At 55.8% G+C, this 47446-nt stretch carries 40 protein-coding genes (1 of these 40 only partly in view); 20 read left to right on the top strand and 20 right to left on the bottom strand.

The features are described 5' to 3' along the window. The 3 genes from AQ981_RS28155 to AQ981_RS16440 form a co-directional block, all read left to right on the top strand. A partial coding sequence (locus AQ981_RS28155) for a phiTE_015 family protein (RefSeq protein WP_476701395.1) occupies positions 1-502 on the top strand: 502 nt, incomplete at its 5' end. Positions 503-730: 228 nt separating this feature from the next. Continuing rightward, positions 731-937: a hypothetical protein gene (locus tag AQ981_RS16445; protein ID WP_058912827.1), complete on the top strand. Its 207-nt coding sequence runs from the start codon at positions 731-733 to the stop codon at positions 935-937. Positions 938-939: 2 nt separating this feature from the next. After that, entirely contained in the window at positions 940-2139 is a 1200-nt protein-coding gene (locus tag AQ981_RS16440; RefSeq protein ID WP_058912826.1) for a tyrosine-type recombinase/integrase, read from the top strand. A 37-nt stretch (positions 2140-2176) separates the two neighbouring features. On the opposite strand, the gene AQ981_RS27870 is transcribed toward AQ981_RS16440, so the two are convergent. From AQ981_RS27870 to AQ981_RS16425, 4 genes are all read right to left on the bottom strand, one after another. After that, on the bottom strand, positions 2177-2344 hold the full coding sequence (locus tag AQ981_RS27870; protein ID WP_058912825.1) for a helix-turn-helix domain-containing protein: 168 nt from the start codon (positions 2342-2344) through the stop codon (positions 2177-2179). Positions 2345-2383: 39 nt separating this feature from the next. Next, positions 2384-2548 carry a hypothetical protein gene (locus tag AQ981_RS27675; RefSeq protein ID WP_154675944.1) on the bottom strand — a complete coding sequence of 55 codons (165 nt, stop codon included), beginning with the start codon at positions 2546-2548 and terminating at the stop codon, positions 2384-2386. A gap of 53 nt (positions 2549-2601) precedes the next feature. Continuing rightward, positions 2602-2769: a hypothetical protein gene (locus tag AQ981_RS27670; RefSeq protein WP_154675943.1), complete on the bottom strand. Its 168-nt coding sequence runs from the start codon at positions 2767-2769 to the stop codon at positions 2602-2604. A 1272-nt stretch (positions 2770-4041) separates the two neighbouring features. Continuing rightward, complete coding sequence (locus AQ981_RS16425; protein WP_338031301.1) at positions 4042-4269, bottom strand: hypothetical protein; 228 nt, start codon at positions 4267-4269, stop codon at positions 4042-4044. A gap of 29 nt (positions 4270-4298) precedes the next feature. Here AQ981_RS16425 and AQ981_RS28425 point away from each other — a divergent pair, with 29 nt between their 5' ends. Next, positions 4299-4430 (top strand): hypothetical protein, encoded by a 132-nt coding sequence (locus AQ981_RS28425; RefSeq protein ID WP_275935310.1) that lies wholly within the window; start codon positions 4299-4301, stop codon positions 4428-4430. Between the two features lie 607 nt (positions 4431-5037). On the opposite strand, the gene mgtE is transcribed toward AQ981_RS28425, so the two are convergent. The 6 genes from mgtE to AQ981_RS16395 form a co-directional block, all read right to left on the bottom strand. After that, positions 5038-6474 (bottom strand): magnesium transporter, encoded by a 1437-nt coding sequence (mgtE, locus tag AQ981_RS16420; protein ID WP_058912823.1) that lies wholly within the window; start codon positions 6472-6474, stop codon positions 5038-5040. 200 nt (positions 6475-6674) lie between these two features. Further along, the gene (locus AQ981_RS16415; protein WP_058912837.1) at positions 6675-8321 is read right to left on the bottom strand and encodes a multidrug ABC transporter permease/ATP-binding protein; all 1647 of its coding nucleotides are present in this window, start codon (positions 8319-8321) and stop codon (positions 6675-6677) included. 75 nt (positions 8322-8396) lie between these two features. Then, on the bottom strand, positions 8397-9047 hold the full coding sequence (gene alkB, locus AQ981_RS16410) for a DNA oxidative demethylase AlkB (RefSeq protein ID WP_058912822.1): 651 nt from the start codon (positions 9045-9047) through the stop codon (positions 8397-8399). Beyond that, the gene (ada, locus tag AQ981_RS16405) at positions 9047-10108 is read right to left on the bottom strand and encodes a bifunctional DNA-binding transcriptional regulator/O6-methylguanine-DNA methyltransferase Ada (protein ID WP_058912821.1); all 1062 of its coding nucleotides are present in this window, start codon (positions 10106-10108) and stop codon (positions 9047-9049) included. Before ada ends, alkB begins: the two co-directional genes overlap by 1 nt. 75 nt (positions 10109-10183) lie before the next feature. Further along, the gene (gene apbE, locus AQ981_RS16400; RefSeq protein ID WP_058912820.1) at positions 10184-11230 is read right to left on the bottom strand and encodes an FAD:protein FMN transferase ApbE; all 1047 of its coding nucleotides are present in this window, start codon (positions 11228-11230) and stop codon (positions 10184-10186) included. 296 nt (positions 11231-11526) lie between these two features. Further along, a complete protein-coding gene (locus AQ981_RS16395; RefSeq protein ID WP_058912819.1) occupies positions 11527-12621 on the bottom strand; it encodes a porin OmpC in 1095 nt (364 codons plus the stop codon). Positions 12622-13407: 786 nt separating this feature from the next. Between AQ981_RS16395 and rcsD the strand changes: the two genes are divergently transcribed. Both rcsD and rcsB read left to right on the top strand, forming a co-directional pair. Next, positions 13408-16083, top strand: coding sequence for a phosphotransferase RcsD (gene rcsD / locus AQ981_RS16385; protein ID WP_058912817.1), 2676 nt, complete (start codon positions 13408-13410; stop codon positions 16081-16083). 16 nt (positions 16084-16099) lie between these two features. Next, positions 16100-16750, top strand: a complete 651-nt coding sequence (gene rcsB, locus AQ981_RS16380; RefSeq protein ID WP_058912816.1) for a response regulator transcription factor RcsB — start codon at positions 16100-16102, stop codon at positions 16748-16750. Positions 16751-17035: 285 nt separating this feature from the next. On the opposite strand, the gene rcsC is transcribed toward rcsB, so the two are convergent. Then, positions 17036-19885, bottom strand: coding sequence for a two-component system sensor histidine kinase RcsC (gene rcsC, locus AQ981_RS16375; protein ID WP_058912815.1), 2850 nt, complete (start codon positions 19883-19885; stop codon positions 17036-17038). 167 nt (positions 19886-20052) lie between these two features. Here rcsC and atoS point away from each other — a divergent pair, with 167 nt between their 5' ends. From atoS to AQ981_RS16345, 6 genes are all read left to right on the top strand, one after another. Continuing rightward, the gene (gene atoS / locus AQ981_RS16370; protein WP_058912814.1) at positions 20053-21897 is read left to right on the top strand and encodes a two-component system sensor histidine kinase AtoS; all 1845 of its coding nucleotides are present in this window, start codon (positions 20053-20055) and stop codon (positions 21895-21897) included. 2 nt (positions 21898-21899) lie between these two features. Then, positions 21900-23300 (top strand): acetoacetate metabolism transcriptional regulator AtoC, encoded by a 1401-nt coding sequence (atoC, locus tag AQ981_RS16365; protein WP_058912813.1) that lies wholly within the window; start codon positions 21900-21902, stop codon positions 23298-23300. A 205-nt stretch (positions 23301-23505) separates the two neighbouring features. Then, positions 23506-24165, top strand: coding sequence for an acetate CoA-transferase subunit alpha (atoD, locus tag AQ981_RS16360; RefSeq protein ID WP_058912812.1), 660 nt, complete (start codon positions 23506-23508; stop codon positions 24163-24165). A 2-nt stretch (positions 24166-24167) separates the two neighbouring features. Continuing rightward, positions 24168-24833, top strand: a complete 666-nt coding sequence (locus AQ981_RS16355; protein WP_058912811.1) for a 3-oxoacid CoA-transferase subunit B — start codon at positions 24168-24170, stop codon at positions 24831-24833. Next, positions 24830-26152 (top strand): TIGR00366 family protein, encoded by a 1323-nt coding sequence (locus AQ981_RS16350; protein WP_058912810.1) that lies wholly within the window; start codon positions 24830-24832, stop codon positions 26150-26152. Before AQ981_RS16355 ends, AQ981_RS16350 begins: the two co-directional genes overlap by 4 nt. Positions 26153-26179: 27 nt before the next feature. Continuing rightward, a complete protein-coding gene (locus AQ981_RS16345) occupies positions 26180-27364 on the top strand; it encodes an acetyl-CoA C-acetyltransferase (RefSeq protein WP_058912809.1) in 1185 nt (394 codons plus the stop codon). Between the two features lie 85 nt (positions 27365-27449). Here AQ981_RS16345 and gyrA read toward each other — a convergent pair whose 3' ends face one another. Beyond that, on the bottom strand, positions 27450-30086 hold the full coding sequence (gyrA, locus tag AQ981_RS16340; RefSeq protein WP_058912808.1) for a DNA topoisomerase (ATP-hydrolyzing) subunit A: 2637 nt from the start codon (positions 30084-30086) through the stop codon (positions 27450-27452). Between the two features lie 158 nt (positions 30087-30244). On the opposite strand from gyrA, the gene ubiG reads away from it, so the two are divergent. The 5 genes from ubiG (at position 30245) to AQ981_RS16310 (ending at position 35890) form a co-directional block, all read left to right on the top strand. Further along, the gene (gene ubiG / locus AQ981_RS16335) at positions 30245-30976 is read left to right on the top strand and encodes a bifunctional 2-polyprenyl-6-hydroxyphenol methylase/3-demethylubiquinol 3-O-methyltransferase UbiG (protein ID WP_058912807.1); all 732 of its coding nucleotides are present in this window, start codon (positions 30245-30247) and stop codon (positions 30974-30976) included. A 342-nt stretch (positions 30977-31318) separates the two neighbouring features. Continuing rightward, the gene (nrdA, locus tag AQ981_RS16330) at positions 31319-33604 is read left to right on the top strand and encodes a class 1a ribonucleoside-diphosphate reductase subunit alpha (protein ID WP_058912806.1); all 2286 of its coding nucleotides are present in this window, start codon (positions 31319-31321) and stop codon (positions 33602-33604) included. A gap of 68 nt (positions 33605-33672) precedes the next feature. Beyond that, positions 33673-34803, top strand: a complete 1131-nt coding sequence (gene nrdB, locus AQ981_RS16325) for a class Ia ribonucleoside-diphosphate reductase subunit beta (RefSeq protein ID WP_058912805.1) — start codon at positions 33673-33675, stop codon at positions 34801-34803. A gap of 3 nt (positions 34804-34806) precedes the next feature. Further along, the gene (yfaE, locus tag AQ981_RS16320; RefSeq protein ID WP_058912804.1) at positions 34807-35064 is read left to right on the top strand and encodes a class I ribonucleotide reductase maintenance protein YfaE; all 258 of its coding nucleotides are present in this window, start codon (positions 34807-34809) and stop codon (positions 35062-35064) included. Between the two features lie 307 nt (positions 35065-35371). Then, positions 35372-35890 carry a DUF4760 domain-containing protein gene (locus AQ981_RS16310; RefSeq protein WP_058912802.1) on the top strand — a complete coding sequence of 173 codons (519 nt, stop codon included), beginning with the start codon at positions 35372-35374 and terminating at the stop codon, positions 35888-35890. 41 nt (positions 35891-35931) lie between these two features. Here the strand turns inward: AQ981_RS16310 and yfaU are convergent, their stop codons facing one another. The 6 genes from yfaU to AQ981_RS16280 all read right to left on the bottom strand — a co-directional run bounded on the left by yfaU (position 35932) and on the right by AQ981_RS16280 (position 42274). Beyond that, a complete protein-coding gene (gene yfaU / locus AQ981_RS16305; protein ID WP_058912801.1) occupies positions 35932-36735 on the bottom strand; it encodes a 2-keto-3-deoxy-L-rhamnonate aldolase in 804 nt (267 codons plus the stop codon). A 23-nt stretch (positions 36736-36758) separates the two neighbouring features. Beyond that, entirely contained in the window at positions 36759-38051 is a 1293-nt protein-coding gene (locus tag AQ981_RS16300) for an MFS transporter (RefSeq protein ID WP_058912800.1), read from the bottom strand. 63 nt (positions 38052-38114) lie between these two features. Beyond that, positions 38115-39320: an L-rhamnonate dehydratase gene (gene rhmD / locus AQ981_RS16295; protein ID WP_058912799.1), complete on the bottom strand. Its 1206-nt coding sequence runs from the start codon at positions 39318-39320 to the stop codon at positions 38115-38117. A 14-nt stretch (positions 39321-39334) separates the two neighbouring features. Then, entirely contained in the window at positions 39335-40117 is a 783-nt protein-coding gene (locus AQ981_RS16290) for an IclR family transcriptional regulator (RefSeq protein WP_058912798.1), read from the bottom strand. A gap of 329 nt (positions 40118-40446) precedes the next feature. Beyond that, positions 40447-41643: a nicotinamide mononucleotide deamidase-related protein YfaY gene (locus tag AQ981_RS16285; RefSeq protein WP_058912797.1), complete on the bottom strand. Its 1197-nt coding sequence runs from the start codon at positions 41641-41643 to the stop codon at positions 40447-40449. Positions 41644-41731: 88 nt separating this feature from the next. After that, a complete protein-coding gene (locus AQ981_RS16280) occupies positions 41732-42274 on the bottom strand; it encodes a YfaZ family outer membrane protein (protein ID WP_058912796.1) in 543 nt (180 codons plus the stop codon). Between the two features lie 273 nt (positions 42275-42547). On the opposite strand from AQ981_RS16280, the gene katA reads away from it, so the two are divergent. Next, complete coding sequence (gene katA / locus AQ981_RS16275) at positions 42548-43996, top strand: catalase KatA (protein ID WP_420809765.1); 1449 nt, start codon at positions 42548-42550, stop codon at positions 43994-43996. A 147-nt stretch (positions 43997-44143) separates the two neighbouring features. Beyond that, the gene (gene nudI, locus AQ981_RS16270; RefSeq protein WP_058912794.1) at positions 44144-44569 is read left to right on the top strand and encodes a nucleoside triphosphatase NudI; all 426 of its coding nucleotides are present in this window, start codon (positions 44144-44146) and stop codon (positions 44567-44569) included. Here nudI and AQ981_RS16265 read toward each other — a convergent pair. Then, positions 44493-45977 carry a sensor histidine kinase gene (locus tag AQ981_RS16265; RefSeq protein ID WP_058912793.1) on the bottom strand — a complete coding sequence of 495 codons (1485 nt, stop codon included), beginning with the start codon at positions 45975-45977 and terminating at the stop codon, positions 44493-44495. The two genes, nudI and AQ981_RS16265, sit on opposite strands and share 77 nt — an antisense overlap. Beyond that, the gene (gene tctD, locus AQ981_RS16260; RefSeq protein WP_058912792.1) at positions 45964-46638 is read right to left on the bottom strand and encodes a transcriptional regulator TctD; all 675 of its coding nucleotides are present in this window, start codon (positions 46636-46638) and stop codon (positions 45964-45966) included. The genes AQ981_RS16265 and tctD overlap by 14 nt, the downstream gene beginning before the upstream one ends. Before the next feature lie 153 nt (positions 46639-46791). Between tctD and AQ981_RS16255 the strand changes: the two genes are divergently transcribed. Continuing rightward, positions 46792-47446 carry the 5' portion of a Bug family tripartite tricarboxylate transporter substrate binding protein gene (locus AQ981_RS16255; RefSeq protein ID WP_058912791.1) on the top strand. Its footprint extends 326 nt past the window's final position, so only the first 655 of its 981 coding nucleotides appear in the window; its start codon is at positions 46792-46794; the stop codon falls past the right edge of the window.

The following is a 47446-nucleotide window of genomic DNA, read 5'->3' as shown; positions in this document are numbered from 1 at the left end:
AGAATGGATGTGGAAAAATCCCGGCGCAGATTTCATCCCGCTCTATCGCCACGCGCAGCCAGCGCCGGTGGTGGTGGGTGACGGACGCGCCGATTTTGAAACGTGGATGCTAAAGCGCTGGGGGCGAGAGCGCCGTGATGATGACTTTGCTATGGGTAAATTCATCTATGGCGAAGACTACGCCGACAGCTACACACGATGCGTATGGAAAGCCTGGTCAGCAAGTCGCGCCGCAATGCTCAGCACCAGGGCAGAAACCGCACCAGTTCTGGATTCTGATGGTGAGCTGAGCGATTCCACGCCCAGGGTAAATGCGCAGGCTGTGCATGACCAGCAGCCCGGAAACTCTCAGGTAATCCCCGCAGGCTGGCAACTGGTTCCGCAGGAGCCGACGCCCGTAATGATAAGTGCGTGGCTATCTGAGGTTGCAAATTTCCGTGGTCACGTTGCGGGGTACAAAGCTGCGCTCGCAGCAGCACCGGACAAGGAGAAAAGCGCATGAGTTTTATCACATTTATTGTTGAGTACAGAGACGGCGCAGAGCCGCCAGTAAGTGCGGATATGAAAATACTGGGCGGTAGGCTGGTGGCCGTCAGTTGGTCAAACGCGCTGAAGAAAATTGAGTATCACCACGATCGGTGCGGTACATGCCGCGATGGCGCAAGAGGCGGATGCTCCAACTGCGCAATGAATAAGTAGCCGGGTGCAGCCGGTTTATGTGGAGAAGACTATGTCAAAGCTGATGAAAGCGAGTTTGTGGGGTCGTCGTGAATTTGAAGCTGGATCGGTACCGGATAACCGGACTATCAAGCGCTGGGTAGAAAATGGCATCCTGCGCGGCAAGGTTGTTGATGGCATGGCGTGGGTGTGCTCCACGGAAAGTTGGGGTGTTGAATCAGTCGTGTCTTCTACTGTCCATCGGCTCATTAAGGGCTAACCATGGCCAGACCTCGAAAACGCCAGTATCGCCACCTGCCGGATGGTCTCGTTTTTGATGTGTCAGCACAAGTCTACCGATTGACACTGACAACAGGCAAGCGGAAATCACTGAGGGACGAGCGGAACGGCAACCCGCTAAATCAGGCAATGGCGATCGCAGTGGCCAGAGAGTACAACAACATCATGCGACCGCTGCAGGGTGTAAATGTACGCTCGCTGATTAGAGAATCTGGGGGGCTCAATGGTGAGACTGAGCCGTTCGCTATTCACGCGCGGCGCTTGCTGGACAGAGCGATAACTGAGGAGAGCCCCAGCAGAGACACGCTTGACACATGGGAAAACGACATCGTCAGAGTGATGGAGTTTTTTGCTGATATACCGTCATGCGATATAGAACTGGAGCACATTAATGGATATCTCAGGAAATACCACGCATCGGCATCAGCAAACGTTCAGAACAGAAAAGTGGCATTCCTGAAAAAACTGTTCAGCTATGCTGTAGATGAGTCACTGATGTTCGATAACCCAGCAACAAGAAAGAAAAAGCGGCGCGTAGAAGGGAAGGTGCGGCGGCGACTTACTCTTGATGATTTTCGACGGATATATGAGGTTGCCGATCCGTGGCTGCGCACTGCAATGGATCTATCTATACAGACTACGCATGCGCGGCTTGAAGTTACGCGGATCAGATACTCAATCAAGCAGCCTAAAAACGGGGTTTGCGGCTGTGTTTGGTTTGACGCTCCAGACGCCCATGGTATCCACGGAGTTCTTTACATCCACCGACAGAAAACTCAGCACAAGGAGGCTGCGCACGTCGCAATCCCAATAGGCGACAAGTTGAAAGAGATCATTGACTCAAGCCGTGATAGCGTTGCCAGCCCATACGTAATTCACCGCCTGCCAGTGAAGCGAGCCAGGACGAGCCAGGAGGTTAATCACCCAACCCAGGTGGCTCCAGACTATCTAAGTCGCGCATTTTCTGACGCCCGCGATCGCGCTGGTGTTTGCTCCGCGCTTCCAATGGACGAAAGGCCCACCTTTCACGAGATCAGGGCTCTGGCTGCGCACCTTTTCGATGAACAGGGGATTGATCCTCAGGGACGCATGGCACACAGCGATGCAAAATCAACGAAAATTTATACACAAAACCACATCGACTGGATAATGGTTCCACATGGTGAGGTTAAAACAGGATAGGCATTACAGGCGGCTTTTACGAGAGCCGCCGATAATGTTATTCAGGAAAAGGCAAATCACGGCGATGACTGAATAGTTGGTGATCAACGACAATAAAGCCCTTATCTATCCATTGCGTCACTTGTTGCGCTTTCACGCCGCATGAGCGGGCAAATGCTGCCTGGTTGCCACCGTAATATTTTTCTATGTATTCGAGCAATGACATTGTAAACCCCTGGTGTCCCCACCTCGTGGGAAATGTTAATTAAAATTCAGTTTCCTCTAAAATTTCATTAACTTTTCCGGATGCCTTTATTGGGTTTCCGTTTTCATCATGCAGCATGACTGTAACAATCTGGCCAACCTCGATGGATTCTTCATAGATTTCACCTACGGTGTCATCATTAAGTAAGACTGTGAATTTTTTCATTGGAGTGTCCTTGGCTTTATGGGTTACCCCGCCACGGCGGGGATGGTTAGTGTTCAAACTGAGAATTTCTGAGCAATAGCGTCCAGGTCAGCGATATTTGTTTCTTCAAAAATCGCATTATTCATTGCGTCAATTGCGTTTTTGCGGTCTTGCTCATCGTTGTACTCATAGCGATCAGCAATTTCAGAAATCATTTCGATGGTGATGTCGTTACCTTTCATATTTAGTTCCTTCTGTGTGTTTGTATCTCGTCTTGATGAATATATAGTAAAACACTTTATAAATTATGTAAAGCGTTTTACTTTATTTTTTATGTCATGTGTCACAGTTTTATTTTTCTTCCATGGCTGACAGCGGCCACGCACTGAGAGGCGTTCCGGCAGCCTGAGCGTAAGCTATACGATGGTAAAACTGCGCCTAACCGCTTGATGTATATAGAGCGAATTTAGCGAAAAATGCACTGTTTGCATACACAGCTAAATGATAGGTAAACCTAGCAGTGGCGCGGGTTTAGCGTTATTTTATGCGCTGTCATGGGGTGTCAGGGGTCGGAGGTTCAAATCCTCTCGTGCCGACCAAAAATCCCCAAAGAAACCAGCCTTTTACGGCTGGTTTTTTCTTTTCTGCCGTCGCTGGCTGGGTTCGGGTTCGGTAAAGATTCAGTTCTGAGACAACGATAAAGACCCCTTTTGATTTGTTAAAACAGCTTGCGGTCTGGCAACTGCAAAAAGTTAAACAAGAAGCAAAAGGGGGTCCCAATAGAGGGACTCCAGGAGTTTAGCGCAGGTAAGGTGAAACTGACAATATCACACCATATTTGCCCCAAAGTACCGAAAACTGGTTTTCTGCGAAGAGAAATCCAGAACTCCAGGCGGCATATAAAATTAAGAAAATGGCGTGAATGAAAATTGTAAAAATAACGAAAGCCATGTTGGAATTTTTTCAGTACCTCTCACTGTAACGCCCCGGAGATCTTCTGTAAATTTTTATCCAGCCACGAGACTACCGCATAAGTAACATCCCTGAATCCATGGTAGTTTTGAAGATAGGCTGCTCCCGACCGGGGCAGTTGGGTACAGAAGTGCACCAGGTTAACTGCCGGAGAAAAAAGTTATCAATTTAATTAATGGAATAATAAAATGATAAATTTCATAAAACATATAATAAAAAATTCCCTTCCCGTTGTCTGATGCTGGCTTTGATTACTGAATTATGGCTCCTCTATTTATCTTTCATTCCTGAACATAGCATTAAATGAATATTAATATCGATCGCCATTATTATTTATATTGATATTAAATTCATTTCAAAAGAATGATATTTATAATAAAGATGACTCAACGACAGGACTGGCTCATTTATTCCATCAAAGCAAGGTACGAAAGAGCCAATTGCCTTTTTCAGAAATAAATTAAACGGATATCCCGGCAGTCACGTTTTACCGCCGGAAGGCGGGTATGGCGGATCGCCCTTCCACACCTGGCCCGGGGTTATTACAGTCCCACCGGACGCGGCACCTCAATATAGTTTCCATCAATATCGCGCTGGTAGTAACGGCCATCGCGGACATAATAACGTTTACCGTTATAATCCACGATATTCAGAGCTTCTGACGGCGGCGCAACCTGAACGTACTCTGCCCCGTACTGCCGGTAATAAACATCGTTAACAATATAGTATGTGAACCCACCAATGATTAACGTGGTAGCCAGTCCAGGCAAAACCCGCAGTCTCGGTCCGGGATGCGGCCGTGGCGCATAACGTACAGGCGGCGATATCGCAGGCCCCGGCCCAGGCGGCGGCACAACAACAGGCCCCGGCGCCGGGCGTGGCGCTCCGGGCCTGCTATGATTTGCTGCGGGTCGCGATACTCCCGGCTTAGCCGTATTCGGCGTCGGTCGTGATATTCCCGGCTTAGCCATATTCGGCGTCGGTCGTGATATTCCCGGTTTAGACATATTCGGTGCCGGTTGCGGCGCGTTCGCTCTCCCCGCTCCCGGATGCGCCGCAGAAGAGGACGACGGGGGGACCGGCCTGTCCCCTCCCCCCGGCGCGGCTGATGTCACCGCAGGTACGGCAAGCAGCATCGACATCATTACACTCAGTATGTTTTTTCTCATCAGAAACGCTCCTGTTCCCGGTAAATAGCTGGCGGATGAACAATCTTTTCTGATTATAAAAACGCCACCTCAGCAACCTCAACTCAGTTGGCCTGAATCCGCTAAATCTTCACATTTCTGTCAGTTTTCCCTGACAAACAAAGCATTAGTGCACCGATCTTTACAGGAACAGATAAACCATGACAGGCGCGGCGCTGCGCATCGGGAGTGAATATCTCGTCAAACCTGAGGTGGCTATTAAGTGAGTCCGGGAAACAGCTTACCGAGTGGCTGAAGGCCTGAAAAACTTACCAACAGCAAAAAACCTGCGGGAGGGGTATTGCGAACCTGGCGGCGGAAAAATGCCAGACCGCCGCCAGAAAAAGCAGATTACATTAAAAACACGGTCGCCAGACCAAGGAAGATAAAGAAACCGCCGGTATCAGTAATCGCCGTGATCATCACGCTGGAGCCCACGGCGGGATCTTTACCAAGCCGATTCATGGTCATGGGAATGATAACCCCCATAATCGCCGCCACCAGCAGGTTAAGCACCATGGCCAGCGTCATCACCGCGCCAAGGGCCACATCCTGGTAGAGCAACCAGGTTACGCCGCCCATAATGCCGCCCCACACCAGACCATTAATCAGCGCCACGCCCATTTCACGCAGCACCAGAAAGGAAAAGTTGCCCGGCTGGATATGCTGCAACGCCAGCGCCCGGACAATCATGGTAATGGTCTGATTACCGGTGTTACCGCCGATACCCGCCACAATCGGCATCAGCGACGCCAGCGCCACCAGTTGCGAAATGGTGTGCTCAAAACCATCGATAACCCTTGAGGCAACAAACGCGGTACACAGATTGATGGCCAGCCATGCCCAGCGCGTCCTTACCGCTTTGGTGACCGGCGCAAAGACATCCTCTTCGGCGCTCAGCCCCCCCATACGACGAATATCGGTATCGGTCTCTTCAAATACCACGTCAACGATTTCATCAACCGTCAGACGGCCCATCAGTTTACCGACGGAATCCACCACCGCGGCGCTGACCAGGTTGTCACGTTCGAAGGTTCGGGCCGCCTGTTCATCGCTGTCTTCCGGTGAAAATGTGGTCGGCGCCGACTCCATCACCTCACTGACCAGACTGTGCGTGGCGTTGAGCAAAATGGTTTTCAATTCCAGTTCGCCGATCAGCGTCTTATCCCGGGCGGTGACAAACAGTTTGTCAGTGTTCTCCGGCATATTGCCCAGCCGGCGTAAATACCGCTGTACCACGGCAAGGGAGACATCCGGGCGCACCGTGATTACCCCAAACTCCATGATCGCGCCGACGGTATGTTTATCGTAGTGGACGACCTGACGCACCCTGGCGCGCTCTTCCGGCGGCAGGGTGGCCAGTAACCGGCCCATCAGGTTACGGGGCAAGTGCTGCGCAAGATAGATCTGATCGTCAATATCCAGCGTGCTCAGCGCCTGCAACAGTGCCCGATCGCTCATCTCTTCGATCAAATCGTCCCAGACGTTTTCCGAAGCTTCGACCAGCACTTTACCGCGCCTGTCATCCTCCACCAGGCTCCACAGCGCATGGCGCTCTTCAGCAGGCAGGGCTTCAAGGGTATCGGCGAGGTCAGGCGCCGGCAGTTGCCTGACCAGAATGTTCACTTCATCAAGGTCGTCCAGCAGACGCCCGGCGTCTTCTTGCTCGGCAAGCGTTAACTTACCAAGCAGCGCAGAAGTGATGGATTTATCGGTAGAAAGTAGCCAGATGAGCCGCGCTCGCTCTTCGGCTCGGTGTTTAGCGCTGTTTTTAGCTATGACGGACATCAGTCATGCATCCCTGATTGAGTTGAAAAAATAGAACCATAAATTTGCTGCGATCAATCACCAGAACAGCGGCAAAAGCGCTTAAGCATAACGGTTGATTTTGTAAATGATAATAAACAAGCAAGACATTTGTATTAAGAGCAGACAAAAAGATGCAAAAAAGTGACGGACGCCGCGCAGGCCCCGCCACTGAGGGAGGATTAATGCCCGGTACGGGCCACCGCGTCGCGGGACGCCAGTGCGCGATCTTCACCGGTCAGTTCGCTGAGCTGCCCGTGGCGCATCTCCAGCAGGCGATCGGCATGAACAAAATAGTGATCGTCATGGCTGATGGCGAAAATGGTTTTTCCCATCTGCTGCATCAGCGGCAGCAGTACCTGGTAAAACTCGCGCCGGAAGTGCGGATCCTGATCCGCGGCCCATTCATCGAGCAAAATAATATCCCGCTCTTCCGCCAGCGCCAGTAACAGCGCCACGCGCTTTTTCTGCCCTTTCGACAGTTTCAGATCGACAATCCGCCCGTTATCCAGTTGCAGCTTCTCGCCCATTTTCAGGCGCTGCAACCACTGCGCCACCAGTTGCGGCCGGGCATCAGCGCCCTGCGGTCCCAGTAACCGATCAAACAGCCAGACATCGGTAAATACCGCGGAAAACAGCCCCCGATAGTCCTCATTATTGTCGGCATCCACCGCCTGGCCGTCCAGCAGGATGGTTCCGGACACAGGCTGGTAAAGCCCGGTCAGCAGCATCGCCATGGTCGATTTGCCGCTGCCGTTACCGCCGATCAGAAACAGCAGTTCGCCGCGGTGGATGGTCAGATTCAGCGGGCCGACGCTGAAGCCATTGCCTTCATAGCGAAAGCAGACATCGCGCAGCTCCAGAGTCTGCCAGTCGCGCGGCGCCTGCAGCGGCGGAAACTCCGCGTGATACGGCGCCAGAGAGAATTTATGCAGTTTATTAAACGCCACCTGGGCGCTGAGCAGCGTCGGCAGCGCCCCCACCGCCGAAAGCAGCGGCGTGCGCAGAAATAACAGCGTCAGCGAATAAGTCGCGGCAATGCTGGTATCCGCCCAGCCCAGCCCATTCGCCATCCAGAACACCAGACCAATGGCGCCCAGCATCATAATATTGGACCAGTTAACCGCGCTGAGATGGAAAGTATCGGCGCGAATAATATGGTGGCGATAAGCCCGGGCGTCTGGCTGGTAGCTATGGGTAAAAATATGTTCCGCGCGTTCGCGGTTGAGGGTTAATTCTTTGCGCCCTTCCAGCACCGTCTGATAATCGTGATACAGCTTATCTTCCGTTTCGCGCAGCGTAGTCATATGTTTATAGACTCGCGAGACCAGCAAAAAACCGCCCCAGATTGTCACCGCGACCCAAATAGCGGTGACCACCATCATTTTCGGCGCCAGCCAGCCCAGATAGGCCGCCGATCCCACAGTCAGAATGATGCCCTGCACCAGCTCCGGCAGACGAACAAAAGCAATGGTGATGCTGCGAATATCGCTGGTTAACCCGGCCAGCAACGAGGCGCTGCCCAGTTGCTCAATTCGTTCAACGCGGGTATCCAGTATGCGCTTAATAAATTCGCCGCGCAGACGAAAGACAAAATGATGGCCCAGGGTCGTCAACGCCAACTGGGAGCCGAGAGTGACAACCATCAGCAACAGCAGCAGGCCGAGAAACTCAGGCAGAACAGAGAAAGCGATCTCCGCGGTGTCGATCAGCCGTTGATTAATAAAGGCAATCAGGCCGATGCCCAGCGCGGCGCTGGCCAGACTCAACAATAGCACTATCAGAAATGGCCAGCGATACTGGCGCCAGACAAGAAGCAGAAGTTCCATAAACAGCATAACCAGGCAGAAAATACAGCTGGCAGTTTATACGGCGCTGGCGATACAGCAAAAATAATTCTTATTTTAATTCGCTTTAGCGGCCTGGCGGAATGTCAGGTTGTAGCGCAGTGTTCCGGTCAGGGGATGCGATAGCGGCTTAAGCGGCAGAATACCGTGATAAAACAACCGCGATGGCCCACCCCACACCACAACATCGCCATGCTCAAGCAACACCCGGCGCAACGGATCGCTACGCCGCAACCCGCCAAACTGAAACACCGCCGCGACCCCCAGCGACACCGATACGATCGGCGCCCGCAGATCGGATTCGTCTTTGTCCTGATGTAATGACAGTCGGGCGCCGGTTTCATAGCGGTTGATCAGGCAGGCATCAGGGTGAAAATCCCCATAATCCAGCGCCTGCGCCGCCCGATGGCACAATGCCAGAAACGACGCAGGTATCGCCGGCCAGGGCGCTCCGGTCAGCGGATCGACCGGGGCATAGCGATAACCCCCCGCGTCAGTTGTCCAGCCCAATGCACCGCAGTTAGTCATCGCCACCGACATGGTATAACCGCCGGGCGTCACCATATGGCGAAACGGAGCGCGGCGAGCTATCTCGTCAATCTGTTCGAGCAGTGTCGGAGCATCCGCAAAAGCAAAGCGCCGCAGAATACCGGCTCCCGGAGCCAGCGGCTCCAGCCACGGCGCTTCGCCGTTGAATAAATCAAGCATTACCCCTCCTCTTCGCCCTGCTCGCGGGCCAGTAGTTTACGCTTGCGCTCCACGCCCCAGCGGTAGCCGGAAAGCGATCCGTCCTGACGTACAATTCGATGACAGGGGATCGCCACCGCCAGTTTATTGGCGGCACAGGCGCCAGCTACCGCCCGTACCGCTGCGGGATTACCCACCAGGCGAGCAATGTCCTGATAGCTGGCGGTTTTTCCCGGGGGAATTGTCTGTAGCGCCTGCCAGACCCGCTGCTGGAAAGCCGTTCCCTGGAGATCGAGCGGCAGCGGAAACGCGCTTTCCCGGGACTCAAGAAAGCCGACAATCCGGGCAATATGCTCGCCCAGCACGTGTTCCCCCGGTTCCAGTCGCGCCTGCGGAAACAGAGATTCCAGTTGGCCGATCAGACTTTGCGCATCGTCGCCGAGCAGTATCGCGCACACCCCGCGCTCGCCACATGCCACCAGGAACCCGCCCAACTGACAGCGACCGATCACAAACTGAATGGTCAGGCTGGCGCCGCGCCCGCGATACTGGCGCGCCGTCATACCCAGCGCCCGATCGGCCTGCCGGTAGTAACTTCCCGCCGACGGATATCCGGCAGTGAGCAGCGCATCGGTGACGGTTTCCCCCTGCTGTAATGCTCCCCGTAAACGCGCCGCGCGCCTTGCCTGCTGCCAGGCTTTGGGCGTCATCCCGGTGGCCTGTTTAAACAGGCGATGGAAATGCCAGGGACTCACCGCCACCCGATCCGCCAGCGCCGCCAGCGAAAGCGGCGTTTCAGACTCCTCCAGCAGCCGACAGGCGAGAGCAATTTGCGCCTGACGGCGAGCCTCAGGCGCCCGGTCGGGCTGACAGCGTTTACAGGGGCGAAACCCGGCGGCCTGCGCCGCCCGGGCATCCGGATAGAAGATCACATTCTGGCGCAGGGGATGCCGGGCGCGGCAGGAAGGCCGGCAAAAGATACCGGTGGTCTTAACCGCAAAAACAAAGTGTTGATCGGCGGCACTGTCACGGCGCTCTACGGCCAGCCAGCGCCGCTCATCGGTAGCGTAATCGGGTAACATGGCATCCTCCTCAGACATAGACTATGTACCCACTATGCCCGGTTGAACAGCCACGAAAACCCGATTTCTTGCTTTTTAATTTCGCTCGCCGGCGAGGAAGGTTTTAAACTGCGGCGACATCCAGACTGAAAAACCATCACCTTCTTTAGTGATCAGATAGACCGCTAACCCCTCCTTTTCCGCAACCTGGCGGGCTTTTTCGGTACCGAGCACCATCAACCCGGTATCCCAGCCATCAGCCTCCAGCGCGGTAGGGGCGATGACCGTGGCGGAAACCAGCTTATGCTGGATCGGATGGCCGGTCGCCGGATCAATCACATGGGACAACCGTTTGCCGTCCAGTTCATAGTAGTTGCGGTAACTACCGGCAGTACTGATACCGTGGCCGTTAAGATCGACAATCGCCTGCACCGCATTTTCCCTATCGGTCGGCTTCTGGATCGCCACCCGCCACGGTTTGCCTTCGGCATTCAACCCGCGGGTCACCACCGCGCCTCCCACCGACACCAGATAACGGCTGATGCCCTGTTGAGTCATCAGACGCGCCAGATGATCGGCGGCATACCCCTCGCCCATGGTAGAGAGATCGATATACATATCCGGCAGATCTTTCTGCAGCCACTGCTGGCCGGCGGCGTTGATCACTTTCAGGTGTTGCAGACCGGTTTTCGCCCGGGCAGCGGCAATTTGCGCCTCTGAAGGGGGGGTTACCGGCTGCTTATCGGGACCAAATCCCCATAAATTCACCAGCGGGCCGACGGTAACATCCATCGCGCCGTCGGTTTTCGCGCCAATGCGCAGCGCCTCGGTCACGACATCGCTCATCGCTTCGCTGACCGGCCATGGATCGGTACTGCGCGACTGGTTAAAGCGTGACAGCGCGGAATCCGCTTTGTAGGTAGACAGTAAGCGGTCATCGGCATCCAGTTGCGCCTGCACTTTCTGACGCAGTTCTTCCGCCCGGCCGGCATCGACGCCCGCCACGCTGACGCGCCAGAATGTCCCCATGGTTTTGCCTTCCAGCACCAGCGGTTTTGCGACATTTGCCGGCGACGCGGAGTCATCGCAACCCGCCAGCATCAGCAGGCCCAACAGCCCGCAGCACACGTATTTGATATCCATCTTCGTCATCCTCAAAATCAGGCCCGGCAAGGGTACACGAAACGGAGCGCGGTGTGTGGAGTTTTCACGGCTGGTTTAGCCGCTATACAACGAAAAAGGGCCCCGAGGGGCCCTTCAGACTGTTGACAAAGGAGGAAAAAACGTGGTTTTTCCTCCTTTGTGGTTATCAGCCGAAAATCAACAGATTGATTTTCCTTGTTTTCTATCCGGAGATATCGCCTGGTTCAGCAATGCGATGAGGTTTGTCATCAAAGAAAAGGGCCCCAAGGGGCCCTTGTGCTTTCTGAACGTCGCTCTTAGAACTGGTAAACCAGGCCTACCGCTACGATATCGTCGGTGCTGATGCCAGCAGCGCGAGTGAACTGATTGCTGTCCAACTGGTTGATTTTGTAATCAACATAGGTGGACATGTTTTTGTTGAAGTAGTAAGTAGCGCCTACATCAATATATTTCACCAGATCCTGGTCGCCATAGTTTTCCAGATCCTTACCTTTGGACTGCAGGTAAGCGATGGACGGACGCAGACCGAAGTCGAACTGGTACTGAGCAACCACTTCGAAGTTCTGCGCTTTATTAGCAAAGCCCAGTGAACCGGCGCGAGTCGCGTTGTAAGTCTGGGTATATTGAGTCGCCAGGTAAATATTGTTGGCGTCGTATTTCAGACCACCGGTGTAGGTTTCAGCATCATCACCACGTCCCAGGGCCGGAACAGTGTTCTGCTCGCTGGTGCGTTTGGAGTGAGAGTAGGCGAAACCAGCGCTGATACCTTCCCAGATATCATAAGTGATAGCAGTGCCGAAGCCATCGCCATTCTGCTTCTGATAGCCACGACCATTGTTGGTCATGCCTTCGCCGCTTACGCTGCCGTTTTTGCCCTGGTACTGCAGAGCAAAGTTCAGGCCGTCAACCAGACCAAAGAAGTCATTGTTACGGTAAGTAGCCACACCGTTAGCACGTGACTGCAGGAAGTTATCAGAGCCGTAAGTGTCGCCGCCGAATTCCGGCAGAACGTCGGTCCAGGAGGTCACGTCGTAAACTACACCGTAGTTACGGCCGTAGTCGAAAGAACCGTACTCAGCGAATTTCAGGCCAGCAAAACCCAGACGAGTCCAGGACTGGTTGCTGGAACTTTCAGTGTTGTTCGCCTGAATGTTGTATTCCCACTGGCCGTAGCCGGTCAGTTGGTCAGAAATCTGAGTTTCGCCTTTCAGGCCGAAACGAACATAGGTCTGATCGCCATCAGAACCTTTGTCATCAGAGAAATAGTGCAGACCATCAACTTTACCGTAAAGGTCTAATTTGTTGCCGTCTTTGTTGTAAATTTCAGCCGCCTGAGCGGTGCCGGCTACCAGCAAAGCTGGTACCAACAGGGATAGTACTTTAACTTTCATGTTATTAACCCTCTGTTATATGCCTTTTATATGCCACTGCTAACTGATTACCCTCTAATCAGTCGGCCAGTTCATTGTGTAAAACAACATCGAAATAATCCAACACGAATATGATACTAAAACTTTTTATATGTTTCATTCATCACTACAGATGTAACAAAATGTAAATTGCAGGGAACTTTTTTTGCTACCACTGACACGCTATATACACACAAAAAATCAAAAAAATTAATTTTCACCTACAAATCATAAGGATAAATAGACATTAAAATGTCGCACCGAATGATAAAACGTTCCGGGATATTCTGTATAAACTTTTAAACGCTATCATCATTAACTTTATTAATTACCGTCATTCCATTGTGAATGATTGTTTACCCCTATTTTCCGACCGGATGCTCACATCCGGTTTTTTTTTGCTGTTTTACACATCTTTACACAAAGTTAATAAAAAACGACTACCTCCTGTCGATTAACTCAGCAACATCAATCGCCGCGGTTAAAATAGTTGATAGCGACGCCAGGCAAATTCCGCTCTACATTATGGAGCTGAAAACCCATTACTTTATGAAAAATAAGTATTTTCTCACCGTCAAAATTTTTCCAGGCCAGTGCTCCCGCTCTACCTACGCCTACCGGTACTCGTTCTGCGCAAGCTGGCAAAACAGCAGCCTGTTTATTGATATGACGACACACCATTTTCCCGGTATGCTTGCAGCCTGAATCGCCGGAAGCTGCCTGGCGCGGAGAACCGGTTTTCCTTACTATTTCAATTAATCAGTCATAATGAGCCGAACCACTCGCATGATCCCTGACAAGTTAACATTGATGCCCGGAAACCTGACCCGCGTTTTTCTGGCGTTAATTATTATGCTACTGGTGACGATGGGCGTGATGGTGCAAAGCGCCGTCAATAGCTGGCTGAAAGAAAAAAGCTATCAACTGATGGATGTCAGCCGCGGGCTTCACAAACGGGTAGACAGCTACCGATACGCGACCTGGCAAATTTACGACAATATCGCGGCAACAGCATCCGGCAATAGCGCCAGCGGCCTTCAGGAAACGCGGCTACGCCAGGATGTCTATTACCTTGAGAAGCCGCGCCGTAAAACCGAAGCGCTGATCTTCGGCTCTCACGACAGCGCGACGCTGGAGATGTCGCAGCGTATCTCCGCTTACCTCGATACGCTGTGGGGCGCGGAAAATAGTCCATGGTCGATGTATTACCTTAACGGCCAGGATAACAGCATGATCCTGGTGTCTACCCTGCCCCTTAAAGATCTGTCGTCCGGTTTCAAGGATTCCGGGATCGAGAACATCGTCGAACTCCGCCGGGCAGAGATGCTCCAGCAGGCCAATGCGCTGGATGAACGGGAAAGCTTTTCGCCTCTGCGCCAGTTAGCCTGGCAAAACGGCGCCTACTTTACGCTGCGCACGACCTTTAATCAGCCCGGACATCTGGCGACCATTGTCGCTTTCGATCTGCCGGTCAACGATCTGGTCCCTCCGGATATGGCGTTAAACAGCCTGCGCCTCGAAACAACGGAAACTATCGCCCCGCCGTCATCCGCCGCCGGGAAGAACAGCGTCAGAGCCGTAAATATCAATTTTAATGGCAGCCGGGTAGAGATCGCCGCCCCGGTTGAGGCGACGCCGCTGCGTCTGATCTGGCTGGTGCCGGTCAGCACTCTGCTCATGAACACGCTGCAGAACATCGCGCTGCCGTTCTGCCTGAACATCCTGTTATTGATTCTGGCGCTGTTCGGTTACCTGGCCTTCCGCCAGTCGCGAACCCAGGCGCCGGAATCGCCAGTCAGTCAAAGCGGAGAACTGCAAACGCTGCGGGCGCTGAATGAAGAAATTGTCGCGCAACTGCCCCTGGGGCTGCTGGTGCATGATATGGAAGCGAACCGGACCGTGATCAGCAATAAAATTGCCGATCATTTGCTGCCGCACCTCAACTTGCAAAATATCGCTACCCTGGCCGATCAGCACCAGGGAGTGATTCAGGCGACTATCAACAACGAACTATATGAAATTCGCCAGTATCGCAGCCAGATAGCCCCGCGCACGCAGATCTTCGTGATCCGCGATCAGGATAAAGAAGTGCTGGTCAACAAAAAGCTGCGCCAGGCACAGCATCTTTATGAAAAAAATCAGCAGGGGCGCACGGCGTTTATGCAGCATATTGGCGAAGCCCTGAAATCGCCGGCGCAGCAGATCCTCGAACACCTCCCGGCCCCAGGCGATCGCGAACGCCAGGCACTCATGTCGGCGGCGCAAAATATTGTCCGACTGGTGGATGAAATACAACTCCTGAACACTCTTGAAGCGGGGGAATGGAAAAGTACTCCCCAGCTCTTCCCGATCCAATCGCTGATTGATGAGCTGGTTCCCGAGGTATTGCCGGCTATCCGTCGCAAAGGTCTGCAGTTGTTAATCAACAACCAGCTTGCGCCAGGGGATAAGCGCCACGGCGACAAAGAAGCGCTGCATACCATTTTATTAATGCTGGTCAACTACGCGTTGGTGACCACCTGTACCGGTAAAATCACCCTCGATATTATCCAGGACGTCTCCGACAGCGAAGGTCTGACCCTGCGAATTCTTGATACCGGCGAGGGTATCAGCCACAGCGAGATCGATAATTTACATTTCCCCTTCCTGAATGAGACCAGTGAAGATCGCTATGGGCGGGCAAATGGGTTAACCTTTTATCTGTGCGATCGGCTGGCCCGAAAGCTGGGCGGGCATTTAAACATAAAATCCCGCCCCGATTTGGGCACACGCTATACACTCCATGTTAAAATGGCTGCTGAACCGGAAGAAACATCCGCAGACGAAGCCGAAGAAGGTTTACTGGATGAAGTCGTGGCGATGCTGGATATCACTTCAGGTGAGATCCGCGCTATTGTTACGCGTCAGTTAGAAAGCTGGGGAGCGACCTGCATCACCCCGGATGAAAGATTATCAAGTCAAGACTTTGATCTCTTTTTAACCGATAATCCGTCTAATCTTACTGCTTCAGGCTTGCTTTTAAGCGATGATGTGGATGGCGTAAGGCAACTTACACCCGGTCAGTATTGCGTTAACTTTAATATTAGCCACGCACTGCAGGAAGCGGTGCTAAAACTAATAGAAGAGCAGTTGGCGGAAGAGGTGCTGACGGAACCGGTTCCCTCCGGGGACGAAAGCGCCCAGCTTCATGCCAGCGGTTATTACGCATTATTTGTCGACACTGTACCCGACGATGTAGAGAAATTGTATACTGAGTCAGCGAAAAGTGATTTTGCTTCGCTGGCACAGACGGCTCACCGCCTGAAAGGGGTGTTTGCCATGTTAAATCTGGTACCCGGCAAGCAGTTATGTGAAACACTTGAGCATCAAATTCGTGAGAAAGATGTTCCGGTCATAGAAAAATATATCAGCGACATTGACGCCTACGTCAAGAGCTTGCTGTAGCAAGGTAGCCTATTACATGAACAACATGAACGTAATTATTGCCGATGATCATCCGATAGTGCTGTTCGGCATTCGGAAGTCACTTGAACAAATTGAGTGGGTAAACGTAGTGGGTGAATTCGAAGACTCCACGGCGCTTATCAATAACTTACCGAAACTGGACGCCCATGTTCTGATCACCGACCTTTCCATGCCAGGGGATAAATACGGTGATGGGATTACGCTTATCAAATACATTAAGCGCCATTTCCCGGGGTTATCGATCATTGTTCTGACGATGAACAATAATCCAGCCATTCTTAGCGCGGTGCTCGATCTGGACATCGAAGGCATCGTCCTTAAGCAAGGAGCGCCCACCGATTTGCCGAAAGCGCTGGCGGCGCTGCAGAAAGGCAAGAAATTTACACCGGAAAGCGTTTCACGCCTGCTGGAAAAAATCAGCGCCGGCGGATATGGCGATAAACGCCTGTCGCCGAAGGAAAGTGAAGTGCTGCGCCTGTTTGCCGAAGGTTTTCTGGTCACTGAAATCGCCAGAAAGCTTAACCGCAGCATAAAAACCATCAGTAGCCAGAAAAAATCCGCGATGCTGAAACTGGGGGTGGATAACGATATCGCCCTGCTCAACTACCTGTCGTCTGTCAGCCTGACGCCGGTCGATAAAGAGTAACCGTTTCGTCCTGCCCTCTCTACGGGCCGGACGCTTTGCGAGTAGTATTTGACATCCCCGGCGCTCCGCGCCGGGTTTTGTTGTGCCTGATTTCCGGAATATCTCCCGGCTTGCACGAATAAACATCCTCAGAATTAACTCAGCGCGACAAATGATTAATATCATCACCGGCTTAATCACTTCTTGCCGCGGCGCTGAAACAATCCCTCAATATATTATTTACGGCTGATGCCGCGACGCCAGGATATCGCGACGTCTGACGCCCGGTACATCCTGACCGCCCGCTCAGCCACGCTGCTTTCTGACTCGCCCGGCATAAACCGCCAGAGTCTGGCGGATAATATCCAGCGTCACCGGCTTCGACAGACAGCTATCCATACCGGATTCAATACAACGCTGTTTCTCCTCCGCCAGCGCGTTAGCGGTAACGCCAATCACCGGCAGCGTCAGCCCCAGCTCGCGGATCCGCTGCGTCAGGCGATAACCATCCATATTAGGCATGTTAACGTCGCTGAGAATAATATCGATATGGTGTTTACTCAGCACATTGAGCGCGTCGACGCCGTCTGCCGCCGTTCTGCACTGATAACCCAGCGTATTCAATTGATCGGCCAGCAGGCGACGATTGATGGGATGATCGTCAACCACCAGGATCATCATGTCATCATTCTGTTCGCTCACCACCGACGGCGCCGGCAGCGCGTTTTGCGCATCGCCGCCCGCCACCGGCACACTGTAAATCCTCCCCAGCAGGGTCAACAACTCATGAGGCGCCGCCACGCTGTGCAACCAGCACCCTGGCTCGCGCTCCACGGGCAGACCGATATGCCGCCAGCAGAAAAGTACCGTCGCGGTACCGCGCCATGGCGTTTCAGGCTCGGTATCGGCGATCAGCACATCATCCCTGCCCGGCGTTTCGCCCCCATAGCGCTGAAAATGCAGGCCGTGCCAGCTGAGCAAATTCTCCAGGTAACGATACAGCCGCTCATTACGCACCGCCAGCCAGCAGCGTTTATCCGCCAGCGCCTCAATAGCGCACGGCTCGACGCGCTCGACCTGGTACATGGGGATGCGGATAGTAAAACAGCTCCCCATCCCCGGTTCAGTTTCCACGGCGATATCGCCATCCATCATATTGATCAACTTCTCACAAATCGCCAGCCCGAGCCCGGTCCCCTGGAAGTTGCGCTGTACGCCGGTACCGGCCTGGAAGAAGGGATCAAACAACCGCACCACCTCTTTGTCCGGGATACCCACCCCGGTATCGCGCACGCTGAAGCACAGGTAATCCCCTTCCACCCGAACATGCAGCACAATACAGCCGGTATCGGTAAATTTGATCGCATTACTCAGCAGGTTTGACAGCACCTGTTGCAGACGCATTGGATCGCCGATCATCTGCTGCGGCACATCGGGCTCGATAAAGCAGTACAGACCAAACTGTTTGCGTACCACCAGCGGTAAATAGTTAGCGGTGATATGGCTCATCACCTCGCGCGGGGAAAACTCGCGGGGCTCGATTTTTAGCTGCTCGGATTCAATTTTCGAGAAATCGAGAATATCGCTGATGATTTTCAGCAGCAGGCTGGACGAGTTATGCATCGCGGTCACCAGTCGTTCAACGCTTTTCGGTAGCTCCCGGGTCTGCAATAAATCCAGATTACCGATGATGCCGTAAAGCGGAGTGCGTAACTCGTGGCTGACGGTGGCAAGGAACATCGATTTCGACTGACTGGCCTGTTCCGCCTCCCGGGCTGCCGCCTGCAGCGACTCCTCCATTTTGACGCGAGCGCTGACATCCACCAGCACGCAGATAGCGACATTCTCATTGCGATAACGGGAATGGACAAAACTGATCTGCAAATTGGTGTTATTGCTGGTCAGCACATCGACAAAATTCACCTGCTGGCCGCAGATAATTTGCGTTAGCCGCTGCCGATCTTCATGGGTCAGCATACTGAGATAGTTATGGGCCAGCTCATTACTGAGAATATTGGTGCCGTCCTGGGTACGCAGAATGCAGATCCCCACCGGCGCAGAAGCGACGATTTTACGGTTAAACTGTTCATGTTCTTCAAGGCGCTGGGCGTCGCTTTCGGCGGGAATAAAGATCCGCCGCTCATACATTCTCGCCAGCGCAAACAAAATGATCCCCGCCAGTACGTTGAGCAGTACCGCGTTAAGGATCAGCACCCGTATCCGTTCCAGCACCAGGTCTACCGGTACGGAATAGATAACGCTGAGGGTCGAGGGCGGCAGGTTCTTTTTCAGCACCAGTTCCCGGAACCCCTGAGTATATCCAAACCAGGTACGCTCCTGATTCCAGCGCGCATCCGGTCCGATGGCTGTCTCGTTGCCGGCCAGCGAGATCAGCGGAAAACCGTTGTCATCCAGAATGGTGACGTTCGCCGGTAAATTACTGGTGGTGAAAAAACTCTCCATGCGGATAGTTTGCTCAATCCCTAACAGCGCCTGCAGACGGTTTGCCTGATAGACTGGCGTCAGCGTATAGAAATAGCCGACCCCCGGGCGCGGCCCGGGGCTAATCCAGTAAATATTGCTACCGCGTTCGCCCTGCGGAGCGGCGCGATACTTAAGGATCCGCTCGTGCAGGGACTTAAGGGCTTTTTCGCGCTCCAGAGGGACATTCCGTAAACCGTAATCGGCAATACACAGTGAATCCCCGCCGATAAGAAATGCCCGGTTAACATCGTATAGCGCCGAATAATTATCCCGCCAGTAGCGCAGATACCAGGCCAGCGAACGGGAAGAAGACCGCCACGCATTACTGACCGCAGAGCAGTCGGAATCCTCGAACAACGGCATAAACTGCGGCGGCTCCGGGCGCTCCGTCTCACCGTTTCCCGTCGGGAAAGGCGCACTGTCGGCGGTAATTCGATTCTCAGCAATAAACTTTAACTCGCGCATCACATCAGAAGTGCGCTGAATATAGCGCTGAGCCTGATCAAAACTGAGATTAAATTCCTGGTGAACTTCCGACTCTTTCTGGTGGAGCGCATTAATAATGTAGAAGGCGGAAAAAAGTACAATCAGCAGCCAGACCAGCAGCACCAGTGCCCGAAACAGATAGCGCGACACTTTGAGCGTGGAGCGGAAAGAGACAAAGTATTTCAAAGTAGTACCACTGGCGATTGGTCTGTAAACAAAAATGATGTCGATAAGGTAGCCGCAAACGCGCCCAGCCGCAACGCCGGGCGATCTCCGGAGTTTGAACTCTCTCCGGGAATCATTATCGTTTCCGGCCGATAATAACCTATTGCGCCGCAGGACAGGGACGAATAATGCAGGCAGGGATACAGGCGCTGATACAGCGAGTAAAAAGATTCTACCCGCGTCGACTACGCAACCAGATGATTGCCATGGCGATAGTAATGGTGAGCGTGCCGACGCTGACCATCGGCTATATCGTCGAAACCGAAGGTCAGGCGGCCGTGCTGGCAGAAAAAGAAAAGAAACTCTCCGGCATCACCCGGCGGCTGAATGCCGAACTTGAAGAGCGTTTTTCCCACCATGCTTTTCTGCCGCGGGCGGAGCGGATTGCCGCTCTCAATCGCGAATTAAGTCCAATTACCGAAAAAATCGCCGAGGCCTTTCCCGGTATCGGCGCCGGTTACTATCACCGGGAGCTGGATGCCATCATTACCTACGCGCCGGCGGCTCTGTATCAAAGCAACGTCGGGATTACCATCAACCCGGACCATCCCGGTCGCGAAGTGATGACGACCCGCCAGGCGCTGGTCTCCTCCGGGCACCAGGTGCGCGGCCATATTATGAACTCGATGATCCCCATCGAACGCCAGGGAGAAGTGATCGGCTATATCTGGGCCAACGAACTCTCCGAAGACATCCGCCAGCAGGCCTGGAAGATGGACGTACGCATTGCGGCGGTACTGGTGTGCGGATTGCTGGTTAGCCTGCTGCTGATCGTAGTGTTTTCCCGCCGTCTTGGCACCAACATCGATGTCATCACTCAGGGGCTGGAAGGACTGGCGCAGAGTTTACACACCCGGCTGCCGCCGCTGCCGGGAGAGATGGGGCAAATCAGCCGCAGCGTTAATGCCCTGGCGCAGGCGCTGGGCGAAACCCGTACCCTTAACGATCTGATTGTCGAAAACGCCGCCGACGGGGTGATTGCCATTGACAGCGCCGGCTGCGTAACCGCCATGAACCCGGCGGCGCAACAGATCACCGGCTACAGCCGTGACGAGCTGCTCGGCCTCCCCTATGCGGCGCTGTTCACCGACAACGGCTATACCAGCCCGGTACTCGACACCCTGGAGCGCGGCATTGAGCACCGGGCGCTGGAAGTCAGCTTCCCGGCTAAGGAGCGGGCGATTGAGCTTATCGTCACCACCAGCCAGTTGCGTAACGATCGCGGCGAGCTGGTCGGGGCGCTGGTGATCTTCTCAGATCTGACCGCCCGCAAAGAGGCCCAGCGGCGGCTGGCGCAGGCCGAACGGTTGGCTACCCTCGGCGAACTGATGGCCGGGGTAGCCCATGAAGTGCGCAACCCGCTGACCGCGATCCGCGGCTATGTACAAATCCTCAAACAACAGGACACCCAGATCCACCATCAGGAATACCTGGCGATCATCCTTAAAGAAATTGACGCCATTAATCGGGTAATCCAGCAGCTACTGGATTTCTCCCGCCCCCGCCAGGGACCGCGCCAGGCGGTTAGCCTTAATCAGATGATCGATGAATCACTGGTGTTGATTCAGACCTCAGGCCTGCAGGCGCGCATCGACTTTACCTGCGAGCTCGCCCCCGACCTCGCCATGATCCTCGCCGACCGCGAACTGCTGCGCCAGGTGATCCTCAATATTCTGATCAACGCCGTGCAGTCCATTAGCGCCAGAGGCAGCATCTCCATCCGCAGCTGGCAATACGACGACGATCGCCAGGCGGTGCAGATCGCCGATGACGGCTGCGGCATCCCGGCGGAGTTGCAGCATAAAATTTTTGAGCCTTTCTTTACGACCAGAGCGTCCGGCACCGGGCTGGGGCTGGCGCTCAGCCAGCGCATTATCAGCGCCCATCAGGGAGATATCCTGCTGTCCAGCGAACCGGGGCGCGGCACCACGTTTACGATTATTTTGCCCGTTCGATCCCAGGGAAATAAGTAGCCATGAAAGCGAATTACCGTATTCTGATTGTCGACGATGAAGAAAATGTTCGTCGCATGCTAACCACCGCCTTTGCCCTCGCCGGGCAGGAAACCTTCTGCGCGAAGGACGGTCGCGAAGCGCTGCAAATGTTCGCCGACCATCCGCCGGACGTGGTGCTGATGGATATTCGCATGCCGGGACTCAACGGTATTGAGGCATTGCAGCAGATGCATGCCCTGCATCCGCGCATCCCGGTGATTCTGATGACCGCCTATGCCGCCGTGGAAACGGCAGTAGAGGCGCTGCGCTGCGGCGCCTTTGACTACGTGATTAAACCTTTTGATCTCGACGAACTGCAGATGGTTATTCAGCGGGCGCTTCAGCTCCAGTCGATGAAGCAGGAGATCAGCTATCTGCACAAAGCGCTCACGGAAAGCTGGCAGTGGGGACACATTCTTACCACCAGCCCATGCATGATGGAGATCTGCCGCGATACCGCCAAAATAGCCCTCAGCCAGGCCAGCGTCCTGATCAGTGGTGAAAGCGGCACCGGCAAGGAGTTGATCGCCCGGGCTATCCATTACAACAGCCGCCGCTCCGCCGGCCCGTTTATTAAAGTGAACTGCGCCGCCCTGCCGGAATCCCTGCTGGAAAGCGAACTGTTCGGCCATGAGAAAGGGGCTTTCACCGGCGCCCAGATGCAGCGCCAGGGGCTGTTCGAGCGCGCCCATCAGGGTACTCTGTTGCTCGACGAAGTGGGCGAAATGCCCCTCAACCTGCAGGCCAAACTGCTGCGGGTACTGCAGGAGCGAGAGCTGGAGCGTATCGGCGGCCATCAGACTATCCAGGTGGATATCCGCATTGTCGCGGCCACGAACCGGGATTTAGCCGCCATGGTGGAACAGGGCGCTTTCCGCCAGGATCTATTCTATCGCCTGAACGTTATCCATCTGGAAATCCCCCCGCTGCGCGAACGCCCGGAAGATATCCCGCTGCTGGCCAATCACTTCCTGCAAAAATTCTCGGCCGAAAATCAGCGTGAAATCATTGATATCGATCCGGCGGCGCTGGCGCTGCTGTCCGCCTGGCTGTGGCCGGGGAACATTCGCGAACTGTCCAACGTCATTGAACGAGCGGTCATCATGAGCACCGGCGCCATCATTTTCAGCGACGATCTACCCCCTGCGCTCCTGTCCCGCCAGCCGGGCGCCGGTGATGAAAAGCCCCCGGCGGTCCCTCACGAAGAACGTAATCTGAAAGATGAGATGAAGCGCTACGAAAAACAGCTGATTCTCGAAACCCTTGCACAACACGAAGGTAACCGCACCCGCAGCGCGCTGGTACTCGGCATCAGCCGCCGGGCGCTGATGTACAAACTCCAGGAATATGGCATCGACCACGCGCCGCGCCATGAAATCTAGCCCCGCGGACCGGGAAGAAAGTTGCGCACTGTGCAAAATCTTTCCCGGTCAGACGCGCCCGCTCTGTTGACAGCTCTGCAGCCTTAAGCCATTTAACCCATAAAAAACAATAATATAAAAAATACTCCAGCCAGTTTTTGAATCTGGCATCCCCCTTGCTATGTCCCGTGTATACCCAATAACGGAGTATGCAAAGGGAAAAGCAATGAAAAATAAACTTATCTCCTTACCCGAAGCCTGCCGCTTCTTCCGCGATGGTATGACCATCATGGTGGGCGGATTTATGGGGGTTGGCACCCCGCCCCGTCTGGTGAATGCGCTGCTTGACGCCGGCATCAGGGATTTAACCCTTATCGCCAACGACACCGCGTTTGTCGATACCGGAATCGGTCCGCTGATTGTCAATGGCCGGGTCAAAAAAGTGATCGCCTCGCACATCGGCACCAACCCGGAAACCGGGCGCCGGATGATCGCCGGCGAGATGGAAGTCCAGTTGGTGCCGCAGGGCACTTTGATTGAACAGATCCGCTGCGGCGGCGCCGGGCTGGGCGGCGTCCTCACCCCTACCGGGGTCGGCACCGTGGTGGAAGACGGTAAACAGACGCTGACTCTCGACGGCATTAAATACCTGCTGGAACGCCCGTTACGCGCCGATCTGGCGCTGGTTCGCGCGCACCGCGCCGACCGCAGCGGCAACCTGACCTATCAACTCAGCGCACGCAATTTTAACCCGCTGATCGCCATGGCGGCGGACATCACCCTCGTCGAACCCGATGAACTGGTGGAAATCGGCGCTATTGAACCGGATTGGGTAATGACCCCCGGCGCCGTTGTTGACCATATCGTTAACCCCGAGGAGTGCTAATCATGGATGCGAAACAACTTATTGCCCGCCGCGTGGCGCTGGAACTGCGTGACGGAGATATCGTTAATCTCGGCATCGGTCTGCCTACTCAGGTGGCGAATTACCTACCTGAGGGGATACACATTACCCTGCAGTCCGAAAACGGCTTCCTCGGATTAGGTCCGATTACTGAACCGCATCCTGACCTGGTGAACGCCGGCGGCCAACCGTGCGGCATTTTACCCGGCGCCGCAATGTTCGACAGCGCCACCTCGTTCGCCCTAATCCGCGGCGGCCACGTTGATGCCTGCGTGCTGGGAGGCCTGCAGGTCGATGAGCAGGCCAACCTCGCCAACTGGGTGGTGCCGGGCAAGATGGTCCCCGGCATGGGCGGCGCCATGGATCTGGTGACCGGCGCCCGTAAAGTGATCATCGCCATGGAACACTGCGCCAAAGATGGTTCGGCCAAGATACTGCGCCAGTGCACTATGCCGCTCACCGCCCAGCATGCGGTCCATATGCTGGTCACTGAGCTGGCGGTATTCCGCTTCAGCGACGGCAAGATGCAACTGTGCGAAATCGCCGCAGGCTGCGACGTAGAAACTATTCGCTCCCGGACGCAAGCCCACTTCGATATCGCCAGCGATCTGCAGACCATGCCCACCCACGCCGCGCGAGGTGTCGCATGATTGGCCGCATCTCGCGTTTTATGACGCGCTTCGTCAGCCGCTGGCTGCCGGACCCGCTGATCTTCGCCATCCTGTTGACCATATTGACATTTATCATCGCCCTGTGGCTGACGCCCCAGACGCCGATGAACATGGTGAAAATGTGGGGCGACGGCTTCTGGAACCTGCTGGCTTTCGGGATGCAGATGGCGCTGATCGTGGTCACCGGCCACGCCCTGGCCAGCTCCAGCCCGGTTAAGCGTCTGCTGCGGGTTGTCGCTTCTACCGCCAAAACCCCCGCCCAGGGGGTAATGCTGGTGACCTTTTTCGGTCTGACGGCGTGCGCCATTAACTGGGGCTTCGGCCTGGTGGTCGGCGCGATGTTTGCCCGGGAAGTGGCGCGCCGGGTTCCCGGCTCTGATTACCCGCTGCTGATCGCCTGCGCCTATATTGGCTTTCTCACCTGGGGCGGCGGTTTCTCCGGCTCGATGCCCCTGCTGGCGGCAACCCCCGGTAACCCGGTGGAACACGTTGCCGGTCTGATCCCGGTCGGCGATACGCTGTTCACCGGCTTCAACTTGTTCGTCACTGTCGGGCTGATTGTGGTGATGCCGTTCGTCACCCGCATGATGACGCCCAAACCGCAGGATGTGGTGGCCATTGATCCCAAACTGCTGCTTGAAGAGGCGGATTTCCAGAAGACCCTGCCGGCGGACGCTCCGCCATCCGAGCGCCTGGAAGAGAGCCGTATTCTGACGCTGATCATCGGCGCTCTGGGTATCGGCTATCTGGGCATGTACTTTGTCGAAAATGGCTTCAACATCACCATTAACACCGTCAACCTGGTGTTCCTGATCGCCGGAATGCTGCTGCATAAAACGCCGATGGCCTATATGCGCGCCATCAGCGCCGCCGCGCGCAGCACCGCCGGTATTCTGGTGCAGTTCCCGTTCTACGCCGGGATCCAGTTAATGATGGAACATTCCGGCCTCGGCGGACTGATCACTGAATTCTTCATTGATGTCGCCACCAAAGAAACCTTCCCGATCATGACCTTCTTCAGCTCAGCGCTGATTAACTTCGCGGTCCCATCCGGCGGCGGTCACTGGGTTATTCAGGGTCCCTTCGTGATGCCGGCGGCCGAAGCCCTTGGCGCCGACCTCGGGAAATCGGTAATGGCTATTGCCTATGGCGAACAGTGGATGAACATGGCGCAACCATTCTGGGCATTGCCGGCGCTGGCCATCGCCGGGCTTGGGGTCAGAGACATTATGGGTTACTGCATTACCGCCCTGCTGTTCTCCGGCGTGATTTTTGTTATCGGGCTCACGCTGTTCTGACACAGCGCAAAGACTAAGGAATAGAAGATGAAAAATATGGTTATCGTCAGCGCGGTGCGTACCGCTATCGGCAGCTTCAACGGCGCACTCGCCGGCACCAGCGCCGTAGATCTCGGCGCCGCGGTGATTAACGCTGCGCTGGAACGCGCCGCTCTCGACCCGACCCGGGTTGATGAGGTCATCATGGGGAATGTGTTACAGGCGGGGCTCGGCCAGAACCCGGCGCGTCAGGCGTCACTGAAAAGCGGCCTCGCGGCAACAGTGTGCGGTTACACGGTGAACAAAGTCTGCGGCTCCGGGCTGAAAAGCGTGGCGCTGGCGGCGCAGGCGATTGCCGCCGGCCAGGCCACGGCGATTGTAGCCGGCGGCATGGAAAACATGAGCCAGGCCCCCCATCTGCTCGACTCCCGGGCGCGCTGGGGATACCGGCTGGGCGACGGCCAGCTCGCCGACACTATCCTGCGCGATGGGCTAATGTGCGCGACGCATGGCTACCATATGGGGATTACCGCGGAAAACGTCGCCCGGGAATATGGCATTACCCGGGAACAGCAGGACCACGCGGCGCTGCAGTCCCAGCAAAAAGCCGCCGCCGCGCAACAGTCAGGCGCCTTTGACGCTGAGATCGTCCCTGTCACCGTTAAATCACGGAAAAGCGAGCGTATCTTTGCCAGCGACGAGTTTCCGAAAGCCGATACCACGCTGGAAGGTCTCAGCGCCCTGCGCCCGGCGTTCGATAAAGCCGGCACGGTAACCGCGGGCAACGCCTCCGGTATCAACGACGGCGCCGCCGCGCTGGTGGTGATGGAAGAGCAGGCCGCCCGTGCCGCCGGACTGACGCCGCTGGCGCGTATCCGCGGCTATGCCAGCGGCGGCGTGGCGCCGGAGCTGATGGGTATGGGGCCAGTCCCCGCCACCCGTAAAGCGCTGGCGCAAACCGGCCTGCAGTTAAGCGATATCGATCTGATTGAAGCCAATGAAGCCTTTGCTGCCCAGTTTCTCGCGGTGGGGAAAACGCTGGAGTTCGATATGTCGCGGGTCAACGTCAACGGCGGCGCGATCGCGCTGGGCCACCCGATCGGCGCCAGCGGCGCGCGGATTCTGGTTACCCTGCTGCATGCCCTGCGCGCCCGGGATAAAACCCTCGGTCTGGCGACGCTGTGCATCGGCGGCGGACAGGGTATCGCTATGATCGTCGAACGCCTCAGCTGATCGCCGGCATCACTTTTAAGGGGCTATCAAAAGAAAACCCCACCTTTCGGTGGGGTTTGTCTATGCAACCAGCAATGATCAACGATTACTCGTCAGCGTCATCCGCCGCATCATCGTCGTTATCGGTTTCCGGCGCGATTTCGTCTTCCCCTTCCGCTTCACTACCGTCAATAGCGTCCAGTTCTTCTTCATCCACCGGCTCCGCCACGCGCTGCAGACCGACCACGTTTTCCTCTTCAGCGGTGCGGATCAGAATCACGCCCTGGGTATTACGACCCACCACGCTGATTTCCGATACCCGGGTACGCACCAGCGTCCCCGCATCAGTGATCATCATGATCTGATCGCTGTCATCCACCTGCACCGCGCCGACCACATTACCGTTGCGCTCGGTGACTTTAATGGAGATAACCCCCTGAGTGGCGCGCGACTTGGTCGGGTATTCCGCCGCCGCGGTGCGCTTACCGTAACCGTTCTGGGTGACGGTCAGAATCGCCCCTTCGCCGCGCGGAATGATCAGCGATACCACACTGTCCCCTTCCGCCAGACGGATACCGCGCACCCCGGTCGCGGTACGGCCCATGGCGCGCACGGCGTCCTCTTTAAAGCGCACCACTTTACCGTGGGCGGAGAACAGCATCACCTCATCGCTGCCGGAGGTTAGATCAACGCCAATCAGCTCATCGCCCTCATTCAGGTTGACAGCGATAATACCGGCGGAGCGCGGACGGCTGAACTCGGTCAGGGCGGTTTTCTTCACGGTACCGCTGGCGGTGGCCATAAAGACGTTCACACCCGCTTCGTACTCGCGTACCGGCAGAATGGCGGTGATACGCTCATCGGCCTCCAGCGGCAGCAGGTTGACGATCGGCCGACCGCGGGCGCCGCGGCTGGCTTCCGGCAATTGGTAAACCTTCATCCAGTACAGACGACCACGGCTGGAGAAGCAGAGGATCGTGTCATGAGTGTTGGCCACCAGCAGGCGGTCGATAAAGTCTTCTTCTTTAATACGCGCAGCGGATTTACCCTTACCGCCGCGGCGCTGCGCCTCGTAATCAGACAGCGGCTGATACTTCACGTAGCCCTGGTGAGACAGGGTGACGACCACATCTTCCTGGCTGATCAGATCTTCGATATTAATATCGGCGCTGTTGGCGGTGATTTCGGTGCGACGCTCGTCGCCGAACTGATCGCGGATCAGCAACAGCTCTTCGCGAATCACTTCCATCAGGCGCTCAGCGCTGGCCAGAATATGCAGCAGCTCGGCTATCTGTTCCAGCAGCTCTTTATATTCGTCGAGCAGTTTTTCATGCTCCAGACCGGTCAGCTTCTGCAGACGCAGGTCAAGGATCGCCTGAGCCTGTTGCTCTGTCAGATAGTATTTGCCTTCGCGAATACCAAACTCCGGCTCCAGCCACTCCGGACGCGCGGCGTCGTCGCCAGCTCGTTCCAGCATTGCCGCCACGTTGCCCAGATCCCACGCCTGCGCCACCAACCCGGCCTTCGCTTCCGCAGGCGTCGGGGCGCGGCGAATCAACTCAATAATCGGGTCGATGTTAGCCAGCGCCACCGCCAGACCTTCAAGGATATGGGCGCGATCGCGGGCTTTACGCAATTCGAAAATGGTACGGCGCGTCACCACTTCACGGCGGTGGCGAACAAACGCTTCCAGAATCTCCTTCAGGGTCATGATCTTCGGCTGACCATGGTGCAACGCCACCATGTTGATACCAAAGGAGACCTGCAACTGGGTCTGGGAATAAAGATTGTTCAGCACGACTTCGCCAACGGCATCGCGCTTGATTTCGATAACAATGCGCATTCCGTCTTTGTCGGACTCATCGCGCAGGGCGCTGATCCCTTCGACGCGCTTGTCTTTCACCAGCTCGGCTATCTTCTCGATCAGACGCGCTTTGTTCACCTGATAAGGAATTTCGTGAACGATGATGGTTTCACGCCCGGTTTTGGCGTCGGCTTCCACTTCCGCTCTGGCGCGAATATAAATCTTGCCGCGCCCGGTGCGATAGGCCTCTTCAATCCCGCGCCGGCCATTGATGATCGCTGCAGTCGGGAAGTCCGGCCCCGGAATGTATTCCATCAGCCCTTCGACGCCGATGTCTTCGTTATCGATATAGGCCAGACAGCCGTTGATCACTTCCGTCAGGTTATGGGGAGGAATGTTGGTCGCCATCCCTACCGCGATGCCGGATGAACCGTTTACCAGCAGGTTAGGGATTTTGGTCGGCATGACGTCGGGGATTCTTTCCGTACCGTCATAGTTGTCCACAAAGTCAACGGTCTCTTTTTCCAGATCGGCCATCAACTCATGGGAGATCTTCTGCAGACGAATCTCCGTATAACGCATCGCTGCTGCGGAGTCGCCGTCGATGGAGCCGAAGTTCCCCTGGCCGTCGACCAGCATGTAGCGCAGGGAGAACGGCTGCGCCATACGCACGATGGTGTCATAGACCGCGGAATCACCATGAGGGTGGTATTTACCGATAACGTCACCGACGACGCGGGCGGATTTTTTGTAGGCTTTATTCCAGTCATTGCCCAATACGTTCATGGCGTAAAGTACGCGACGGTGTACCGGCTTGAGGCCATCACGAACATCCGGCAATGCGCGGCCAACAATAACCGACATCGCGTAGTCCAGATAAGAGCTCTTCAGCTCCTCCTCAATATTGACCGGTGTAATTTCTCTGGCAAGGTCGCTCATCTAACCGCTATCCCTCTACTGTATCCCGGATTCAAAGGTCGCAAATTATAACACAACCGTATAAAGACAGCTAAACCCGATAGCGTCTGGCGGCGGCTTTATTCATTCCGGCGTCCTGATATACTCGCAGTTCTGTGAAATAAGGAGTTACTGCATCCATGAATGCCGAAAACGCGCCCTGCGGACAGAACGTTGACCACACCGAAATCGCCAAGTTTGAAGCCGTCGCCTCGCGCTGGTGGGACCTGGAAGGCGAATTTAAACCGCTGCATCGTATTAATCCCCTGCGCCTTGGCTATATTGCCGGGCGCTGCGGCGGGCTGTTCGGCAAAAAAGTCCTCGACGTTGGCTGCGGCGGCGGCATTCTGGCCGAGAGCATGGCCCGGGAAGGGGCGACCGTCACCGGTCTGGATATGGGATTCGAACCGCTACAGGTGGCGCGGCTACATGCTCTGGAAAGCGGTATTCAGGTGGAATATATCCAGCGCACCGTAGAAGAGCAGGCTGAAAAACACCCCGGCGAATACGATGTCGTGACCTGCATGGAGATGCTGGAGCACGTACCGGATCCGCGCTCGGTGGTACAGGCCTGCGCCCGGCTGGTCAAACCCGGCGGGCAGGTATTCTTTTCTACCATTAACCGCAACCCGAAGGCCTGGCTGATGGCGGTGGTCGGCGCGGAGTATCTGCTGAACATGGTGCCAAAAGGCACGCACGATATTAAAAAATTTATCAAGCCTGCGGAACTGCTGAGCTGGGTGGATGAAACCCCGCTGCGCGAGCGCCACATGACCGGCCTGCATTACAACCCGCTGATGAACCGTTTTCACCTCGGCCCGGGGGTTGATGTTAACTATATCTTGCATACTGAGAACGCCATTCAGCGTTGATTCAGATTTTTATTAAGAATAATTGCGTAACATCATGTTGCGCAATTTCCCTGTTCGATGAAGAAATCAGCATCCGATCAAAATTTGGTTTTTTTCTTACTGGCCTTGACAGCCCAGCAAAGCCTTACAACTTGAGGACTTAGCGTTTTTCACCCTCTGGTAACCTCAAATTAACGTCAAAATCAACCCTTGTTCTCAAAAGAATCCCTACTAGAATACTCACCATATAGCGTTAAACTTATCATTCAACCCCTATATATAGTATTTATCCACAATGTTAGTCACAGGTCGGACATTGTGGATAAATGGGGGATATATTCATTTCACGGACAGGTACAACCCATGAATCAGAGTCTGATGGTGACAAAGCGTGACGGCAGCACCGAGCGCATCAATCTGGATAAAATCCACCGCGTGCTGGACTGGGCCGCAGAAGGGCTAAGCAATGTTTCCGTTTCCCAGGTGGAGTTGCGCTCCCATATTCAGTTCTATGACGGCATTAAAACGTCTGATATTCATGAAACTATCATTAAAGCCGCTGCCGACCTGATCTCCCGTGACGCGCCGGACTATCAGTACCTGGCCGCGCGACTGGCGATTTTCCATCTGCGTAAAAAAGCCTATGGCGAATTCGAGCCGCCGAAGCTGTTCAGCCACGTGGTAAAAATGGTCGAGCTGGGCAAATATGATAGACATCTGCTGGAAGACTACACGGAAGAAGAGTTCCAGCAGATGGACGGTTTTATCGACCACTGGCGCGATATGAATTTCTCCTACGCGGCGGTTAAACAGCTGGAAGGCAAATACCTGGTACAGAACCGGGTGACCGGCGAAATCTACGAGAGCGCCCAGTTCCTGTACATTCTGGTTGCGGCATGCCTGTTCTCCGGTTACCCGCGCGCCACCCGTCTGGACTATGTGAAGCGTTTCTACGACGCGGTCTCAACCTTTAAAATCTCACTGCCGACGCCAATTATGTCCGGCGTGCGTACCCCGACCCGTCAGTTCAGTTCCTGCGTGCTGATCGAGTGCGGCGACAGTCTGGACTCTATCAACGCCACCTCCAGCGCTATCGTGAAGTACGTTTCCCAACGCGCCGGTATCGGTATCAACGCCGGTCGTATCCGCGCGCTGGGCAGCCCGATCCGCGGCGGCGAAGCGTTCCATACCGGCTGTATTCCGTTCTACAAACATTTCCAGACCGCGGTGAAGTCCTGCTCTCAGGGCGGCGTGCGCGGCGGCGCGGCCACTCTGTTCTATCCGATGTGGCACCTGGAAGTGGAAAGCCTGCTGGTACTGAAAAACAACCGCGGCGTGGAAGGCAACCGCGTGCGTCATATGGACTACGGCGTGCAGTTGAACAAAATGATGTATACCCGCCTGCTAAAAGGGGAAGACATCACGTTGTTCAGCCCGTCCGACGTGCCGGGGCTGTACGACGCTTTCTTTGTCGATCAGAACGAATTCGAACGCCTGTATACCCAATATGAGCAGGACGAAAGCATTCGCAAGAAGCGTGTCAAAGCCGCCGACCTGTTCTCTCTGATGATGCAGGAGCGCGCCTCCACCGGCCGCATCTATATTCAGAACGTCGACCACTGTAACACCCACAGTCCGTTCGACCCGGCCGTTGCGCCAGTGCGCCAGTCCAACCTGTGTCTGGAAATCGCACTGCCGACTAAACCGCTGGAAGACGTGAATGACGAAAGCGGGGAAATCGCCCTGTGCACCCTGTCTGCCTTTAACCTCGGCGCCATCAACGGTCTGGACGAGTTGGAAGATCTGGCGGTGCTGGCGGTACGTGCCCTCGACGCCCTGCTTGATTACCAGGACTACCCGATCCCGGCGGCAAAACGCGGCGCAATGGGGCGCCGTACTCTGGGTATCGGCGTAATTAACTTCGCTTACTGGCTGGCGAAAAACGGCAAGCGTTACTCCGACGGCAGCGCCAATAATCTGACCCACAAAACCTTCGAAGCCATTCAGTATTACCTGCTGAAAGCCTCGAACGAACTGGCTCAGGAACAGGGCGCCTGCCCGTGGTTCAACGAAACCACCTACGCGCAGGGCATTCTGCCGATTGATACCTATAAAAAGGATCTGGACGCCATCGCTAACGAGCCGCTGCACTATGACTGGGAGCAGTTGCGCGCATCGATCAAAACCCACGGCCTGCGTAACTCAACCCTTTCCGCCCTGATGCCATCGGAGACCTCCTCGCAGATTTCCAACGCCACCAACGGTATTGAACCGCCGCGCGGCTATGTCAGCATCAAAGCCTCGAAAGACGGTATCCTGCGTCAGGTGGTGCCGGATTATGAGCACCTGAAAGATAGCTATGAACTGCTGTGGGATATGCCCGGCAACGACGGTTATCTGCAACTGGTGGGCATTATGCAGAAGTTTATCGATCAGTCGATTTCCGCCAACACCAACTACGACCCGGCGCGTTTCCCGTCAGGCAAGGTGCCGATGCAGCAATTGCTGAAGGATTTGCTCACTGCCTATAAATTTGGCGTGAAAACCCTTTACTATCAGAACACCCGCGACGGCGCGGAAGATGCCCAGGACGATCTGGTGCCTTCTATTCAGGATGACGGCTGCGAAAGCGGCGCCTGCAAAATCTGACCGCCAGGGCGGGGAAACCCGCCCTGCTCCGGCACCACTGATAATGCTTTGTAGACAGGATTAAATTCATGGCATACACCACCTTTTCACAGACGAAAAACGACCAGTTGCAGGAACCGATGTTCTTCGGCCAGCCGGTTAACGTGGCCCGCTACGACCAGCAAAAATACGACATCTTTGAAAAGCTGATCGAAAAACAGCTCTCCTTCTTCTGGCGGCCGGAAGAGGTTGACGTTTCCCGGGATCGTATTGATTACCAGGCGCTGCCGGAGCACGAAAAACATATTTTTATCAGCAACCTGAAATATCAGACCCTGCTTGATTCCATTCAGGGCCGTAGCCCCAACGTAGCGCTACTGCCGCTGATCTCCATTCCGGAGCTGGAAACCTGGGTAGAAACCTGGGCGTTCTCGGAAACGATCCACTCCCGCTCCTATACCCATATCATCCGCAATATCGTCAACGATCCGTCGATCGTCTTTGACGATATTGTCACCAATGAAGAGATCCTCAAGCGGGCGAAAGATATCTCCAACTATTATGACTCGCTGATCGAAGATACCAGCTACTGGCACCTGCTGGGGGAAGGCACCCATACGGTTAACGGCAAAACGGTCACCGTCAGTCTGCGCGAACTGAAGAAAAAGCTCTACCTGTGCCTGATGAGCGTTAATGCGCTGGAAGCGATCCGTTTCTACGTCAGCTTTGCCTGCTCATTCGCCTTTGCGGAGCGCGAGCTGATGGAAGGCAACGCCAAAATCATCAAGCTGATCGCCCGTGACGAAGCGCTGCATCTGACCGGCACCCAGCATATGCTCAACCTGATGCGCTCCGGCGCCGACGATCCGGAAATGGCGGATATTGCCCGGGAGTGCCAGCAGGAGTGTTATGACCTGTTTGTGCTGGCGGCCCAGCAGGAAAAAGAGTGGGCTGACTACCTGTTCCGCGACGGTTCCATGATCGGCCTGAACAAAGATATCCTGTGCCAGTATGTGGAATACATCACCAATATCCGCATGCAGGCCGTCGGTCTCGATCTGCCTTTCCAGACCCGTTCGAATCCGATTCCGTGGATTAACGCCTGGCTGGTATCCGACAACGTCCAGGTCGCGCCGCAAGAGGTGGAAGTCAGCTCTTATCTGGTCGGCCAGATCGATTCTGAAATCGATACCGACGATTTGAGCAATTTCCAGCTGTAAGCCATGTGCAACCGAATTACGCTGCGTATCAGCGGCGCTCAGCTTATCTGCCAGGAGGAGCACCCTTCCCTTCTGGCGGCGCTGGAGTCGCAAAATATTCAGGTGGAATATCAGTGCCGCGCCGGGTACTGCGGCTCCTGCCGGACCCGGCTGGTTAACGGCAATGTCAGGTGGCTCAGCGAGCCGCTGGCCTTTATTCAGCCCGGAGAAATTCTGCCCTGTTGCTGTCAGGCACAGGGTGATATCGAAATTGAAATGTAATAATGCCGCCGCCGCGCGGTATTTTTATTTCATTGAATTGCATTCGTTTTGAGCGTGTCTCGCATTTTTTTAATGTCGTTATTTTTTATATTGTATTATTTTCCTGTGATGGGTACTGTTTGTTTATCAACCCGCAGCAATATTTAACCAGGAGAAAAATGAGATGCGCTATTCTGATGAGTATGAAGGCCTGTAATTAATAAACCCTGTAATAATCCCGTGCAATAAAATATCTATTTCTTAACCCGGAAGCCTGGGTATATATTCCCCAGGCTTTCCCGGAATAACAGATATATGGACGTATCTGATGCCTGCAAACACCCTCATCTGGCTGACGGCTGGCAGCCAGATGCTCAGCACGCTGGCGGTCCTGCTCAGCGCCATACTGGCCTTCTTCACCATCATTTACAATGTCGGAATGGCCAGAAAATCGCAAACGGCGACGTTCTTATTTGAGAGCCGCTTTGATAAACGCTATCTGGATGGGCTTCAGGCACTACGACGTATTCACTATTCGGGAAGGTCTTTTCGAAGCTATATATTTTCGACACATAACATGACAGAAGAAGAGAATGATGATATTCAGAATATTATTTATTGTCTGAATTTTTATGAGCGTCTGGCCGTCAGTATTCGCCACGGCATCTATCATGAAATAATGATAAAAGACGTCTTCTATAGCTCCGTGGTTAATAATTTCGCTATTGCCGAACCCTTGATTAAAGCCATTCGTGAAAAAGAACAGCGTAATTCTTATTATCAGGAATATGAATTTTTGGCCATCGCCTGGAGCGGCACGCCGCTGGCGGTAAAGTCCGGTGGATAACGACACTGTTGATCCACCGGATAAACCATTATGCCCGCCGCTTAATAACTGCCGCGGGTATTACCACTGGCCTCTGTTCCCTTAAACAGCGCCAGTCTGGCGTCGAGGGCTTCGGTATAGAGCATAGTATCCACCCCAACCGCCACAAAATTCGCCCCCCACTCCAGGCTCCGCCGGGCCATCTGTGGATCAACCGCCAGGAAACCGGCGGCTTTTCCCGCTGCGCGGATACGGCGGATACTCTGTTCAATAATCCGCTGCACCTCCGGGTGGCCGGCGTTATCCGGATAACCCAGCGACGCGGAAAGATCGGCGGGGCCAATGAAGACGCCATCAATACCCTCCACTTCGAGGATCTGATCCAGATTTTCCAGCGCCGTTTTACTCTCAACCTGAATCAGCAGACAGAGTTCCTCATTGGCGCGCGCCATATAATCCGCGACTCTCCCCCAGCGCGCGGCGCGGGCCACGCTGGCGCCGACGCCGCGCACGCCCTGCGGCGGGTAGCGGGTAGCGGCCACCACCTCCCGGGCCTGCTGCGCCGTATCCACCATCGGCACCAACAGCGTTCTGGCGCCAATATCCAGCACCTGTTTGATCAGGCTGCGGCTACCCTCAACCGGTCGCACGACCGGCTGGCTGCGGTAAGGGGCGATAGCCTGAAGCTGGTGGTACAGATCCTGAATCGTATTCGGCGCATGTTCGCCGTCGATCAACAGCCAGTCATAGCCCGATGTGGCGGCGATCTCCGCCATATAGGATGTGGTGGAGCTTAGCCACAGGCCAAACTGTGTCTCTCCCCGGCGTAATCCGGCTTTAAAAGGATTAGATAAAATCGCGTCCATAGTGATCCTTACTACATTAGTTGTCATGAATGGTGCGCTTCGCTCACCGCAGGCGCCTGGCGGGAAACATTCAGCGTGAAGATAATCAGCGAGCCGAAAATCGCCACCGCCGCCAGGGTCAGCAGGCCCGCCGCATCGCTGGCGAACAGGGTCTCCGCCTTGACGCGCAGGATGGGCGCCAGGAAACCGCCCACCGCGCCGAACAGGTTGACGAAGCCGATACCTGCCGCCAGCGCCGTCCCGGAGAGTAACTGCGTCGGCATGGTCCAGAACACCGGTTGTACGGCGATAAAGCCCACAGCCGCCACGCACAGCGCCAGAATCGCCAGGAACGGAGACACCAGCCCTGACACGCCAATCCCGATCCCCGCCGCCAGCAGCGTCAGCGCCGCCACATTACGCCGCTCGCCAGTGCGGTCGGAATAGCGTGGAATCAGCCAGGTGCCGAACAGCGCCGCAACCCAGGGGATCGCCGTCACTACCGACGCGGTAAAGCCGACTTTAGTGCCCATCAGCGCCGCCACCTGAGTTGGCAGGAAGAAGATCAGACCGTATACCGCCACCTGGATGGTCAGATAGATAATCGCCAGTTGCCAGACCCGCCCATTACGTAGCGCATCCGTCAGGCGCGAAGTGGTTTTCTTCTCTTCTTCGCTGGCCAGTTGGGCGATAAGCACCTGTTTTTCCTCTGCGTTCAGAAAGCGCGCCTGCTGCGGCGTATCATCAAGCCAGAAGAAAGTGAAGAAACCGGCCGCCACCGCCATCAGTCCTTCAATGATAAACATCCAGTACCAGCCGGCATGCCCCATAAAACCGTGCATCTCCAGCAGCGCGCCGGAAAGCGGCGAACCCAGCGTCAGCGCCAGCGGCGCCCCCATATAGAACAACCCCATGATGCTGGCGCGATTGCGCTGCGGGAACCACTGAGAGGTCAGATAGATCATCCCCGGAAAGAACCCGGCCTCCGCCGCCCCCAGCAGAGTGCGCACAATCAGGAATTTCGCCTCGGTATCGGCATAGGCCATCGCCGCCGACAGCGCCCCCCACAGCAGCGTGGTGCCGCCAATCCAGCGCCGGGCGCCCCACTTTCTCATCAGCAGGTTGGCCGGCACGCCCAGAAAGGCATACACCACGAAAAATATCCCGGCGCCCAACGCATAGGCTTCATTGCTCAGGCCGGTATCAATCTGGTAAGTCTCCTTAGCGAAACCGATATTGGAACGATCGAGAAACGCCAGAACATACAGAGCGAGCATGAAGGGTATCAGGCGCGCACGGTTCTTCTTCACCACGCTATCCAGTAATGTGGTATTCATAGCAAAATCCTCAGCAGGATGAGTGGCGCCGCGAGCGCGCAGGCTGCGGCGCAGGTCCCGGAATTAGTGGCTGTAGGGCCGTTTCAGATTGCAGTCGCGGTTCAGCTCGACGCCAAAACCCGGCTTATCCAGCACCGATTTGTGGATACGGCCATTCACCGGTACCGGCTCGTCCAGCAGGATCGGATCAAACTGCGGACGCAGCGTAGAACAGTCCGGGCTGGTCATCAGGAATTCACTGAATGGCGTATTGGTAAAGGTAATCACCGCGTGGTGGGAGTATACGGAAGAGCCGTGAGGCACTACCAGTTGACCGCGCGCTTTGGCAATGGCGGCGATTTCCACCAGGGTGGTTAAACCGCCGCACCAGCCGACATCCGGCTGCATAATATCAATGCCGGTTTCCGACAGCGTGCGGAACGACTGTAGCGTACCATGATGTTCGCCGCTGGTGACCATCATCCCCGGCGGAGCGTTGCGCTTCAGTTCCCGGTAACCTTCGTACTGCTGCGGCGGCAGACACTCTTCAATCCACTTCAGGTTATACGGCGCGCAGGCGTGAGCCAGCTTCGTGGCATAGTTCACATCCTGACTCATCCAGCAGTCGAGCATCAGCCAGAAATCCGCGCCGCATTTTTCACGGTATTCCGCCACCATTGCCGCGTCCTTGCGAATGCCGGCATCGCCGTCATGGGGGCCCCAGTGGGTCGGCATCTTACCGCCGATGAACCCCATCTCTTTGGCCAGATCCGGACGCGCCCCGGTGGCATAAAACTGAATTTCATCACGCACCGCGCCACCGAGCAGTTTATACACCGGCAGGCCTACCACTTTGCCAAACAGATCCCACAGCGCCAGATCCACACAGGAGATAGTGTTCATCACCAGGCCGCCGGAACCGGAGTAGTACATGGTGGCGCCGAGCATCTGGTCGTGAATTAATTTGATATCGCTGACGCATTTGCCTTCGATAAAGCGATTCAGGTGTTTTTCAACGATAAAACACCCCATCTCTCCCGCCGTCGAGACCGCGAATCCGGTCTGGCCGTTGTCCGCTTCCACTTCGACAATCAGTGTCCCCAGCACATTAATGCCGAACGACTGACGCGACTGCTCATACTGCGGGTATTTACTCATCGGGGTGGCGATATGGTCATCAATCCAGTGATGGGCCCCCTGGTCGTGGTAATCGCCGCCGCCGGCGCCCTTCTCTGCTGTGGCTCCGCCGGTAAACCATGCGCGTACCTGTTTAATTTTGGGTAGGGTCATTACTGTTCTCCTGGTTATGAGGCTTGCAGTTCAAGCGGGCTTTTCCAGCCCAGTAAGCGGGAAATATCCCTGGCGCAGGCAATCGCTTTCCCGGCCAGGTAGTCGCGATTGTCTTCATTAATCTGTAACCGGGTGCCAACCACCGAAATCGCGGCGCTCAGGGCGCTGTCGGCGTTAAATATCGGCGCCGCCACACAGCGCACATCGCTATAGTCTTCGCCATTGTCGAAACTCCAGCCCTGGGCGCGAATACGCGCCAGCTCAGCGAGCAGATCGTCCGGGTCGGTGATGGTGGTCGGGGTGGCCGCTTCAAACTTCAGGTGATCGACAATGGCGTTGCGCGTCGCTTCCGGCTGCCACGCCAGCAGGCATTTACCAATCCCGGAGCGGTACAGGGACAGGCTTTTACCTTCGTGGGAACGCACGCTGATGGTGGAAGAGGACTCAATTTTCAGAATGTAATAGGCGTTTTCCCGGTCGATGATCCCGAGATGACACAGCAGCCCGGTCTCTTCCATCAGGCGGGTCAGACGCGGGCGCGCCGTATCGCGCAGGTCAAGTTTGCTCAGCGCGTGCCCCGCCAGCTCAACCAGTTTGGTCCACAGGCAGTAATTATCCTGGCTGTCCACGCTGATAAAGCGCTGGCGCTTTAGTTCCGCCAGCAACAAATAAGCGGTGCTCTTGGGGATCTCCAGCATTTCGATAATGGTTGCCGCGCTACACGGGCCAATGCGGGCGATCAGATTGAGGATTTCAATCGCGCGGGTGAGCGCAGGTACTTTGCTTGATTCCAACATACTGGACTCCGGTCTTTAATACTGGAATCAGTGTTACCGTTCCCCGCGCCGGGAATTGTGAAGCGTGTCAAAAACCCTTCGCCGTCCACACGGCTGGAGTGATTGCAGTTGGAAAATATGATACAGCGCACAGATTTTTTTATTTACAGTACAGCGGGTTGGACAACAGCGTCCGGAGCGGGGCGAATTTGCCCGCCAGGTGAAAGGGGGAACAGATCAACATGCGGTTTTTGAATGATCGGTTGCCCGCCAGGATCCGCCGCGACGGATTTGATAGCGGACAACGTCTCGCGCTCGCTTCCCGGAAAAGACACGATCCCGGGCAGCGCTTATAGTTCGAGGGTCTCCACGACATCAATCCAGCCATGTTCTGCCGCTACGTCCCAGCCATTCAGCCAGCGGCGCAACATATTCAGCGCCATCATCGCGCACACTTCCTGGCGGATAACCAGGCTATGACGATTACTGGCCATTTTGAGACGTACCCCATAGCCGCCCTGCGGAGTCACCAGCGCCAGGTTGAGATGTTCTTCCACCATCCCGCCCGCCGCCAGCGCAAACTCGCACGCCTTCGCCCGCGCCAGCGACTGGCCGCGGCGCAGCGTCTCCTCCAGCGTTTCCGACACGGTCGCCAGCACTTCGCCAGTCACCAGCGGCGCGTCAGCGCGGCTGAGCTGGAGCGCCAGCAGCCCGGCGGTAAACTGTTCGCTGGTCACTAACTTAGCGTCCCTGACGCGCAGTTGCTGCGCCAGCCAGCCCGGAAGCCCTATGGTTCCCTCAAACACGGTACTCTGGCCGGCCACCGCGCGAACCTCCTGCCACAGCGCTTCCATCTGCTGGCGTTGGCTGGCCGGCCCGGTCAGTTTCAGTTCGATTATTGGCATCGAAGAGCGATACCCCATCACCACCCCTTCCGGCAGTTGCAGGTGACTCAGGCAATGGGCTAAATCGCTTTCTGAACGGCCAAAGGTGGTCAGGCGCAAACAGAGCGGCGGTTCAGGCAATGCCAGGCGCTCCCGCAGGCGCGGCATAATTTGCTGATCCACCATCGCTTTGAACTCGGAAGGCACCCCGGGAGTAAAGAACATCAGGCACCGGTTGAGCTGGAGCACAAATCCGCAGGCGGTCCCCACCGGGTTATCAACAATCCCGGCGCTGGCGGGAATCTCCGCCTGTTTGCGATTGCTGGGGGCCATCACCCTGCCGCGTTCGGCGAAGAAACGCTCCATTTGCGCCAGCCACTCCTGATGCAGGATCAGTTCCTCGCCTTTGGCGGTCGCCGCGGCCAGCGCGCTGAGATCGTCGCTGGTAGGCCCCAGTCCGCCGTTGACGATCAGCACATCCGCCTGTCGGCTGCGCTCCTGCAATATAGCGACTAAATCGTCCAGGTTATCGCCAACGGTATTGCGCCGCGTCAGAGGTAGCCCCTGGCTGAATAGATAATCCGCCAGCCAGGCGGCATTGGTATCGACAATCTGTCCATGCAACACTTCATCGCCCGTGGACAGCATTTCCACTTTTATCATCATGTTACTCCGTGGCAAGGGAAGCGATAACTATAGCGCAGGGACCAACGGGGGGAAATGGCGCGACAGCGCGCGCCATGAACAGCTATCAGAAGCTGGCGCGAACCCCGACATAAGGGCCATCCGCCACGGCGTTATCACGCCTGCCGTCTTTGCCCGCCAGGTTGATATAACGGTAACCGGCCTCCACACTCACCGGGCGCAGAATGGTGTAGCGCGCCCCGGCGCTGGCCTCCTGATAGTCCTGAACGCCGCTGGACAGCGAGTCCGGGGAGTAATAGTAATCGCCGAAAACCGCAAAACTGTCGGTAACCGGCCATTTCAGCCCGCCACCGACCGCCACGGCATAACCGTCATTAGCGCTCTTCGGATTCAGATACAGCCCCTTGCCGCCAACAGTCGCCAACAGTGGCCCGAGCGGCAGGTTCAACCCCAGCCCCAGTCCCGCTATCTCGCCATCATCATCGTTATGGGCCCAGCTACCGCTCAGCGCCAGCCCCGGAGATTCAGTGCCAAATCCCACGCCAATCCGGGTGTACTCTTTACCAGCTTCTCCGCTGATATCCAGCGCGCTGGCGCTGGCAGAAACCAACATTAATCCGGCGATTCCGGCCACAAAAGAACATTTCATTGTCATAGACCCTGATAAATAGTGAAAAAAGCCATGCAAAACGTGCGTAATTTTAACCTGTTCCGCGCCAGGAGGATTATATTTGAAACGAATTTTAGCTAATTGTTTGTAACCAAATAATAAACATTCCGGGGGTACAACAGGCTTCGGGTATGGCAGTGATAGAAATTGTCAAATTGCTCCTGCCTGCTGCGTAGATGAGAATCCCCAAAGAAGATTTCCGTAGTGATCAGGAAATAGTGATAAGCAACGTTAACCGCTCCCAAGGAGACGATGATGAGCAAGAAAGGATTAACCACTGGCGCAGGCGCTCCGGTCCCTGATAATAACAATGTCGCGACCGCCGGTCCGCGTGGGCCGATGTTATTACAGGATGTCTGGTTCCTTGAAAAACTCGCCCACTTTGACCGCGAAGTGATCCCCGAGCGTCGTATGCACGCCAAAGGCTCCGGCGCTTACGGCACCTTTACTGTGACCCACGACATTACTCGTTACACCCGGGCAAAAATCTTCTCTGAAATTGGCAAGAAAACAGAACTGTTTATTCGCTTTTCTACCGTAGCCGGCGAACGCGGCGCGGCGGACGCCGAGCGCGATATCCGCGGTTTTTCGATGAAATTTTATACCGAAGAGGGCAACTGGGACCTGGTGGGCAACAACACCCCGGTGTTCTACCTGCGCGACCCGCTCAAATTCCCCGATCTGAACCATGTTGTGAAACGCGATCCGCGCACTAACCTGCGCAACGCCACTTACAAGTGGGACTTCTTCTCTCATCTGCCGGAATCCCTGCACCAGTTAACCATCGATTTCAGCGACCGCGGCCTGCCGCGCTCTTACCGTATGATGCACGGCTTCGGTAGCCATACGTTCAGCTTTATCAGCAGCAATAACGAGCGCTTCTGGGTGAAATTCCACCTCAAAACCCAGCAGGGGATCAACAACCTGATGGACGACGAAGCGGCGAATATCATTGCCCACGACCGCGAAAGCTCGCAGCGCGATCTGTTCGACGCTATCGAAAAAGGCGACTTCCCGCGCTGGAAATTCTACGTGCAGATCATGCCGGAAGCGGACGCCTCTAAAGTGCCGTACAACCCGTTCGATCTCACCAAAGTGTGGCCCCATGCCGACTACCCGCTGATTGAAGTCGGCGAACTGGAGTTGAACCGCAACCCGGATAACTACTTCTCTGAAGTAGAGCAGGTGGCGATGTCGCCGGCAAACGTAGTGCCGGGGATCGGTTTCTCGCCGGACAAAATGCTGCAGGGGCGCCTGTTCTCCTACGGCGATGCCCACCGCTATCGTCTGGGCGTTAACCACCATCAGATCCCGGTTAACGCGCCGCGCTGCCCGTTCCATAACTACCACCGCGACGGCGCCATGCGCATTGACGGCAACAGCGGTAACGGCGCCACCTATGAGCCGAACAGTTTCGGCGTCTTCCAGGAGCAGCCGGATTTCAGCGAACCGCCGTTGACTATCGAAGGGGCCGCCGACCACTGGAATCATCGCGAAGACGACGACTACTTCAGCCAGCCGCGCAAACTGTTTGAACTGCTGAGCGCAGAGGAGCATCAGCGCATGTTCCAGCGCATCGCCGGGGATATGCAGGATGTGCCGGAATTCATTCAGGAACGCCAGATTAGCCTGTTCAACCAGGTGCATCCGGAATACGGTGCCGGCGTCGCCGCCGCCCTCAGGGCCCTGAAAAAAGGCTGATAGCGACCAGACCCGGGAACCCGCTTTCCGGGTCTGAACCGCACGTTGATGCGGGAGACCATTTTCCCGCATCGTCTCTTCTTTCCTCCCCCTTAGCCTCCCCCTTTCTGTTACAGTAGTGCCCTGTTTCTTTCAGGGAGTGGCGCTATGCAACGTCGGGTAATTGTCTGTCCGTTAATTGAAAATCAGGGTCAGTATCTGCTGTGTAAAATGGCCGATGACCGGGGCGTCTTTCCCGGCCAGTGGGCGCTGTCCGGCGGCGGCGTTGAACCAGGCGAACGGATTGAAGAGGCGCTGCGCCGCGAAATTCGCGAAGAGCTGGGCCCGCAGTTAGCGCTGACCCGCATCACGCCATGGACCTTCAGCGACGATATCCGCACCAAGACCTGGCCGGACGGCACCCGCAAAGAGGTGTATATGATCTACCTGATTTTCGACTGCACCAGCGCCAACCGCGACATTGTATTGAACGACGAGTTTCAGGATTACGCCTGGGTCAGCCCTGGCGATCTGAAAAACTATGATTTAAATGCCGCGACCCGTCAGACCCTGACGCTGAAGGGCCTGCTGTAGCCGCCAGGGCAAATCGCACCCGAACCAGCAACCCGCCAAGAGCCGCGCTTTTCAGTAGCTCGGGCCGGGTGTCGTGCCAGGCGGCAATATCGCGCACCAGCGCCAGACCAAGGCCGGCGCCGGAATGCGCCGCGGCATTCTCCAGCCGGTGAAAGGGCTGTAGCGCCTGGTGAACCATCCCGGCGTCGATACCCGGCCCGCTGTCTTCGACCTCCAGGACGGCCTGCTGCGCATCACATGTCACCCGAATCGTCACCTCGCCGCCGTGCGGGGTATATTTCAGGGCATTATCCAGCAGATTGGCGCACAGTTCCCCGAGCAGAACGTCATCCCCCGGCACCCACACCGCCTGCTGCTCCCCTTCATAACCGTGATCGATCTCCTTACTGCGCGCCATCGCAAGACGCGAAAAACAGCATGTCCGGGCGATCGCCGCCAGATCGCAGCGCGTAAATCGCCGTTCATCTCCCGGCTCCGGCTGACGCAGGCGCGAAAGCAGCAGCAGCCGTTCCGTTACCTGAATCGTGTTATCCAGGGTGGCGCGCATCCCCAGCAGACTCTCGCGCCAGCGCTGCGGATCATCGCTGGCCAGCGCGACCGATACCTGGGTTTTCAGTACCGCCAGCGGCGTCTTAAGCTGGTGAGAAGCATCGGCGCTGAAGCGCGCCTGGCGGGCAATCATGCCGCGCAACCGATCGATATAGCGGTTAAAAGCCACGATTAACAGCCGGGTTTCCGACCATGGCAGCAGTTCCGGCAGCGGCGTAAGCAGCGCCGGATCGCGCCGAACCATAATCGCCGACAGTTGGCGCATCGGCGTCAGCACCCGACGCAGCAGCCATGCCACCAGAATCAGCGCCAGCAGCACCAGAACCCCCTGGGTAAACAGCGATGAGAACAGCAGATTCCAGGCCAACAGACGCCGGGATTGCAGGGTTTCGGCCACATAGATCTCCGCCATACCGAACACGCCGCCTTCATTGACCGGCTGCAACAGCCGCGTTACGCGAATGGCCTGGCCGCGATAACGGGTGTGATAAAACCACGCCAGCGCCGGATAGAGCGTGGTGCGCGATGTTGCCGGCGGCATCGCCGGCAGATCGTCATAACCGGAAATCACCCGCCCGTCGGGATCGAGCACTTTGTAATACAGACGATCGTTCATATTCAGCTCAAAACTGTCCAGAACGATCCACGGAACGCTGGCTTCCAGATGCCCATTGTGCGCCGTCAGCCGCTCAGCCACCGTACGGGCGGACGACAGCAGCGTGCGATCGTAAGCCTGCGTCGCCGCCTGCAGCGCGCTGACATAGCTGTTAAATGCCGACAGCCCCCACAGCAGCGCCAGCGGCAGGCCGAGGAACAGCAACAACTGCGCAAACAGCGACTGCGGTTTACGCCACTTCATCGCTGCATTCCAGCATATACCCCAGGCCGCGCAGCGTGGTAATGCGCACATTGCTATGCTGGAGTTTCTTGCGCAGCCGGTGAATATACAGCTCAATGCTCTCCTGGCTGACCTCATCGCTGAGGCTAAAAACCTGCTCAAACAGCTGCTGGCGGGACACCGGACGGCGGCGGCGGTACATCAGTACCGTCAGCAAAGAACATTCCCGCGGCGTCAGAGCGAGATTTTTTTCCCTCAGCCGAAAATAGCCCTCGTCCAGCAGTTCCAGATCCCCCAGGCGGCTGGTCTCATGAAGCTGCCCCTCGCTGCGCCGTAACAGGGCGCGCAGCCGGGCATCCAGTTCTTCGGGATCGAAAGGTTTCGGCAGATAATCATCAGCCCCGACATTCAGCCCTTTTACCCGTTCGGCCACCGTGCTGCGGGCGCTGAGCAGCAGTACCGGCAGCGTCTGCCCGCGCCGCCGTAGCCGCTGCACCACTTCCAGGCCATCAAGGCCGGGCATGCCGATATCCAGCACCGCCAGCGCGTAACTTTCACTCTGCAGCAAATGGTCCGCCCCCAGCCCATCAAACACGCAGTCAACGGCAAAACCGCTTTGCACCAGCGCTTTTTCCAGCCAGTGAGCCAGCTCACGATTATCTTCCGCTAATAGGAGACGCATATCACATCCTGGCAACTTTCCGTGGCCTTGAAAGGAAAATGAAAGGTTACTGTTTTAACAATCACGCAACGAAACCGCTACAGCGTACTTCACATAATCACAATGATAAATCTTTTTTCCCTGTTAGTTATCGTTCCGGCGTGAGGATTATTTATGAAAAAACAACTCATTAGCACCATTACCCTCGCTTCACTGTTGTGTGGATCGTTCTCAGTGGCGGCAGCGGAAGCCCCGGCGCGTACTGAATGTATCGCCCCCGCCAAACCGGGCGGCGGCTTCGATCTGACCTGCAAATTGATTCAGGTCAGCCTGCTGGAGACCGGCGCCATCGAGAAACCGATGCGCGTCACCTATATGCCCGGCGGCGTCGGGGCGGTGGCCTACAACGCGATTGTCGCCCAGCGCCCCGGCGAACCCGGCACCGTGGTGGCCTTTTCCGGCGGCTCGCTGCTCAATCTCTCCCAGGGCAAATTCGGGCGCTACGGCGTTGACGATGTGCGCTGGCTGGCCAGTGTCGGTACCGATTACGGCATGATCGCCGTACGCGCCGATGCGCCGTGGAAGACCCTGAAAGATCTGCTGAGCGCACTGGAAAAAGATCCCAACAGCGTGGTGTTTGGCGCCGGCGCCTCAATCGGTAGCCAGGACTGGATGAAAACCGCGTTACTGGTTCAGAAGGCCGGCGTTGACCCTCACAAAATGCGTTATGTGGCTTTTGAAGGTGGCGGCGAACCGGTCACCGCGCTGATGGGTAATCACGTCCAGGCGGTCTCCGGCGATCTCAGTGAAATGGTACCGTGGCTGGAAG

This window comes from Entomohabitans teleogrylli, from assembly GCF_001484765.1.
Classification (GTDB): Bacteria; Pseudomonadota; Gammaproteobacteria; order Enterobacterales; family Enterobacteriaceae; genus Entomohabitans; species Entomohabitans teleogrylli.
The sequence above is the reverse complement of the archived record's forward strand: the minus strand, read 5'-3'. Positions and strand labels throughout refer to the sequence as shown.

What these genes read in the sequence shown, in the direction of transcription:
- AQ981_RS16445 (WP_058912827.1), top strand. Translation starts at nt 731, where the DNA reads ATGTCAAAGCTGATGAAAGCGAGTTTGTGGGGTCGTCGTGAATTTGAA.
- AQ981_RS16440 (WP_058912826.1), top strand. Translation starts at nt 940, where the DNA reads ATGGCCAGACCTCGAAAACGCCAGTATCGCCACCTGCCGGATGGTCTC.
- AQ981_RS27870 (WP_058912825.1), bottom strand. Translation starts at nt 2,344, where the DNA reads ATGTCATTGCTCGAATACATAGAAAAATATTACGGTGGCAACCAGGCA.
- AQ981_RS27675 (WP_154675944.1), bottom strand. Translation starts at nt 2,548, where the DNA reads ATGAAAAAATTCACAGTCTTACTTAATGATGACACCGTAGGTGAAATC.
- AQ981_RS27670 (WP_154675943.1), bottom strand. Translation starts at nt 2,769, where the DNA reads ATGAAAGGTAACGACATCACCATCGAAATGATTTCTGAAATTGCTGAT.
- mgtE (WP_058912823.1), bottom strand. Translation starts at nt 6,474, where the DNA reads ATGTCCGTCATAGCTAAAAACAGCGCTAAACACCGAGCCGAAGAGCGA.
- AQ981_RS16415 (WP_058912837.1), bottom strand. Translation starts at nt 8,321, where the DNA reads ATGGAACTTCTGCTTCTTGTCTGGCGCCAGTATCGCTGGCCATTTCTG.
- alkB (WP_058912822.1), bottom strand. Translation starts at nt 9,047, where the DNA reads ATGCTTGATTTATTCAACGGCGAAGCGCCGTGGCTGGAGCCGCTGGCT.
- ada (WP_058912821.1), bottom strand. Translation starts at nt 10,108, where the DNA reads ATGTTACCCGATTACGCTACCGATGAGCGGCGCTGGCTGGCCGTAGAG.
- apbE (WP_058912820.1), bottom strand. Translation starts at nt 11,230, where the DNA reads ATGGATATCAAATACGTGTGCTGCGGGCTGTTGGGCCTGCTGATGCTG.
- AQ981_RS16395 (WP_058912819.1), bottom strand. Translation starts at nt 12,621, where the DNA reads ATGAAAGTTAAAGTACTATCCCTGTTGGTACCAGCTTTGCTGGTAGCC.
- rcsD (WP_058912817.1), top strand. Translation starts at nt 13,408, where the DNA reads ATGAGCCGAACCACTCGCATGATCCCTGACAAGTTAACATTGATGCCC.
- rcsB (WP_058912816.1), top strand. Translation starts at nt 16,100, where the DNA reads ATGAACAACATGAACGTAATTATTGCCGATGATCATCCGATAGTGCTG.
- atoS (WP_058912814.1), top strand. Translation starts at nt 20,053, where the DNA reads ATGCAGGCAGGGATACAGGCGCTGATACAGCGAGTAAAAAGATTCTAC.
- atoC (WP_058912813.1), top strand. Translation starts at nt 21,900, where the DNA reads ATGAAAGCGAATTACCGTATTCTGATTGTCGACGATGAAGAAAATGTT.
- atoD (WP_058912812.1), top strand. Translation starts at nt 23,506, where the DNA reads ATGAAAAATAAACTTATCTCCTTACCCGAAGCCTGCCGCTTCTTCCGC.
- AQ981_RS16355 (WP_058912811.1), top strand. Translation starts at nt 24,168, where the DNA reads ATGGATGCGAAACAACTTATTGCCCGCCGCGTGGCGCTGGAACTGCGT.
- AQ981_RS16350 (WP_058912810.1), top strand. Translation starts at nt 24,830, where the DNA reads ATGATTGGCCGCATCTCGCGTTTTATGACGCGCTTCGTCAGCCGCTGG.
- AQ981_RS16345 (WP_058912809.1), top strand. Translation starts at nt 26,180, where the DNA reads ATGAAAAATATGGTTATCGTCAGCGCGGTGCGTACCGCTATCGGCAGC.
- gyrA (WP_058912808.1), bottom strand. Translation starts at nt 30,086, where the DNA reads ATGAGCGACCTTGCCAGAGAAATTACACCGGTCAATATTGAGGAGGAG.
- ubiG (WP_058912807.1), top strand. Translation starts at nt 30,245, where the DNA reads ATGAATGCCGAAAACGCGCCCTGCGGACAGAACGTTGACCACACCGAA.
- nrdA (WP_058912806.1), top strand. Translation starts at nt 31,319, where the DNA reads ATGAATCAGAGTCTGATGGTGACAAAGCGTGACGGCAGCACCGAGCGC.
- nrdB (WP_058912805.1), top strand. Translation starts at nt 33,673, where the DNA reads ATGGCATACACCACCTTTTCACAGACGAAAAACGACCAGTTGCAGGAA.
- yfaE (WP_058912804.1), top strand. Translation starts at nt 34,807, where the DNA reads ATGTGCAACCGAATTACGCTGCGTATCAGCGGCGCTCAGCTTATCTGC.
- AQ981_RS16310 (WP_058912802.1), top strand. Translation starts at nt 35,372, where the DNA reads ATGCCTGCAAACACCCTCATCTGGCTGACGGCTGGCAGCCAGATGCTC.
- yfaU (WP_058912801.1), bottom strand. Translation starts at nt 36,735, where the DNA reads ATGGACGCGATTTTATCTAATCCTTTTAAAGCCGGATTACGCCGGGGA.
- AQ981_RS16300 (WP_058912800.1), bottom strand. Translation starts at nt 38,051, where the DNA reads ATGAATACCACATTACTGGATAGCGTGGTGAAGAAGAACCGTGCGCGC.
- rhmD (WP_058912799.1), bottom strand. Translation starts at nt 39,320, where the DNA reads ATGACCCTACCCAAAATTAAACAGGTACGCGCATGGTTTACCGGCGGA.
- AQ981_RS16290 (WP_058912798.1), bottom strand. Translation starts at nt 40,117, where the DNA reads ATGTTGGAATCAAGCAAAGTACCTGCGCTCACCCGCGCGATTGAAATC.
- AQ981_RS16285 (WP_058912797.1), bottom strand. Translation starts at nt 41,643, where the DNA reads ATGATAAAAGTGGAAATGCTGTCCACGGGCGATGAAGTGTTGCATGGA.
- AQ981_RS16280 (WP_058912796.1), bottom strand. Translation starts at nt 42,274, where the DNA reads ATGAAATGTTCTTTTGTGGCCGGAATCGCCGGATTAATGTTGGTTTCT.
- katA (WP_420809765.1), top strand. Translation starts at nt 42,548, where the DNA reads ATGATGAGCAAGAAAGGATTAACCACTGGCGCAGGCGCTCCGGTCCCT.
- nudI (WP_058912794.1), top strand. Translation starts at nt 44,144, where the DNA reads ATGCAACGTCGGGTAATTGTCTGTCCGTTAATTGAAAATCAGGGTCAG.
- AQ981_RS16265 (WP_058912793.1), bottom strand. Translation starts at nt 45,977, where the DNA reads ATGAAGTGGCGTAAACCGCAGTCGCTGTTTGCGCAGTTGTTGCTGTTC.
- tctD (WP_058912792.1), bottom strand. Translation starts at nt 46,638, where the DNA reads ATGCGTCTCCTATTAGCGGAAGATAATCGTGAGCTGGCTCACTGGCTG.